This window comes from Nonomuraea sp. NPDC049158 (assembly GCF_040648335.1).
Lineage (GTDB): Bacteria > Actinomycetota > Actinomycetes > Streptosporangiales > Streptosporangiaceae > Nonomuraea.
This window is the reverse complement of the sequence record NZ_JBEZDM010000047.1, coordinates 1-55,690: the sequence shown is the minus strand read 5'-3', so window position 1 is coordinate 55,690 and position 55,690 is coordinate 1. Positions and strand designations below refer to the sequence as shown.

At 69.1% G+C, this 55,690-nt stretch carries 59 protein-coding genes and 2 pseudogenes (1 of these 61 cut by a window edge); 33 read left to right on the top strand and 28 right to left on the bottom strand.

Annotation, left to right across the window (positions count from 1 at the left end):
• The 7 genes and pseudogenes from AB0B61_RS51050 to AB0B61_RS51020 form a co-directional block, all read left to right on the top strand.
• Positions 1–1,316 carry the 3' portion of an AAA family ATPase gene (locus tag AB0B61_RS51050; protein ID WP_358448525.1) on the top strand. 1,276 nt of this gene lie to the left of the window's left edge, so 1,316 of the gene's 2,592 nt are visible here — the last part of the coding sequence; its start codon lies beyond the left edge, outside the window; it ends in the stop codon at positions 1,314–1,316.
• A gap of 270 nt (positions 1,317–1,586) precedes the next feature.
• Positions 1,587–2,030 carry a hypothetical protein gene (locus AB0B61_RS51045; RefSeq protein ID WP_358448523.1) on the top strand — a complete coding sequence of 148 codons (444 nt, stop codon included), beginning with the start codon at positions 1,587–1,589 and terminating at the stop codon, positions 2,028–2,030.
• Between the two features lie 44 nt (positions 2,031–2,074).
• Entirely contained in the window at positions 2,075–2,326 is a 252-nt protein-coding gene (locus tag AB0B61_RS51040) for a hypothetical protein (protein WP_358448521.1), read from the top strand.
• 220 nt (positions 2,327–2,546) lie between these two features.
• Positions 2,547–2,684, top strand: a complete 138-nt coding sequence (locus AB0B61_RS51035) for a transposase (protein ID WP_358448520.1) — start codon at positions 2,547–2,549, stop codon at positions 2,682–2,684.
• A 124-nt stretch (positions 2,685–2,808) separates the two neighbouring features.
• Positions 2,809–3,291: pseudogene (locus tag AB0B61_RS51030) on the top strand (class I SAM-dependent methyltransferase); the annotation flags it as partial.
• A 32-nt stretch (positions 3,292–3,323) separates the two neighbouring features.
• Positions 3,324–3,599, top strand: coding sequence for a hypothetical protein (locus AB0B61_RS51025; RefSeq protein WP_358448576.1), 276 nt, complete (start codon positions 3,324–3,326; stop codon positions 3,597–3,599).
• A gap of 168 nt (positions 3,600–3,767) precedes the next feature.
• A complete protein-coding gene (locus AB0B61_RS51020) occupies positions 3,768–3,911 on the top strand; it encodes a hypothetical protein (RefSeq protein WP_358448575.1) in 144 nt (47 codons plus the stop codon).
• A 13-nt stretch (positions 3,912–3,924) separates the two neighbouring features.
• On the opposite strand, the gene AB0B61_RS51015 is transcribed toward AB0B61_RS51020, so the two are convergent.
• Positions 3,925–5,970, bottom strand: a complete 2,046-nt coding sequence (locus AB0B61_RS51015; RefSeq protein WP_358448518.1) for a beta-galactosidase — start codon at positions 5,968–5,970, stop codon at positions 3,925–3,927.
• Between AB0B61_RS51015 and AB0B61_RS51010 the strand changes: the two genes are divergently transcribed.
• Complete coding sequence (locus tag AB0B61_RS51010; protein WP_358448517.1) at positions 5,886–6,299, top strand: substrate-binding domain-containing protein; 414 nt, start codon at positions 5,886–5,888, stop codon at positions 6,297–6,299. The genes AB0B61_RS51015 and AB0B61_RS51010 overlap by 85 nt on opposite strands.
• 52 nt (positions 6,300–6,351) lie before the next feature.
• On the opposite strand, the gene AB0B61_RS51005 is transcribed toward AB0B61_RS51010, so the two are convergent.
• Complete coding sequence (locus tag AB0B61_RS51005) at positions 6,352–7,767, bottom strand: PLP-dependent aminotransferase family protein (protein ID WP_358448515.1); 1,416 nt, start codon at positions 7,765–7,767, stop codon at positions 6,352–6,354.
• Between the two features lie 74 nt (positions 7,768–7,841).
• On the opposite strand from AB0B61_RS51005, the gene AB0B61_RS51000 reads away from it, so the two are divergent.
• Positions 7,842–9,131, top strand: a complete 1,290-nt coding sequence (locus tag AB0B61_RS51000; RefSeq protein WP_358448513.1) for an FAD-binding oxidoreductase — start codon at positions 7,842–7,844, stop codon at positions 9,129–9,131.
• A 193-nt stretch (positions 9,132–9,324) separates the two neighbouring features.
• Here AB0B61_RS51000 and AB0B61_RS50995 read toward each other — a convergent pair whose 3' ends face one another.
• Positions 9,325–10,134 (bottom strand): hypothetical protein, encoded by an 810-nt coding sequence (locus AB0B61_RS50995; RefSeq protein ID WP_358448512.1) that lies wholly within the window; start codon positions 10,132–10,134, stop codon positions 9,325–9,327.
• A 275-nt stretch (positions 10,135–10,409) separates the two neighbouring features.
• On the opposite strand from AB0B61_RS50995, the gene AB0B61_RS50990 reads away from it, so the two are divergent.
• From AB0B61_RS50990 to AB0B61_RS50965, 6 genes and pseudogenes are all read left to right on the top strand, one after another.
• A complete protein-coding gene (locus AB0B61_RS50990) occupies positions 10,410–10,541 on the top strand; it encodes a hypothetical protein (RefSeq protein ID WP_358448510.1) in 132 nt (43 codons plus the stop codon).
• Between the two features lie 117 nt (positions 10,542–10,658).
• A complete protein-coding gene (locus AB0B61_RS50985) occupies positions 10,659–11,165 on the top strand; it encodes a pyridoxamine 5'-phosphate oxidase family protein (RefSeq protein WP_358448508.1) in 507 nt (168 codons plus the stop codon).
• 400 nt (positions 11,166–11,565) lie between these two features.
• Positions 11,566–12,275: pseudogene (locus AB0B61_RS50980) on the top strand (cytochrome P450).
• A 32-nt stretch (positions 12,276–12,307) separates the two neighbouring features.
• On the top strand, positions 12,308–12,895 hold the full coding sequence (locus AB0B61_RS50975) for a TetR/AcrR family transcriptional regulator (protein ID WP_358448506.1): 588 nt from the start codon (positions 12,308–12,310) through the stop codon (positions 12,893–12,895).
• Positions 12,889–13,650 (top strand): alpha/beta hydrolase, encoded by a 762-nt coding sequence (locus AB0B61_RS50970; protein WP_358448504.1) that lies wholly within the window; start codon positions 12,889–12,891, stop codon positions 13,648–13,650. The genes AB0B61_RS50975 and AB0B61_RS50970 overlap by 7 nt, the downstream gene beginning before the upstream one ends.
• Positions 13,647–14,099 (top strand): amidase family protein, encoded by a 453-nt coding sequence (locus AB0B61_RS50965; RefSeq protein ID WP_358448502.1) that lies wholly within the window; start codon positions 13,647–13,649, stop codon positions 14,097–14,099. The genes AB0B61_RS50970 and AB0B61_RS50965 overlap by 4 nt, the downstream gene beginning before the upstream one ends.
• Before the next feature lie 502 nt (positions 14,100–14,601).
• On the opposite strand, the gene AB0B61_RS50960 is transcribed toward AB0B61_RS50965, so the two are convergent.
• The 3 genes from AB0B61_RS50960 to AB0B61_RS50950 form a co-directional block, all read right to left on the bottom strand.
• A complete protein-coding gene (locus tag AB0B61_RS50960; protein ID WP_358448500.1) occupies positions 14,602–15,228 on the bottom strand; it encodes an isochorismatase family cysteine hydrolase in 627 nt (208 codons plus the stop codon).
• A 10-nt stretch (positions 15,229–15,238) separates the two neighbouring features.
• Positions 15,239–16,036, bottom strand: coding sequence for an AraC family transcriptional regulator (locus AB0B61_RS50955; RefSeq protein WP_358448499.1), 798 nt, complete (start codon positions 16,034–16,036; stop codon positions 15,239–15,241).
• Positions 16,037–16,248: 212 nt separating this feature from the next.
• Positions 16,249–16,950 (bottom strand): helix-turn-helix domain-containing protein, encoded by a 702-nt coding sequence (locus AB0B61_RS50950; RefSeq protein WP_358448498.1) that lies wholly within the window; start codon positions 16,948–16,950, stop codon positions 16,249–16,251.
• 92 nt (positions 16,951–17,042) lie between these two features.
• On the opposite strand from AB0B61_RS50950, the gene AB0B61_RS50945 reads away from it, so the two are divergent.
• The 4 genes from AB0B61_RS50945 (at position 17,043) to AB0B61_RS50930 (ending at position 21,966) form a co-directional block, all read left to right on the top strand.
• On the top strand, positions 17,043–17,999 hold the full coding sequence (locus AB0B61_RS50945) for an MBL fold metallo-hydrolase (RefSeq protein ID WP_358448496.1): 957 nt from the start codon (positions 17,043–17,045) through the stop codon (positions 17,997–17,999).
• A 15-nt stretch (positions 18,000–18,014) separates the two neighbouring features.
• Positions 18,015–19,616: an FAD-dependent monooxygenase gene (locus AB0B61_RS50940; RefSeq protein WP_358448494.1), complete on the top strand. Its 1,602-nt coding sequence runs from the start codon at positions 18,015–18,017 to the stop codon at positions 19,614–19,616.
• Between the two features lie 389 nt (positions 19,617–20,005).
• The gene (locus AB0B61_RS50935; RefSeq protein WP_358448493.1) at positions 20,006–20,905 is read left to right on the top strand and encodes an intradiol ring-cleavage dioxygenase; all 900 of its coding nucleotides are present in this window, start codon (positions 20,006–20,008) and stop codon (positions 20,903–20,905) included.
• Positions 20,902–21,966 (top strand): maleylacetate reductase, encoded by a 1,065-nt coding sequence (locus tag AB0B61_RS50930; protein ID WP_358448492.1) that lies wholly within the window; start codon positions 20,902–20,904, stop codon positions 21,964–21,966. The genes AB0B61_RS50935 and AB0B61_RS50930 overlap by 4 nt, the downstream gene beginning before the upstream one ends.
• 77 nt (positions 21,967–22,043) lie before the next feature.
• Here AB0B61_RS50930 and AB0B61_RS50925 read toward each other — a convergent pair whose 3' ends face one another.
• The 5 genes from AB0B61_RS50925 to AB0B61_RS50905 form a co-directional block, all read right to left on the bottom strand.
• Complete coding sequence (locus AB0B61_RS50925; protein ID WP_358448491.1) at positions 22,044–22,346, bottom strand: M4 family metallopeptidase; 303 nt, start codon at positions 22,344–22,346, stop codon at positions 22,044–22,046.
• Positions 22,347–22,574: 228 nt separating this feature from the next.
• Positions 22,575–22,802, bottom strand: coding sequence for a hypothetical protein (locus AB0B61_RS50920; protein WP_358448490.1), 228 nt, complete (start codon positions 22,800–22,802; stop codon positions 22,575–22,577).
• Complete coding sequence (locus AB0B61_RS50915; RefSeq protein WP_358448489.1) at positions 22,799–22,999, bottom strand: hypothetical protein; 201 nt, start codon at positions 22,997–22,999, stop codon at positions 22,799–22,801. The genes AB0B61_RS50920 and AB0B61_RS50915 overlap by 4 nt, the downstream gene beginning before the upstream one ends.
• Complete coding sequence (locus AB0B61_RS50910; RefSeq protein ID WP_358448487.1) at positions 22,974–23,375, bottom strand: hypothetical protein; 402 nt, start codon at positions 23,373–23,375, stop codon at positions 22,974–22,976. Before AB0B61_RS50910 ends, AB0B61_RS50915 begins: the two co-directional genes overlap by 26 nt.
• A gap of 122 nt (positions 23,376–23,497) precedes the next feature.
• Entirely contained in the window at positions 23,498–24,466 is a 969-nt protein-coding gene (locus AB0B61_RS50905) for an NADP-dependent oxidoreductase (RefSeq protein WP_358448485.1), read from the bottom strand.
• A gap of 103 nt (positions 24,467–24,569) precedes the next feature.
• On the opposite strand from AB0B61_RS50905, the gene AB0B61_RS50900 reads away from it, so the two are divergent.
• A complete protein-coding gene (locus tag AB0B61_RS50900; RefSeq protein ID WP_358448483.1) occupies positions 24,570–25,103 on the top strand; it encodes a MarR family transcriptional regulator in 534 nt (177 codons plus the stop codon).
• A gap of 76 nt (positions 25,104–25,179) precedes the next feature.
• Here AB0B61_RS50900 and AB0B61_RS50895 read toward each other — a convergent pair whose 3' ends face one another.
• Positions 25,180–25,509: a hypothetical protein gene (locus AB0B61_RS50895; protein WP_358448481.1), complete on the bottom strand. Its 330-nt coding sequence runs from the start codon at positions 25,507–25,509 to the stop codon at positions 25,180–25,182.
• 117 nt (positions 25,510–25,626) lie between these two features.
• Between AB0B61_RS50895 and AB0B61_RS50890 the strand changes: the two genes are divergently transcribed.
• Complete coding sequence (locus tag AB0B61_RS50890; protein WP_358448479.1) at positions 25,627–25,869, top strand: NmrA family NAD(P)-binding protein; 243 nt, start codon at positions 25,627–25,629, stop codon at positions 25,867–25,869.
• A 9-nt stretch (positions 25,870–25,878) separates the two neighbouring features.
• On the opposite strand, the gene AB0B61_RS50885 is transcribed toward AB0B61_RS50890, so the two are convergent.
• The gene (locus AB0B61_RS50885; RefSeq protein WP_358448477.1) at positions 25,879–26,451 is read right to left on the bottom strand and encodes a helix-turn-helix domain-containing protein; all 573 of its coding nucleotides are present in this window, start codon (positions 26,449–26,451) and stop codon (positions 25,879–25,881) included.
• 215 nt (positions 26,452–26,666) lie between these two features.
• Between AB0B61_RS50885 and AB0B61_RS50880 the strand changes: the two genes are divergently transcribed.
• A complete protein-coding gene (locus tag AB0B61_RS50880; protein WP_358448476.1) occupies positions 26,667–28,244 on the top strand; it encodes a benzoate-CoA ligase family protein in 1,578 nt (525 codons plus the stop codon).
• 21 nt (positions 28,245–28,265) lie between these two features.
• Here the strand turns inward: AB0B61_RS50880 and AB0B61_RS50875 are convergent, their stop codons facing one another.
• From AB0B61_RS50875 to boxC, 5 genes are read right to left on the bottom strand one after another with little or no spacing between them, the layout of a single operon-like run.
• Positions 28,266–28,787, bottom strand: a complete 522-nt coding sequence (locus AB0B61_RS50875; RefSeq protein ID WP_358448474.1) for a gamma carbonic anhydrase family protein — start codon at positions 28,785–28,787, stop codon at positions 28,266–28,268.
• A 2-nt stretch (positions 28,788–28,789) separates the two neighbouring features.
• On the bottom strand, positions 28,790–29,650 hold the full coding sequence (locus tag AB0B61_RS50870) for an amidohydrolase family protein (RefSeq protein ID WP_358448472.1): 861 nt from the start codon (positions 29,648–29,650) through the stop codon (positions 28,790–28,792).
• Complete coding sequence (fdxA, locus tag AB0B61_RS50865) at positions 29,647–29,979, bottom strand: ferredoxin (RefSeq protein ID WP_358448470.1); 333 nt, start codon at positions 29,977–29,979, stop codon at positions 29,647–29,649. Before fdxA ends, AB0B61_RS50870 begins: the two co-directional genes overlap by 4 nt.
• A 16-nt stretch (positions 29,980–29,995) precedes the next feature.
• Positions 29,996–30,973 carry an NAD(P)/FAD-dependent oxidoreductase gene (locus AB0B61_RS50860; RefSeq protein ID WP_358448468.1) on the bottom strand — a complete coding sequence of 326 codons (978 nt, stop codon included), beginning with the start codon at positions 30,971–30,973 and terminating at the stop codon, positions 29,996–29,998.
• Positions 30,974–30,982: 9 nt separating this feature from the next.
• Entirely contained in the window at positions 30,983–32,629 is a 1,647-nt protein-coding gene (boxC, locus tag AB0B61_RS50855; protein WP_358448466.1) for a 2,3-epoxybenzoyl-CoA dihydrolase, read from the bottom strand.
• 191 nt (positions 32,630–32,820) lie between these two features.
• Here boxC and AB0B61_RS50850 point away from each other — a divergent pair, with 191 nt between their 5' ends.
• Positions 32,821–33,693 carry a PaaX family transcriptional regulator C-terminal domain-containing protein gene (locus tag AB0B61_RS50850; protein ID WP_358448465.1) on the top strand — a complete coding sequence of 291 codons (873 nt, stop codon included), beginning with the start codon at positions 32,821–32,823 and terminating at the stop codon, positions 33,691–33,693.
• On the opposite strand, the gene boxB is transcribed toward AB0B61_RS50850, so the two are convergent.
• The 5 genes from boxB to AB0B61_RS50825 all read right to left on the bottom strand — a co-directional run bounded on the left by boxB (position 33,690) and on the right by AB0B61_RS50825 (position 39,286).
• On the bottom strand, positions 33,690–35,168 hold the full coding sequence (gene boxB, locus AB0B61_RS50845) for a benzoyl-CoA 2,3-epoxidase subunit BoxB (RefSeq protein WP_358448463.1): 1,479 nt from the start codon (positions 35,166–35,168) through the stop codon (positions 33,690–33,692). The genes AB0B61_RS50850 and boxB overlap by 4 nt on opposite strands.
• A gap of 2 nt (positions 35,169–35,170) precedes the next feature.
• Positions 35,171–36,718: a phenylacetic acid degradation bifunctional protein PaaZ gene (gene paaZ, locus AB0B61_RS50840; RefSeq protein WP_358448461.1), complete on the bottom strand. Its 1,548-nt coding sequence runs from the start codon at positions 36,716–36,718 to the stop codon at positions 35,171–35,173.
• Positions 36,715–37,305: a 3-hydroxyacyl-CoA dehydrogenase family protein gene (locus tag AB0B61_RS50835; RefSeq protein WP_358448459.1), complete on the bottom strand. Its 591-nt coding sequence runs from the start codon at positions 37,303–37,305 to the stop codon at positions 36,715–36,717. Before AB0B61_RS50835 ends, paaZ begins: the two co-directional genes overlap by 4 nt.
• Positions 37,306–37,941: 636 nt before the next feature.
• The gene (locus AB0B61_RS50830) at positions 37,942–38,493 is read right to left on the bottom strand and encodes a hypothetical protein (RefSeq protein ID WP_358448457.1); all 552 of its coding nucleotides are present in this window, start codon (positions 38,491–38,493) and stop codon (positions 37,942–37,944) included.
• Between the two features lie 169 nt (positions 38,494–38,662).
• Positions 38,663–39,286 (bottom strand): LysE family translocator, encoded by a 624-nt coding sequence (locus tag AB0B61_RS50825; protein ID WP_358448455.1) that lies wholly within the window; start codon positions 39,284–39,286, stop codon positions 38,663–38,665.
• 109 nt (positions 39,287–39,395) lie between these two features.
• On the opposite strand from AB0B61_RS50825, the gene AB0B61_RS50820 reads away from it, so the two are divergent.
• Together AB0B61_RS50820 and AB0B61_RS50815 are read left to right on the top strand one after the other, a co-directional pair.
• The gene (locus tag AB0B61_RS50820) at positions 39,396–40,370 is read left to right on the top strand and encodes a LysR family transcriptional regulator (protein ID WP_358448452.1); all 975 of its coding nucleotides are present in this window, start codon (positions 39,396–39,398) and stop codon (positions 40,368–40,370) included.
• The gene (locus AB0B61_RS50815; protein WP_358448571.1) at positions 40,313–40,690 is read left to right on the top strand and encodes a hypothetical protein; all 378 of its coding nucleotides are present in this window, start codon (positions 40,313–40,315) and stop codon (positions 40,688–40,690) included. The genes AB0B61_RS50820 and AB0B61_RS50815 overlap by 58 nt, the downstream gene beginning before the upstream one ends.
• Positions 40,691–40,785: 95 nt before the next feature.
• Here AB0B61_RS50815 and AB0B61_RS50810 read toward each other — a convergent pair whose 3' ends face one another.
• Both AB0B61_RS50810 and AB0B61_RS50805 read right to left on the bottom strand, forming a co-directional pair.
• Complete coding sequence (locus AB0B61_RS50810) at positions 40,786–41,703, bottom strand: lytic transglycosylase domain-containing protein (protein ID WP_358448450.1); 918 nt, start codon at positions 41,701–41,703, stop codon at positions 40,786–40,788.
• A 103-nt stretch (positions 41,704–41,806) separates the two neighbouring features.
• Positions 41,807–42,265: a VOC family protein gene (locus AB0B61_RS50805; protein WP_358448448.1), complete on the bottom strand. Its 459-nt coding sequence runs from the start codon at positions 42,263–42,265 to the stop codon at positions 41,807–41,809.
• Positions 42,266–42,975: 710 nt separating this feature from the next.
• Here AB0B61_RS50805 and rox point away from each other — a divergent pair.
• On the top strand, positions 42,976–44,400 hold the full coding sequence (gene rox / locus AB0B61_RS50800; protein WP_358448569.1) for a rifampin monooxygenase: 1,425 nt from the start codon (positions 42,976–42,978) through the stop codon (positions 44,398–44,400).
• A 174-nt stretch (positions 44,401–44,574) separates the two neighbouring features.
• Here rox and AB0B61_RS50795 read toward each other — a convergent pair whose 3' ends face one another.
• A complete protein-coding gene (locus tag AB0B61_RS50795) occupies positions 44,575–45,258 on the bottom strand; it encodes a helix-turn-helix domain-containing protein (RefSeq protein ID WP_358448446.1) in 684 nt (227 codons plus the stop codon).
• Positions 45,259–45,404: 146 nt separating this feature from the next.
• On the opposite strand from AB0B61_RS50795, the gene AB0B61_RS50790 reads away from it, so the two are divergent.
• The 6 genes from AB0B61_RS50790 (at position 45,405) to AB0B61_RS50765 (ending at position 50,154) form a co-directional block, all read left to right on the top strand.
• Positions 45,405–46,613 (top strand): cytochrome P450, encoded by a 1,209-nt coding sequence (locus AB0B61_RS50790; protein ID WP_358448444.1) that lies wholly within the window; start codon positions 45,405–45,407, stop codon positions 46,611–46,613.
• Between the two features lie 5 nt (positions 46,614–46,618).
• Positions 46,619–47,563, top strand: coding sequence for an ATP-binding cassette domain-containing protein (locus AB0B61_RS50785; RefSeq protein ID WP_358448442.1), 945 nt, complete (start codon positions 46,619–46,621; stop codon positions 47,561–47,563).
• Positions 47,560–48,318, top strand: a complete 759-nt coding sequence (locus AB0B61_RS50780; RefSeq protein ID WP_358448440.1) for an ABC transporter permease — start codon at positions 47,560–47,562, stop codon at positions 48,316–48,318. Before AB0B61_RS50785 ends, AB0B61_RS50780 begins: the two co-directional genes overlap by 4 nt.
• A 290-nt stretch (positions 48,319–48,608) precedes the next feature.
• On the top strand, positions 48,609–49,754 hold the full coding sequence (locus AB0B61_RS50775) for an FAD-dependent monooxygenase (RefSeq protein WP_358448438.1): 1,146 nt from the start codon (positions 48,609–48,611) through the stop codon (positions 49,752–49,754).
• A 79-nt stretch (positions 49,755–49,833) separates the two neighbouring features.
• Positions 49,834–50,001 carry a hypothetical protein gene (locus tag AB0B61_RS50770; protein WP_358448436.1) on the top strand — a complete coding sequence of 56 codons (168 nt, stop codon included), beginning with the start codon at positions 49,834–49,836 and terminating at the stop codon, positions 49,999–50,001.
• 3 nt (positions 50,002–50,004) lie between these two features.
• Positions 50,005–50,154: a hypothetical protein gene (locus tag AB0B61_RS50765; protein WP_358448434.1), complete on the top strand. Its 150-nt coding sequence runs from the start codon at positions 50,005–50,007 to the stop codon at positions 50,152–50,154.
• Here the strand turns inward: AB0B61_RS50765 and AB0B61_RS50760 are convergent.
• Positions 50,141–51,430 carry an RNA polymerase sigma factor gene (locus AB0B61_RS50760; RefSeq protein ID WP_358448432.1) on the bottom strand — a complete coding sequence of 430 codons (1,290 nt, stop codon included), beginning with the start codon at positions 51,428–51,430 and terminating at the stop codon, positions 50,141–50,143. The genes AB0B61_RS50765 and AB0B61_RS50760 overlap by 14 nt on opposite strands.
• A complete protein-coding gene (locus tag AB0B61_RS50755; RefSeq protein ID WP_358448430.1) occupies positions 51,427–51,750 on the bottom strand; it encodes a YciI family protein in 324 nt (107 codons plus the stop codon). Before AB0B61_RS50755 ends, AB0B61_RS50760 begins: the two co-directional genes overlap by 4 nt.
• A gap of 397 nt (positions 51,751–52,147) precedes the next feature.
• Here AB0B61_RS50755 and AB0B61_RS50750 point away from each other — a divergent pair, with 397 nt between their 5' ends.
• Positions 52,148–55,576 (top strand): hypothetical protein, encoded by a 3,429-nt coding sequence (locus AB0B61_RS50750; RefSeq protein WP_358448428.1) that lies wholly within the window; start codon positions 52,148–52,150, stop codon positions 55,574–55,576.
• The last annotated feature ends 114 nt before the right edge of the window (positions 55,577–55,690 follow it).

The window sequence follows — 55,690 nt, the reverse complement described above, 5'->3', positions numbered from 1 at the left end:
CGCGCACCCGATGGGAAGGCGATCCGAGCCGCTATCCGCCGCTGTCCGCGCTGGCCACCGAGTTCCTCGACGCCGGCGTTCGGGCGGACGCGCGGGCGGCGCACCGTGCCCGTCGCACGCGTACTGTGCTGGCGGTCTCGCTCAGCGCCGCGCTGCTGGCGTCTCTGGTGATCACAGGGCTCGTGCTCAGGTCCATGGCGGCGGAGCGCGAGCAGAGCCGCGCAGTGCTGTCGCGCCAGCTCGCCGCACAAAGCGACGCCCTCACGGGTAGCGAGCCGAACCTGTCACGGCTGCTGGCCGCGACTGCTTTCGATTACGCACCGACTCCGGAGGCGCGGCAGAGCATCCTGAACACGCTGGCCAACCCGGCACGGGCCACACTCATCGGCCATCGGGGGCCGATCTACGCGGTGGCGGCCGGGCAGCTCGACGGCCGGCCGATCGCCGTCTCCGGCGGGGAGGACGGCACGATACGGATCTGGGACCTGCACGCGTTCCAGCCTGTGGGCGCGCCATTGACCGGGCACACGAGCGCGGTCAGCGCGATCACGCTCGGCGAGCTGAACGGGCTCCCCATCGTCGTCTCCGGCAGCCGCGACGGCTCCATCCGCATATGGGATCTCAGAGCCGGAAAGCAGCTCGACGCGCCGCTGAGAGATTCCGGCGACACGGCCTTCTCACTGACGATCGCGCAGGTGGACGGCACACCGGCCATCGTCGTCGGCGGCGAGAGCGGCATGGTGGAGAGCTGGAACCTCAGCACCAGAGCCTCACTCGGCACACCGCTGAACGGTCTCAGCGGCTTTGTCGACGGAGTGGCGAGCGGCCGGCTCGGCGCGACGCCGATCGCGGTCTCCAGCACCCAGAACGGCAAGGTGCAGGTGTGGGATCTCAAGAAGGGCGAGCAGATCGGCGACTCGATGACCGGGCACGACGGCTCCGCCGGCACGGTGGCGGTGACGGACGTCGACGGTGTGCCCGCCGCGATCTCCGGCGGCGACGACGGCACGCTGCGGCTGTGGGACCTCAAGACGCGCAAGGAGCGCGGTGCGCCCCTCATCGGTCATCGCGGGGCGGTAGAAGCGGTGGCGGCGGGCCCGGCCGACGGCCGGGCCATAGCCGTCTCCGGCGGCCAGGACGGCACCGTACGTGGCCTTCTCCGAACCGGAAATGTCCTGTCAATGTCCTGGTTAAGGGGCCTATTGCATGTCAAGATTGCGCCCGCCTGGGATGCTCTTCCTACCCGGGCGTTTCGACGGCCGCTGACTAGGACATGTGCAAATGCGTCTCACCGTGACCGCCCACCTGACGCTTGACGGGGTCATACAGAGCAACGGGAAACCCGAACCGGGCTGAGCGACGGCTTCAAACCGGGTGGCTGGCAGGTGCCGTACTTCGGCCAGGACCTGGAGCGGCTCACATCAGACTGGATCGCCACCGCGGACGCCTCCCCGCTGGGGCGAAGGACCCGTGTTCGGGCAGGCGGCAGTGTGAACTTGCGGCACGGAGCCACGCTCAACCGATGAGATCGGCGGCTCGGTGCAGTCGTAGCGAAAGAGACCACACGAGAGAAAGGACGAGGCACCATGACAAAGCAACTCGATCACCCGGCTCTGGTGGACTTCACCAGCCGATGGTTCGCACTGTGGACCGAGGCTGACCCGCAAGCGCGGTCCAGGCAGGTCGCCGACCTGTGGGCGCCCGCTGGTGCGCAGGTTCTGGTGGACCCGCCTCAGGAGGTGCGGGATGCGGCCACCGCGTTGGCATTCCCGCTACCTCGTCTCGAGGTGCGCGGCCACGACGAGATCGAACGTCGGGTGACCCAGGCGTACGCCCTGTTCGTCGAGCCCGGCGTATACACATTCCAGGCGACAGGCGGTGATGCCATACTCCTGGCACCCGGTCTCGTCGGGTTGGCATGGGAGATGGTCGCCGTCGCTGACGGGACCGTCGCCGGGAGCGGCTACGACGTGTTGGCACTCGATGACGACGGCCGCATCCTGCTGGACCACCAGCACATCCTGAGCTGAAAAGGGTCGTCGTTCAGCGCGAGCCACTGTCCGAAGGAGGAATCGTGAAACTTGACCGAGCGACGGTGTGCCTGCCCATCAAGAATCGCCCGATATCGCACGCCTTCTACACCGCTCTCGGGTTCGCGGCAGTGGGCGAGTTGGGAGACGATGGGATACCCGAGCCCCTGCAGTTCGAGATCAGCGCCGGAATGCGTGTGATGCTGATCCGGTCGCGCGGCTTCGGATGGGTGATCGGTGATCGCAAGCGATCGCCGCGGGATGCGCATGAATGTCTGATGGATCAACCGCGCTGACGGCATCCTAACTCGATAGAGGCCCAAACCGGCACGCGCTCCGATTTGCCGCACCGACTATGCCCTGACCGACGAATCCACCAACAAGAAGGACCCGCGACCATGAAGCCGACGACCACCACGTTCGCCTCCGCCGGCGGAGTGATGTGAGTGGGCGTTCATCCTGCCTGGTCCCGGGGCCTGGCCACGACCCGTCGAGACGTGGTGGCCAGAAATCCTCGTGTTCCCGCACACGGGCATCACCAACGCCGGCTCCGAAGGCACCAACCGGGTCATCAAGACCGTCGCCCGCGACGCCTACGGCTTCCGCAACCCCGTCAACCAGCGCTTACGCGCTCGCTGCGCGACCACCCGGTGAGCCCGTGGACACCTCGACGCCCGCTAATTTTGTTGAGCCCGCACCCTGATTCGCGTTGGCTACTGTAGCGGCACCGAACTGTCAGTACCGCTGGTGTCCGCTTGGCTGTAGCAGGGAGTTAAACATGCAGGACATTGTTGTCGACCCCGTTGCCCATAATCGGGCAGCGTGGGACAAGTATGTGCATGAGGGCAACGAGTGGTCGCGGCCGGTGAGTGCCGAGGATGTCGAACGCGCCCGCATGGGCGACTGGTCGATTGTTCTCATCGGGCGTGAGCCAGTCGATCGCTCCTGGCTGCCGGCGGATGTGACCGGCAAGGACGTGTTGTGCCTGGCCTCCGGCGGTGGCCAGCAGGGTCCGATCCTCGCTGCCGCAGGGGCGCGGGTCACCGTGTTCGACAACTCGCCCCGCCAGCTCGGCCAGGACCAAATGGTGGCGGCGCGCGACGGACTCGAGCTGCGCACCGTCCTAGGCGACATGCGCGACCTCAGCGCCTTCGGCGACGCGACATTCGACGTCGTATTCCACCCGGTCTCGAACCTGTTCGTACCAGACTTGGCACCAGTGTGGCGTGAGTGCTTCCGCGTCCTGCGGCCGGGCGGAACTCTGCTCGTGGGCTTCCTTAACCTGATGTGTACTTGTTCGACCACGAGGCGCTCGACGAGCGCGGCGAGCTGGTCGTCGTGCACAAGCTGCCCTACAGCGATGTCACGCAGTACTCCGCCGAGGAACGCGCCACGAAGTTCGGCGCGGATGCCCCTCTTGAATACAGTCACACCCTCACCGACCAGATCGGCGGGCAACTCGCCGCGGGGTTCGTCCTCACCGGCTTCGCAGAAGCACCGCACCAATCCAACGCATCCGCTCACTTCATGTCGCACTATTGTGCGACGCTGGCGGTCAAGCCGGGCTGACCCAGCCGCGGGCCGGCCGAGATGGCCGTGGCTCCGAATGGCCATGTGGAGCGCTGTGCCAGCCCGACCATCAGATCTCAGCCGACGCGAAGTACTCGCGGCTGGCCTGAACTCGTCCAACACGATGTCGACACCGCACGTCTGTGATGGGACGCAGGAGTCCATCCCTTGCGGATACAGCAGATCAAGGAGTTCGTCGACGAAGCGTGTACGGCCTCGGCCAGCAGGTACGCGGCGAAGGAGATCAGCAGCATGGTCACGCTGCCCAGCAGGCGAGGAACATCCGCCGGGGCGGCGAGAGAATCGACATAAGGACTCCGGAGCTTCAGGAGAGCGGGCTTTCCACGATCACGACCCCGGCGGGTTCGAGGACGAGCTCGTGGCCGGCATCGAGGACCTGACCCGTCAGGAGATCCGTCCCTCGCCGGTCGAGGCGCAGGATCGCCTTGTCGTCTCCGTGGTTGAGGATGAACAGGAACGTGCGATCGCCCGTACGGCGTTCGGTGACCTCCACGCCGGCGGGTGCCGCATGGACCGGGCGCACGCCCGCCCGGCCGAGGACGGCGCGTACCAAGGTCTCGAGGCTGGGCTGGTCGAGGCGAGTCCCGAGATAGACGGCACGCCCCGCGCCGAGGGAATTGTCCAGGACAGCGGGCTGACCGGCCAGGTAACCGTCGGCGTGTTCGGCGATCACCTGCCCTGATTCGGCGACCAGGTCGTCCTGCCAGCCGGTGGCGGTCGCGGTGAACGTCTTCTCGACGAGCTCCTGGCCGTCGACCGCCCGGACGGTGACCTTGGTGTCGGAGGCCAGCGGTGAGAACTCGCGGACGTGCCCGCCGATGACCTGACGCAGCCCGCCGGGGTAGCCGTCCGGAATCACCTGGTCGTCCTCGTTCACGATGCCCGAGAAGTAGGAGACGACCGCGTGCCCGCCGTTCTCGACGAACCGCCGCACGGCGTCCTGCTGGTCCTGGCTCATCAGGTACTGGTTGGGCACGACGAGCACCCGGTACTGCGACAGGTCCTGCGACAGGTTCACCACATCCACGGCCACGTTCGCGGCCCAGAGCGCCCGATAGTGGCTGACCACGGTGTCTTTGTAGCTATAGGTGTTGACCGGGTGGGCGCAGCCCTCGACCGCCCACCAGTTCTCCCAGTCCCAGACGATGGCGACCTCGGCGGAGGTGCGGGCGGTCGCGACGCCCGCGACGCGGTCCAGCTCGTTGCCGAGCGCCAGCACCGCCTGCCATGAGCGGGTGCTCTGGCCACCGTGCGTCAGCATCGCGGAGTGGAACTTCTCCTGTCCGTAGCGCGACTGCCGCCACTGGAAGAACATGATCGCGTCCGCGCCGTGCGCCACCGCCTGGTACGAGCCGAGCCGCATCCGCCCAGGCTGCTTGACCAGGTTGAACGGCCATTGGCTGACCGCGCCGGCCGCCTGCTCCATCACCATCCACGGCTCGCCGCCGCGCAGGGACCGCATCAGGTCGTACTGGAGCGCGGCCTTGACCAGCCCTTCGGGATCGGCGGGGTCGGGGTAGATGTCGAAGGCGACGACGTCCACCTCCGGAGCCCACCGCTGGTAGTCGTTCAGGCGGAAGAACTGCATGAAGTTCGTGGTCACCGGCACCTGCGGCGTGACGGCCTTGAGCAGGTCGCGTTCGGCCGTGTAAAGCTCGAGCTGGATGGCGGAGTTGAAGCGGGCGAAGTCCAGTTCCCGTGCGGGGTTCATCATGCCCCGGGAGCTTCTGGGCAGGTGCACCTGTGGCCAGTCGTTGTAACGCTGGCCCCAGACCAGGGTCCCCCACCGCCGGTTGAGCTCGTCGAGGGAGCCGTACTTCTCGCGCAGCCAGCCGCGGAAGCGCTCATCGCACCGATCGCAGAAGCACAGCGCGTGGTACTCGTTGCCGACGTGCCACATCGCCAGCGCCGGATGGTCGCGATAGCGCTCGGCGAGCTCGCGGGCGATGCGCCGGCTGCGGTCGCGGTACACCTCCGAGGAGGGGCAGAAGTGCCCGCGACCGCCCACCCCGACGCGGACGCCGCTGCGCTCGACCATCAGCGTCTCGGGAAAGTCCTCGGCCAGCCAGGGCGGCGGCGAGGCATTCGGCGTCGCGAGATTCACGGAGATGCCCCCTCCGGCCAGCAGGTCCATGATCTCGTCAAGCCAGCCGAACTGGAACTCACCGTCGGCGGATTCCAGTGCCGACCACGAGAAGACGCCCAGATTCACGAGCCGTACATTGGCGGCACGCATCAGCTCGACATCTTCCCGCCACACCTCGCGTGGCCACTGCTCGGGGTTGTAATCGCCTCCGTAGACGATGCCCGGCAGGCAATCGCGGAAGGTGTTCATGGGCAGGTCGGACACAGATCTCTCCTCTGGGCGGCGACTGCGGGGTCACGGCGGTCATCGGCGCCAGCGACAAGGTCGCCGCGGGCGCCATCCGGGGCGCCTTGGACCGCGGCTGGAAAGTACCGCAGGACTTGAGCGTCACCGGGTGGGACGATAATCCCTTGGGCGCGATCCTCCCACCGTCGCTCACGACCGTCGCCATGGAGCACGAAATGCTGGGACGTCGCGTGCCGAGGCGGCTGCTGGCCACACTCCGCGACGAGCCGATCGTCGATGACGACGAGCCGCTCACCCAGGTGATCTGGCGAGAGTCCACGGGGCCGGCCCCTTCACCGCTGGCGTGACCTTGGCATGGAAGACCATGCTCCGGGTCACCGACCGATTTCGCGTAGCCGGCTACTGACGGCGGAGGGAGCCGATGGCATCGGCGAGCAGGTCGATGCCCTCGACGACGGCCGGTTCGGTCAGGCCGCCGTACCCGAAGACCAGACCTTCCGGTCCCGCCTTCCCCACCCAGTAGGGTGCCAGGCCGTAGACTCCGAGGCCGCGTTCCAGCGCCGCATTCGTCACAGCGGCCTCGGTGAGATCGGGCGGCAGCCACGTCATCACATGGAGGCCGGCGGAGACTCCGATCGGCACGAGGTCCGGCACCTGCTCGGCCAGCCGGCCGACGAGCGTGTCCCGCAACTGCCGGTAGCGCGGCCGCATCCGGCGCAGGTGCCGATCGAACTCACCCCGCGCGACGAAGTCGGCGAAGGTCAGCTGGTCGAACACCGGCGAGCCGCGATCGTCGATCACCTTGGCCGTCGACATCGGCTCGACCAGACGGCTCGGCAGGATCAGCCAGCCGAGCCGGAGTCCGGGCGCCAGCGTCTTGCTCGCCGTACCGGCGTAGACCACGGACTCCGGCGCCAGGCCCTGGATGGCGCCGATCGGCTCGCGGTCGTATCGGTACTCCGCGTCGTAGTCGTCCTCGATGACCAGGACATCGTGCTTCGTGGCCCACGCGACCAACCCGGTCCGCGTCTGCGCCGAAGCCACCGCACCGGTCGGGAACTGGTGGGCCGCGGTCACCACGACGACGTCGGCTCCCGACCGCTCGAGCGCCTCCACATCCAGCCCGGTCTCCAGCACCGGTACGCCGACCGTCTCCAGCCCCGCCTTCTTCGCGACGTCGCGAAGCTCATTGTCGGACGGGTCCTCGACCGCCAGCCGGCGATACCCGGCAGCCGCCAGCACCTGCAGGAGCAGCCGCGAACCTTGGGCGAAGCCGTTGCAGACCAGCATGTTCTCCGGCCGCGCCGACGTGCCGCGGACCCGGTTCAGGTAGTCGGCCAGGGCCTCACGGAGTTCGGCGGTGCCGCGCCCGTCCAGGTAGGCCAGCCTCCGGTTCGGCGTCTCGTTGAGCACCTTGCGGATCGACCGCAACCAAGCGGCGCGAGGGAACTGGGAGACGTCCGGCTTGCTGTACTTGAAATCGATCCGGGGCGGCCCAATGGTTGCCGCGGCGCTCTTCTGCTCCACCTGGATCCCGGCCGCCGCCGGCGCCACCTGCGTGTAACCGCCGGCCCGGCTGACCAGATACCCCTCGGCCACCAACTGCTGGTAGGCCTCGACGACCACTCCCCTGGACAGTCCGAGATCCATCGCGAGGGCGCGAGTCGCCGGCATCACCGTGTCAGCCCGGAGCAGCCCCTGCCGGATCCGGTCCCGGATGCCACTTTCCAACTGCTGGTGCAGCGGCACGGACGAGTCGCGCCGGAGCTCGACGAGCAGCTCACCGGCGCCCGAATTGGTCCTGGATCGACGCATAGAACTGGACCTTATCGAAGTACCGCTTCGCTGTCAGGGTGGTGAGCACCACCACTTGCGACAGGAGTACGACGATGACCACCACCACTCCCACCCTCGAACTGCTGCACCCGGGAGAGGCCGGATACGACGAGGCGCGAACGGTCTGGAACGCGATGATCGACCGGCACCCGGCCGTGATCGCCCGCTGTCACGACACCGCGGACGTCGCGGCGGCGGTCCGCTTCGCCCAGGCCAGGGACCTGGAGATCGCGGTCCGCTGCGGCGGCCACAACATCGCCGGACTCGCCGTACCCGAGGGCGGGCTGATGATCGACCTGACGCCGATGAACGCGGTCCGCGTCGACCCCGAGCGGCAGCTCGCCTGGATCCAGGGCGGCGCCCTGCTCGGCGAACTGGATCGCGCCGCGCAGGAGTACGGCCTGGCCACCACGGCCGGCAACGTCTCGCACACCGGCGTCGGCGGCCTCACCCTCGGCGGCGGGATGGGCTGGCTCGCCCGGCAGTTCGGGCTCGCCTGCGACAACGTGGCCTCCTACGAACTCGTGACCGCCGCCGGCGACATCGTGACAGCGAGTGCGACCGAGAACCCCGAGCTGTTCTGGGGACTGCGCGGTGGCGGCGGCAACTTCGGCATCGTCACCTCGTTCGAGTTCCGCTTGCACCAGGTCGGCACCCGTACCCTCGTCGCCGAGTTCACCTACGCCTGGGAAGAGGCCTTCGCCGTACTGCGAGGTTGGCGCGACCTGAACGCCACCGCACCCCGCCAGGCCACCTTCACCGCGAGCATCGGCGGCCAGGAACTGACCATCGGCTTCGTCTGGGTCGGCGACCCGGACGAGGGCGCCGAGCTGATCGCGGCCTTCCGCGGGCTCGGCACGATAGTCGCCGAGAGCGTCGAGGAGCTGTCCTACCTGACCCTGCAAAGCCGCGAGGACAGCGTGCAAGGACATCGGTTCCGCCGCTACTGGAAAGGCCACTACTTCAAGTCTCTGCCCGACGAGGCGATCCGCGCCCTGCTCCGCAATCCCGGCATCGGCGCCAGCCTGCAGGCGTACGGCGGCGCGATCGCCGAGGTTCCGGACGACGACGCCGCCTTCAGCCACCGCGACACCCAGTTCGAGTTCGTCACCGCCACCCGCTGGGAGGACCCCGCCGACGACGCCGAACGGATCGCCACCATCCGCGCGTACGCCGCCACCCTCGACCCGTACGCCGGCGGCGCCTACGTCAACACCCTCAACGGCGAGAGCGTCAGCCGCGCCTTCCCGCCGGCCAAGCTGGCCCGGCTGACCGCGCTGAAGAACAGCTACGACCCGGCCAACGTCTTCCACCTCAACCAGAACATCCGGCCGACCGTATAGCCACCCTTGTCCCCGGCAAGCAGAAGATCAACCGTCGATCCACACGATGTCGAACCTTCGCCTGCGACGACATCCACCCGCCGAACTCGAAGCCGCCCGCTACCGTCCTAAAGGTCGGCGGACCGGCGCGGAGTCTCACGGCCCGGGCCGTGGCTCATCACGCTCTGATCCGCCCGCGCGATCGTCGCCGACCCTATACCGCGGCGGCGATCGGCTCGAGCCCCGCGAGCAGCTCGTCGAACTCGTCCGCGTTGAGCACGTCGTACGCCGGCGCCGCCAGCTCGTCGGTGAGGGCCTCGATCCGCACCTTGGTCTCCCGGCCGGCGTCGGTGAACCCGCCGGCGGCGTCCACGAGGCCGCGGCCGCGCAGCCCGTCGACGACAGTGGCCAGCTGTGCCTCGGGCAGATGGTGGATCCGGCCGAAGTCCTCCGCCCTCATTCCGAGGGAAAGAGCCATGAGGACGTGCGCCTCGGTGCCGCCGATGCCGTGGGCGAGAAGGGCGGCGTTGTGACCGTCCCCGCGGTACTCCCGCAGCAGCGTCGCCGCGTGCCACAGCTTAGCCACGGGCTCTTCGGGGACGTCGAGTGCCCGGAGCCCGGCGTACAGCGCTCGGCCATCCGTCGGCGCGCTGACCGCTGCTCGAGTGGCGAGGTCAGCGACCCGCACCAGATCGGGAGAGTCGGCGAGCTTCCCGATCATCTGCCGCAGCGCGGTGGCGCTGCCCCGTTCACGCACGGTGATCGCCTCCTGCGGGCTGGTCTTCCCCCACACCCAGGGGATGTGGCGCGCCACCTCGCCGTCGGCGAAGTTGTAGAAGACCGCGTGCACCACCTCGGCCGGTGCCAGTCCCAGCGGCGCGGCCCGGCCCGCGAAGTATCCGTCCCAGTAGTTGCGCATGCCGAGGGCCAGGAACGCCTCGTTCGCCACTTCGGAGAAGGTGACGGTGGCGATCGGCTCGACGAGCTCGAACATGCGGTGAACCTTGGCCCGTGGGTGCGGCATCGGTGTCTCCTGCGGTCGTGACAGCGCCCTCGTGGGCGGCCTCTCACCCTAGCTACGAACAACCTGGCCCGGATTCGACACCTCCGGTCGATTCTGCCGGGCAATGTCGCGGTCCCGTCGACGTCTGCGAAGCTCAGCTGCGCTCCGTGATGGCGCCGTTCGCGGCACGCGATCACCGGCACCCATCGGCAGCGGGAGGATCATCCCCCGCACTTCCGCGTCATGCTGAATCCGACCGAGAGCAGCAGGGCCACCTCGGCTTATCGGGGCAGGATGTGGCGATCCGCGCGTTCGACAGGTGCCCGCCCACGGCGGCGAGCACCTCGGCCTCCGGTGTCGAGATCTTCGCCGAATCCACGCCTACCAGGGTGGCGTACGTCAGTGACCGTTCCGTGGCGGCTCAGTAGCGGCCGGGCGCTCAGCACGGATGTCCAGATGCATGCCGCCCGCCAGACTGGCTGTACACCGGCGAACAAGGAGGTCACGATGCCCGTTATCTACCGGGTCCAGCGGGGGCCGGCGTCATGACCAACGCCGATCTGGACGCACACGCGCGTGGCCTGATGGACGCCAACCTGTACGTGGTCCTCGGCACAGCCGACGCCGACGGCATCCCATGGACGTCGCCCGTCTACTTCTCGACCACGGACTACGCCGAGATCTTCTGGGTGTCCAGCCCCGACACGCAGCACTCCCGTAACCTCGCCGCGCGTCCCAGGCTGAGCATGGTGATCTTCGACTCGACGGTGCCGGCCTACCACGGCCGGGCGGTGTACCTGTCCGGCACCGCCGCCGAGCTGACCGGCCGCGACCTGGAGCGCGGTATCGAGATCTTCCCCGGAGACCCCAGCCGGGGTGGGACCACCCTGTCGCTCGAGGACGTCACCGCACCGGCGGCGTGGCGCCTGTATCGCGCGACGATCAGCCAGGCGTTCGTGCTGTGCCCCCGCGAACCGCGCCGGCCGTGCCCCCTGCACGACATCGCCGCTGACCACCGCGCGCCCGTGATGCCCTGGCGCCATCCGGCCTAGCGCTCGACGGCGACAGGCGTCCCGGCGCGCCTCGATCGCGTGGACGACAGCGGCCATGTCCCGCTCACCGCGCCCCAGATTCAACTGCCGCGGGAGCGACGCCCCGGCAGGCCTCGAAAAGGACGGCCGGCCGTTACCGCACATCCCGGTGACGGTGCACGCCGCACATCGCCGGAGCCATGGGCACGGAGGTCCATCGCCTCGCCGAGGCCGCCCTAGACGAACTCGGGCGGTACGCGAAGGGGCTGCCTCCGGCGTACCCGATCCATATGCGCGACCTCGCCCGCATCGCCTAGGACCCTGGATCTTTGATCGGATCTGGGACGACGCGCAGCGGGGCCGCTTGATCAAGGGCATCGTCGCGGCACGTACCGCGCAACCCTCCCACACCCGCCCCGACGTGCTGCGCCGGGCCCAACAGACCGTGGAGGATGTCCTGGGCGAGCGCACATCCACCTTCGATCACCTCGCCGGCCTCGGGTACCTGGGTCAGATCCTCCGCGAAACGCTGCGGATGCACCCGGCCGTGCCCGCTTTCGCCCCGAGCGGATGGCCGGCATCCCCGAGTACGCGTGGATGCCGTTCGGCCACGGCGCCCGCGCCTGCATCGGCCGGCCCTTCGCACTCCAGGAAGCCGCCCTGGTCCTGGCCATGATGCTGCGGCGCTTCGACATGGAACTCACCGATCCCGGCTACGAGCTGGCCATCCAGGAGTCATTGACGATCAAACCCAAGAACCTGACCGTCCGCGCCACGCCACGTCACACTCCCCCGCGCGTGCGACCACCTTCCCCGGCCGCCGACAAACAGGTCATGAACCGCGCACCCACCCACGCCACCCCGCCGGACAACGCACGGCGCTTCCTCACCTGGCTCGCCACCGACGAGCCCGACCTGAGCGGCGTCGACTACCTCGTGCTCGGTTGCGGCAGTCTGGAATCGACGCCCACACGAACTTCTTCGGGGGCTGGGAGCGCTGGTACGAACCGCTGTGGCCGTTCCCCTCCGAGGAGTACCGCGTCGAACAGATCGCGCGGACTCCCGGACGTCCGCTTGGGAAGCAGCCGCGACAGGCTTGCGTCGGGCTGCCTGCCGAGCGCTACACTGTGAACAAAAAACCAATCTGTTCATATGGAGATAGTGTGCCATCGGCATTCTCCGCGGAAGAGCGGTCGCGGATCACCGAGCTGCTACTCGACACCGCCACCCGCCTCTTCTCGACCCAAGGGTTGCGCAAGACGTCCCTGGAGGAGCTGACCGCTCCGGCGGGCATCGCCAAGAGTTCGCTGTACGCCTTCTTCGCCTCGAAGGAAGACCTGTACTTCGAGGCGATGCTGAGACAGAGCGAGGAGGTACGGCGGCGCGTGATCGACGAAGGCCTCAACCGCGGCAGCGACACCCGCGACGCGCTGCGGCGCTTCCTGCACGCCACCGTCGCCGAACTCGACGCCAATCCGCTCTACCGCCGCTTGATGTCCCACCCCCAGGAAATGGCCGCCGTCGCGGCCAAGCTCACCCCTGAGCGCATGGCCGCCGCGGCGGGCGGCCCGATGGCTGACCTGCTGCGGTTCCTCGACACCCATCTTGAAGGCGACCCTCAGATACTGCTGGGCGTCCTGCGCGCGGTCCTGCTCACCCCGCTGCACGCCGAACACCTGGGCGCCGAGATCTACCCGGCCGTGATGGACCGCCTGATCGACGCGGTCACAGAAGGGATCACCACATGCTGAACGGCCTGCCCTACCTGTCGGTCGGTGAAGGATCGCCCCTGGTCGTCCTGCTCTACACCCCGCAAGCGGCCAACCCGACGGGCCTGGCCCGCTGGTCCACGATGCGGATGGTACGACCGTTCGCCAAGGAATTCACCGTCTATGTGGTCAACCGCCCACCAGGGCTGCCTCCGACCACGACGATGCCCGACCTCGCCGCCGTCTATGCGCAAGCGATCAAAACCACCTTCGAGGGCCCGGTGAACATGCTGGCCATCTCCACCGGCGGCTCCATCGCCTTGCAACTCGCCGCCGACCATCCCGACCTGGTCGACCGCCTGGTCCTCGCGGGCACGGCCTGCACTCTCGGCCCGGTCGGCAAGCGAGCCCAGCGCGCCTACATCGAACGCGCACGCCAAGGCAGACGGCCAAGCCCCGCGCTGGCCGAGATCGTCACCGAATCGGCCACGGGGCGGAGACTGCTCAAAGGCCTGCTGTGGCTGTCAGACAGCGGCCAGAAAGACCACGCGGACGCCGTCATTGTGCTCAACGCCGAGGACGGCTTCGACCTGCGCGGCCGGTTACCCGACATCAAGGCGGCCACGCTGCTGATTCAGGGAGACAAGGACCTCGTCTACCCCCTGGAACTGGCCCGGCGGACAGTCGAGGGCATCCCCGACGCTCAACTCGTCGTCTACCCAGGCCGCGGCCATAGCGGAACATTCACCGACAAGCGCTTCGCCCCCGACGCGCTCGCCTTCCTGACAGATACTTGATCAAACCCGACCATCGCCCGCGCGGGCGGCCTAGCGGGCTTGTTCGCTCAGCCACGCGCCGTAGCTCGGCAGCGAGCCTGCCAGGGCGCGCGCGTGGTGAGGACCGGCCGCTGCTCGGCATCCCGGTGACGGTCAAAGAGTGCTACAACATCGCCGGGATGACCACGACCTGGGGCATGCCGCCGCACCGGAACTATGTGCCGGCCGAGGACGCGGTACAGGTGTCCGGCGGGTCGGCGGCGGCCCTGGCGTCCGGGTTCGGCGCGCTGTCCATCGGCTCCGACATCGCCGGTTCGCTGCGCACCCCCGCGCATTTCTGCGGTGTCTACGCGCACAAGCCGACGCTCGGGCTGGCGGCGCTCATCGGTCCGATGTTCGAGGACCGCACCCCACTGCGGCTGGCCGAACTGCTCGAGCAGAAGATCGGCGGCTTCCACGCGCCGAAATAGAGCATATCGCCGGGTATCCGTCGAGGACGAGGTACGGATCAGTCTCCTCCCGGCACCGGAAATCCATGGTGCCGGCACCACCCGATGATGCCGCCATCGCGCCCCGCGCCGGCCAAATGTAGATCACCTGAGCAGCACACCAGCTGCCAGGGCGTCGTTCCCGAATCTGAACCATGCGGAGGGTCCAAGGCGGTGGCGCACCAGGCGCCACCAGCTTCTTTTCGCTCCTTTGAGCCGGACCCCGCAGTGGTCCGACGCCGGCCCCGTTTTCTCCCCCAACTCAAACTGCGGCTGCTGTAGTCGCACTCGCTCGCCACGAGTTTGCGGTGCCAGGCCGGCGATGGCGGGGTATGTGGTGCGAGAGCACCGCCGGCCTCAGGCGGTCGGCTGGTTCGTAGCGCACCCGTCGGACCTGGCGGCGTAGGACCGTGATCTGATGTCGCAGCACCAGCAGTTCCGCCTGCGCAAACCACGCTCTCAGGCGAGCAGGAGCGGCCATTCGTCAGACCGAGGAAGCCACGCGCGCCCGGATGGCGGCGATGACCTCGCTCGTGTCCAGGCAGGCGATGCCCATCCCGGTCATCTCGCGGTCCGCGTCAATGGTCCAGCCGGAGAGCGCGTCGCGCACGGCGACGGTGCGTAGATCGCGTTCGGTCGCGTCGACGAGCGTGGAACGCGGGCAGTTCGGGTAGTTGCAGCCGGCGACGACCACCGTGCTCACCGCACGTTCGGCGAGATGTTCCAGCAGCCTGGTGCGGAAGAAGGCGCTCCAGCGGGATTTGTACAGGATGTGCTCGTCCGTGCCTATCTCCTGGGCGTGTCCCGCCAGGAGCAGCTCCGGATCGAGTTCCCTTTCGGGCGCCAGTCCGTCGGCGAGCTGGGAACCCGGCGAGTGCGGGTTGACCTTGCCTCGCAGCGTGCGCCGGCACAGGTCCGCGTTGCTGCCGTCGGGCAGGTACAAGCGCACGATATGCACAATGGGCCGCCCCGCTTGGCGAAACGCGTGCGTCAAGCTCCGGACCGCGGGCAGCACCTCGGTGGTGCCGGCGATGTCGGCGACGAAGTCGCGTTGCAGGTCGATGGTGAGCAGAGCGCTGCGGGAGAACTCGGGGCTGGTGTATTCGTTCACGCCGGAGACGTTAAGCGGGTGAGCCGTACCGGTCTTGTACGTCGTTGCGCGCGAACCGGCCCGGGGTGGCCGCGAACGTGCGGCGGAAGTGGCGATGCAGATGTGCCTGGTCGTAGAAGCCGCTATCGGCGGCGGCGCGCCCGACGGCGTGTCCGGCGGTCAGGAGCTGCTGGGCACAGCGCAGGCGTAGCTGGAGCAGGTAGCCGTGCGGAGTGACGCCGGTTTCGCGGCGGAAGGCGCGCAGCAGCTGGAATCGGGGCAGGCCCGCCACACTCGCGAGCTCGTCCAGGGTCGGGGTGCGCTGAAGGTCCGCTGCCAGGTGCCGTTGCACCTTCCAGACCGGCAGCGGTGGCGTCGGAGTGATCGCGCGGCGTGCGTAGCGGGCGAGGATCTCGGTGCACAGCGCTTCGAATTCTTCCTGCGCGGCCAGGGAATCCTGGTCCTGGCGGCGGTGCAGCCGGATCAGGCGGGCGGCCAGAGGCGGGTCGTACGGAGTCGGTACGGGAAAGGTCGGCCGGTGCCCGGCGAGTTCCGCCAGCAGCGCCGGCGGGAGGTAGAAGACCCGGTAGTCCCAGCCCTCGGCGATGCCGGGGCGACCGGCGTGGATGGTGTCGGCGTCGAGAAGGAGCAGGCTTCCCACGTGCGCGTGCTCGGTGGCGCCGCGGTAGCGGACAGCCTCCACTCCGCGCTCGATCGCCGCGATGGCGTACTCGCTGTGCGCGTGCGGAACGAAGTTATGCGTAGGGAAGGACGCTCTCACCAGCCGCATGTCGTCGCGGCCGTAGCGGTGCTCGACGACGTTCTCCATGACTGCCTTTGTACCCGATGTCGCCCCGAACCGGTCGTACTGAAAGTCCTGCGGCCCCTCGACCCTGAGATCAAGATCGTCGACCGAGGCACCCTGGGCGATACGAGACCTCGAGTTCTCTTCCGGGGTCTGGCGGACGGCGTCCAGCTAGCTGATCACGCAGCCGGACCGCATCGACGCCCCGGGCGGCGGCGACGGCCCGGCGACGGCGGTCAAGGAACTTCGGCGGCGATCGTGCGGGCGGCTTTCTGAAGGCGGTCGGCGATCGCCGGTTCGTCGATGTCGTCGGAGAGGAAGACCACGGCGACCGCCGCGATAGTGCCGCGCGTCCCGCTGAGCACCGGAACGGCCACGGCGGTCAGGCCAGGGATCACCTCGCCGCGGCTGCGGCTGTATCCGTTGCGGCGAGCCTCGGGAACCTCGGGGCGCTCACCGGGCCGAGCCGGGCTCCCAGCGAGCAGGGCCAGCCCCGGGGCGCCGCGGTCCAAGGGATGACGGGTCCCGGGACGCTGCGCGACCGCCGCCACGGAGTGCCGGGGCTCGACGCTGACGAGGGTGACGCAGTCGGACCCGTCGGGGACGACCAGGAAGGCCGTCATCCCGGCCTCGTTGGCGACCTTGGCCAGTTCGGGCAGGGCCGCTGACTGCAAATCGCCTGAGACCGACCTGGCCAGGGTCGCCATGCCGACGTCCAGTTCGCAACTCCCGTCGACGGTACGCCGCACGAGCCGGTGGTCCTCCAGCGTGCGCAGGATGCGGTACGCGATCGACCGGTGCACCTCCAAGGCCGCGGCCAGCGCGGCGATGGTGAGGGGACGGTCCGCCTCGGCGAGGATCTCCAGCATCCGCAGCCCCCGGTCAAGGGTCTGCGAGTGAGGGCGCGTCGGCGTCCTGCCTTCCGCGTCTTCAGTCATTGGTCGTACCTCAACCCTTGCCCGTCCTCATGACGCTGATTACGCTCGTTCTTAAGTAGAACATAGAGTTCTATTATAGAACGAAGGTCTTCATGATGAAGCCATTCGCGTCATCCGCCGATCTGACGGAGAAGTCCCAGACCCTGGAGGTGCTGGCAGACGGGGTTTACGCTCTGACCGCCGAGGGCGACCCGAACGTGGGCGCCATCGAGGGTGCGGACTTTCTGGTCTGCTTCGAGGCGATGGCGACCCCGGCCGCCGCGCGGACCTGGCTGGCCAGATTGCGCGAGCACACGGACAAGCCGGTGCGCTATCTGGTCCTCTCGCACTATCACGCCGTCCGGGTACTGGGGGCGAGTGCCTTCGAGGCCGACGTGATCGTCGCACACGACATGACGCGCGCGCTGGTGGCCGAGCGCGGCCAGCAGGATTGGGAGTCCGAGTACGGCCGGATGCCGCGGCTGTTCGAAGAGCCCGCCTCCATCCCCGGCCTGACCCACCCGACCGCGACGTTCTCCGACCGATTCACCATCGACCTGGGCGGCGACCGGGGTGACCTGGAGCTTCGGTACTGCGGACGCGGGCACACCGAGGGCGACATCGTGGCCTGGCTGCCCCGGCAACGGATCCTGTTCGCCGGTGACCTGGTCGAGGCGCAGGCCGCCCTCTACACCGGCGACGCCTTCCACCGTGAGTGGGCGACCGGCACGCTCGACAGGGTGGCCGCGCTCGATGCCCAGACCTTGATCGGCGGACGCGGGGCGGTGGTCCATGGTGCGGACGTCGGCGCGGCGATCAGCCAGACCCGCGACTTCCTGCGGGTCATGCTCACTGAAGTGGCGGCCGTCCAGTCGCGCGGGGGAACGCTCAAGGAGGCGTTCGAGATCGTCCACACGGCGCTGGCGCCGCGCTACGGCGGCTGGCCGATCTTCGAACACTGCCTCCCCTTCGACGTGTCCCGTCTCTGGGACGAGCTGTCGGGTGTGGAGCGTCCCCGGATCTGGACCGCCGAGCGTGACCGCCAGGTCTGGGCCGAGCTTCAGGGCTGAGCGGCCGGAAAAGCCATGGACACGGCGATGACCCATCACGTGGCGGTGATCGGTGCGGGCCCGGTCGGACAGACGACAGCCCTGCTGCTGGCCCGATGGGGGCTGCGGGTGATCCTTCTGGACCGGCGTCCGGAACGGAATGCGATGGGGTCGAAGGCCATCTGCCAGCAACGGGACGTGCTGGACGTGTGGGCCGCCCTGGGCGCGGAGGCGATCGCCCACGAGGGAGTGACCTGGACCACCGCCCGCACCTACTACCGGGAGGTGGAACTGTTCTCGTGGAGTTTCGCCGATCGCGGCCGCTCCCCGCTGCCGCCGTTCGTGAACCTCTCCCAAGCCCGCACCGAGGCGATCCTCGACACTCGCATCGCTGGTGAGGATCGCATCGAGATGCGCTGGAACAGCGAAGTCACCGGCCTGCGCCAGGACGCCGACGGCGTGACTCTGGAATGCGCCGACGGCACCGCGCTGCGCACCCTGTACGCGGTGGCATGCAGCGGAGCACACGGCGGCGGCGTCCGCGAAGTGCTGGGCCTGGACTTCCCCGGGCTCAGCTTCGAGGACCCGTTCCTGATCTGCGACATCCGGGCCGGCCTGCCGGGTTGGGAGAACGAACGGCGCTTCTACTTCGATCCGCCGTGGAACCCGGGGCGGCAGGTACTCATCCATCCCTGTCCGGGCTCGACGTACCGGATCGACTGGCAGGTGCCGACCGGCTTCGACCTGGCGGCCGAGGAGGCCGATGGCGGGCTGGACCGGCGGATCAGGCAGATCATCGGTGAACGGCCGTACGAGGTCGTCTGGCGTTCAGTGTACCGCTTCCAATCGCGCGTCGTCGACCGGATGCGGGTAGGCCGCGTCCTGCTGGCCGGAGACTGCGCCCACCTGGTAGCGCCGTTCGGCGCGCGGGGGCTCAACTCCGGCGTCTTCGACGCCGAGAACGCCGCCTGGAAGATCGCTTTCGTGGTCAACGGCTGGGCTCCACCGGAACTCCTGGACACCTACCACGCCGAACGGCATGCCGCCGCCCTGGAGAACCTCGAGATCACCACGGCGACCATGCGGTTTCTGGTCCCACGAGACGACGCCGGGTGGACGGAGCGCCGCACGATCCTGAACGCCGCCATCGCCTCGCCGGCGACAGCCGCGGCGACCATCGATTCGGGCCGGTTCGCGGAGCCTTTCTGGTACGTGGACTCGCCGCTGACGACGCCCGAGCCCAGCCGTCGATTCGGCGGACGTCCGGCCAAAGGACACGCACCGGCTCCCGCGCCGGGCGTCATCGCGCCCGACACTCCGGTGTCCATCACGGGCCGCGCCGACATCGTGCGTCTCCGGCAGATCGTCCGCGAGGGACTCACCCTGCTGATGGCCGACGGCTGCGACAGCGGCTCGCTGGCCGGCGCGGCAGATGCCGTCCGCGCGCCGCTCACCGTACTCAGCATCGACGACATCGATCCGTCGGGCGCGCTCGCGGAGGCGTTCGCCACGCGTCCCGGCGAGGTCTGGCTGATCCGGCCGGACGCGCACATCGCCGCGATCCTTCCCGACGCCGACTCGGCGCGGGTGACGGCCGCCTTGCGGCGCGCGCTGGCCATGATGCCACCACCCGCTTGACATCCTCCCCTGAAGGCAGGGGTCGGCGTTGCAGGCGAAGTCGCAGGACCGGCAGCGAAAGCGCGTGGCTCTCACGCGCCTTGCGGTCCACGATCCCGCACGCTGAGCACCGCTGACTCGTGTACGCGGCCTTGACCTTGACCACCCGGCGCCTCAGCCGAACCGCCGGCCTGTCCACAACCACCCCACCCAGCCGAAACAGCCCGCCGGAACAGCCGACAGCTCGTCACGAAATATCATCCGATCCGCACGTGCGGCTTCCGGCCCTCAGGATCCGGAGGTGAGGTGGTCGGCGAACCAGTCGGCGACCAGCGCGTCACGCTCGGCGGCATGGTCCAGCGTTGAATCGGAATAATAGTTCACATTATCTCAGCCGAAGGGGTTCCTCCATGACAGCGGACGACTCCGTGCAGGCCGCGGCGCGCTTCAGCGAGGAGCGCTCGGCCGAGGTCGTGGCCGCGACCTTCGCGGGCACCGCGGATCCGCGCCTGCGCGCCGTCATGACCTCGCTCGTGCGGCACCTGCACGACTTCGTCAAGGACGTCGAGCCCACGACCGAGGAGTGGGCGGCGGCGATCGGCTTCCTCACCGAGGTTGGCGCCACCTGCACGCCGACCCGGCAGGAGTTCATCCTGCTCTCCGACGTCCTCGGCGTCTCCATGCTGGTGGAGACCATGAACAACCGTGCGGGCCAGGCCACGGAGTCGACCGTGGAGGGGCCCTTCCACGTGGTCGAATCGCCCGCACGCGAACTCGGCGCCGACATCGCCCTGGACGGCAAGGGCGAGCCGTGCCTGGTCACCGGCACTGTCAAGGGCACCGACGGCGTCCCCGTACCGGGCGCCACCGTAGATGTCTGGCAGGCCAACGCCGACGGCTTCTACGACGTGCAGCAGCCGGAACTGCAGCCCGAGCGCAATCTGCGCGGGCTGTTCACCACCGACGACGAGGGCCACTTCTGGTTCCGGACGATCGTTCCCCGCTACTACCCGATCCCCTCTGACGGGCCCGTCGGCCGCCTCCTCGAGGCGACCGGGCGCCACCCGAACCGGCCCGCCCATGTGCACTTCGACGTCCGTGCCACCGGCTTCCGGTCCCTGGTCACCCACCTGTTCGTCGCCGGCACGCCGTACATCGACTCCGACGCCGTCTTCGGCGTGAAGGACAGCCTCGTACGCGAGTTCCCCACCATCGACGATCCCGCCCGCGCGGCCGAGGCCGGCCTGCCCAACCCGTTCCGCGCCGTCCACTTCGACGTGGTGCTCCGACCTGAGGAGACCCGGCCGTGACCCCGTTCACCTACCAAGCCCTCCCGATGCGGGTGGTCTTCGGCGCCGGGACCGTGAAGTCGCTGCCGCAGGAGATCGAGCGCCTGGGTTACCGGCGCGCACTGGTCCTCTGCGGCCCCGAGCAGGAGTCCACCGGCCAGATGATCGCCGACGCGCTCGGCGGCCTCGCGGCCGGAGTCCTGGCCGAGGCCCGCATGCACGTCCCCATGGAGGTCGCCGACCTCGCCCGGGACCGCGCCCGCGCGCTCGGAGCCGACTGCTGTGTCGCCGTCGGCGGCGGCTCGGCGATCGGCCTGGGCAAGGCGGTCGCCCTCGCCCATGGACTGCCGGTCATCGCCATACCCACCACCTACGCCGGCTCGGAGATGACACCCATCTGGGGACTGACCGAGAACGGACGCAAGCGCACCGGCCGCGACCCGCGTGTCCTGCCGGTCAGCGTGCTCTACGACCCCGAACTCACCCTCACCCTGCCCGCCGCCCTGTCGGTGACCAGCGGCATCAACGCGATGGCGCACGCCGTGGAAGCCCTCTACGCGCCCGACGCCAGCCCGATCATCTCACTCATGGCCGAGGAGGGCGTCCGAGCCCTCACCACCGCCCTGCCCGCACTCGTCCGCGACGACGGCGACCTCGAAGCCCGGGCGCGGGCCCTGTACGGAGCCTGGCTGAGCGGCGCCTGCCTCGGCGCCACCACGATGTCGCTCCATCACAAGCTGTGCCACAGCCTCGGCGGAACGCTGGACCTGCCCCACTCCCCCACCCACACGGTCGTCCTCCCCCACGCCCTCGCCCACAACCAGCCCGGCGCGCCACAGGCCGTAGCGGCACTGCGCCGCGCCCTCGGCGGCAACCCCGATCCGGCGCGCCACCTCTGGGAACTGGCCGGTGAGCTCGGCGCCCCGCGGTCGCTGCGGCAGCTGGGAATGGCGGAGACGGACATCCCCCGGATCGTCGACGAGGTGCTCGCCAACCCGTACGCCAACCCGACCGAAGTGACCGCGGAAGGCCTGACGAGCCTTCTGCACGCTGCCTGGGCCGGGGAGCCCCCCACAGCGTGACCTCAGCGTTTTCCGCCGGGTGCTTCATCGACCGGCTGACGGCTCGCCGGCAGCGAGGACGTGCTCCAAGGGCGTCCTCAGCACGTGGGTTCGTCGGGGTGGCGCGGGACGCCGACGGCGTTCCAGGCGTCGCGTACGGCGCGAAGGCCCTCACAGCCGAACAGCTGCTGCCCCGCCTCCATCGAGGCGCGGCGAGCCTCCTCATGGCTCCACTCGTACACCTTGCGATTGAGGGTCTCCATGTAGACCATGGCCGCGTTACGGACGCCGATGCCGTGCACGACCGAGCCGTTGCAGGTGTGATCACCGTCTCGTACGCCAGCACGCCGCTGCCGCGGGCCAGGACCGCGGTCTCCGATGCGGACGACACGATGGTGCACGTTCGCGGGCCGGCGGGCAGGACCCAGATCCCGGTGGGACGGTCATGCGGATCCGTGGCGGACGGAGGCGTCAGGTGGAGCAGCATCCGCTGGTCCAGGTCGACTCCGGTGAACCGCTGGACGACGGCGACGCCCTCGCCGTGCGGCCGCCTTCCGGGAAGCAGGCTCGTGTCCCCGGGCTCGGGTGAGCCGGTCGCGAGGACGACGTGCCGGGCCAGCACGCTGTGGTCACCGACCAGCACGTGGTGTCACGTGGTGTCCCCCGGGGTGCGGTTCACACGCCGTCACCCGTCCCCGCAGCAGTTCGGCGCCGAGCTCGGTGGCGAGCCGGCGCAGCCACGTACGAAGCTCGTCACGGTCGCACACGGCGGCGGCCGCGCCGGCGAGCACGCGCGACGGGCCGTCACCGAACCGGACCTCCACCCCGTCCACCAGCACGTCCGTACGGTGTGTCACCATGGCTCCTCCCGCCAGGACGAGGCGGCGACGTGGAAGAGCGCCCGCCGGCCCGCGCCGTCGGCGAGCGTGCCGAGTGCGGCGAGCGCCCGATAGTAGGCGGTCCTGGCCAGGTCCCGGGCCGCGGTCATGCCGCCGTAGGCGATGACGAGCGCACGTACGGCGGTGTCGTCATTGGGGCTGAAGCTCTTGGACACGGTCGCCACGGCCAGCGCCGTCAGCGCCACCAGCTCCCGCGCCGGTCAGACCGGCCGCCACGAGGTCGCGGGCGCCGTCGCGGATGAGCTGGAGGCGTCCGGCGCCGAGCTCCGGCAGCCGGGCCCGCAGGCGCTCGGCGACGGCCCGCGACGCCGCGGGCCCGGCCTCCCCGAAGTCGGGGAACGGCACGGGATAGACCGCCCCCAGACGGGCCACCTGAAGCACCAGCGCGATCTCCTGGTCGGTCAGCTCGGCGCCGCGCTTCGGGGCCGCCGTGGCCGGCGGGGCGAGCGCCATCCCCGCCAGGATCCCCACGCCGGCGGCGCGCAGGACGTGGCGGCGCTTCACGCTCCGGTCATCCTCGGTGTGGTTCACGCGTGGGCCTCCGTGGCGTACGACGCATTCCTGGTCCTCCCAGCGGCGTTGCAGCGGGGATCACCGTGACAGGAGGCGCTTACCTTTCACTGTCGTCCAGCAGACATGCGGACCCACCGACGTCAGCCGTCTGAAAGCGGGCGATCCGCGGCGGTCGGCGCGAGGACGACGACCTTGCCGGACACGGCACCGGCGGCGACTTCCTCGTGGAAGGCCGGGAGGTCCTCGAGCTGGATACGGCGGCTGATGTCGATGTGAAGGTCGCCTCGGTCGATCGCCGCCACGAGGCCGGCGAGCTGCTTGGCGTCACTCCGGACGAAGACGTTGAGCCCGCGCACTTGGCGCGTCTCGTCGCTCGGCGCCTGCATCCACACCGTGGTGTTGACCACGGCCCCGCCGGACCGCACGAGAGCGGCCTGGTCGGCGAGCTGCGAGGGCTCGATCGGGGCGAGGTTGAGCAAGAGGTCGACCGGCTGGGTCACCGCGTCCACCACGTCGGTCGCGGTGTGGTCGAGGACCTCGTCGGCACCGGCGGCCCGGACCCGGTCCGCGCTGCGCGGGCTCGCCGTGGCGATGACGTACGCGCCGGCGTCCTTCGCCAGCTGCACCGCGTACGCACCGACAGCGCCTCCGGCGCCGGAGATGAGCACGCGTTGCCCCGCGGCGAGCTCGCCGAGTTCGAACAGTGCCTGCCATGCGGTCAGGCCCACCAGTGGCAGGGCCGCCGCGTCAGCGAGCGGCACGCTCGACGGCGCGGCCGCCAGGACCTCGGCGGGCGCGATGACGTACTCAGCGGCCGCGCCGTCGCCGATCATCGGGAGGAATCCGACGACCTCGTCACCGACCGCCACCGCCTCGACGCCGCCACCGAGCGCGTCGACCGTTCCGGCGACGTCGATGCCAGGCGTGTGCGGGAGCGTCACCGGGAACGGGCCCTGGAGACCACCGCCGCGGATACCGGCGTCGACCGGGTTGAACGACGTCGCCGCGACCCGGATGCGAACCTCACCGGCGCTGGGGACGGGCAGCGCCACGTCCTCGTAGCGCAGGACGTCGGCGTCGCCGTACTCGTGGAATCGCACAGCCTTCATGACGAACTTCTTTCCTTGAGGGAATCAGTATGCTTCGAATTCGAAGCACTTCGGTGAAATGAAGCTAGCACTGCTTCGAACTCGAAGCAAGTACGATGGCGGGATGACCGAAGAAGCGTCCCCTTCGCCGCTCGATCCCGCCGAACTCGGCGCGTACTTCGCGCTGATCGAGGTGAGCAGCCTGCTGCGCCACACGGTGGAGCAGCAGTTGCGCGACGCCGGCGACCTCAGCTACGTCCAGTTCCAGCTCTTGGCCAGACTCGGGGACACGGCGGACGGCAGCCAGCGCATGACCGAGCTGGCGGACGGGGTGGTGTACAGCCGCAGCGGCCTGACCTACCAGGTGGGCCTGCTGGAGAAGGCCGGACTCGTCGCCCGCGGCCCGTCCGCGGACGACGACCGGGGCGTGATGGTGACCATCACCGAGGTGGGGCGGGACGTGCTCGCCAGGGTGTTCCCCGGTCACATCGACGTCCTGCGGCAACTCTTCCTCGAACCGCTCGCGCGCGCGGACATCGACAGCCTCGCTCGCGTCCTCACCGTCGTCCGCGATCACATGCGCTCCATCCCGCCTCGGTCGGCGAGGCCGCGCCAGAAGAGCGCCGCCCGCCAGAGCCTCACTGACGGCGGAGCCTGATCGCGCCCCGGCCCCATCGCTGGTCAACAGGCGCCGCAGGATCGTCCGAATCGCTGGGCCGACGAGCGCCGCGGGATCATCCGGACAGGCGCGAGCGGCGGATTCGGGCGTCCGGGTCTACAGCGTCGGCGATCGCCGCGGACCGCTTCCGGACATCGGCCGGTAGCGCGTCCGGCACGCTGGCCGCGCCCGCGCCCACCGGCGCGCCGGCTCCGTGGCCGGTCGCCTGCGGCACGATCTCGAGTGGCGTGCCCGACGACCGCGCGAGCGCGGCCACCTCATCGAGCGTGGGCGCGATGCCCTCCGGACGGGAGACGACCGTGACCCGTGCGGGCCGCTGCTTGATGGAGGAGTTGTGGGGCCGGGTGGCGGCGGCGTAAGCGTCTGAGTCCGCGTCAACGAGCATGCGCTGATCCTAGGGGAATAACGGAGGTTTTCCTCCGCTTTAACTGTCATCTCCTCAGATTGGATGACTCATGACTCGTCGCCGTGATCGGTGCGACCGGACAGCAGGGCGGCAGTGGTGGATGCGCTGCTCGCGCACAAGCAAGCGGTTCGCGCCCTGGTTCGCGCCGCCGAAGCCGCGGGCGCGCAGGCTCTCCGAGCCCGCGGCGTGGAGGTCGTCGCCGCCGGCCAGGAGAACAGCGAATCGCTCCAGCGAGCACTCACCGAGGTCGCGGCACTGTTCTTCATGACGACGTTCGCCGGCGACGCGCGCGACTTCGCGGCTTGGGTATCCGGCCAGGGTCCCGCGCGCCGGAACTGACGCGTCGAACTAACCGCGATCGGGTGCGATGCCGCGCAGGAACACCGTGCGCAGCTCGGCGGCCGCCTCGGCCCAGCCGGGCACGTTCGACATCGGCTGCGCGAGCATCGCCCCGAAACGCACCACAGTCCCCGCATTCACATCCATGCGGACCGAACCGTCCTGATGGCCGCGCTCGAGGATGGCGCCCATGGTCTGCTGCATGCGCGCGCGCAGCTGCGCGGACTCGGTGCCCTCGGTCATGGGCGCTCCGTGGAGCGGAAGCACCAGTTCGTCGCGATGAGCGAAGGTCTGATGGAGGAACCGGCTGATCGAGTCATGACCGGTATCGCCGGACGTCAGCGCGTCCTCGGCCTCGGCCAGGATCAGCCGATAGGCGCGGACCGCCATCGCCTCGAGCAGCGCCTCCCGGTTCGGGTAGCGACGGTAGAGCGTCCCGATCCCGACTCCCGCCTCAGCGGCGATCTGCTCCAGCGGAACGAACTTACCCTCGGCCAGTCCCGCACGCACAGCCGCGGCGATCAGCCGCTCAGTGTTCTGCGCCGCGTCCTTCCGGGGCTTGCGCGGTCGCGTGGAGGTCATGAACAACACATCCTATGCGAGCGGGAGTGCCTCATACACGGCGGATCCTCGGTCATTGAGGAGTCCTCGTTCCAGAAGGCCATCGTTGCGGCTTGGGAACGGCTGGCCACAGCCTAAATATGCTACAAACCATTGACGTTCAGCTACGAATCTGTAGAGTTCATTCACCGCCAGGGCATCCCGGCTGAACGCCCCCGACTCGGACGGCAGCACACATGAGCGAACTTTTCAACGCCTCCGTCTACCTGCTCGACCGCCACCTGTCGAACAACGACGGGGATCGCCTGGCACTCACCGGCCCGTCCGGTGATCTCACCTATGCCCAGCTCCATGAACGCGTCGTCTACACGGCCGCCGGCCTGCGCGCGATCGGGCTGCTGCCGGAGCAGCGGTTGGTGATGTTCATGGCCGACTCTCCCGGCTTCGTCACGCTCTTCCTGGCCGCGCTGCGGATCGGCGCGATCCCGGTACCCGTTTCCACCATGTCTCGTGCCTCGGACCTCGCAGGACTGTTGCGGGACTCCCGCGCGACGCTGCTGGCGATCAGCCCGGAATTCGCCGGCACGACGGCCGAAGCCCTCGCGGTGGCCCCGGCGCCGGTCGCGGTCCTGGTCGATGAGGGCACAGAGATCGACACCACACTGCCTGTGCACGCGCTGGCCGCTCTCATGGACATGGATGGCCCCGGCGAGGTCTATCCGACCACGGCCGACTCCCCGGCCTTCTGGCTGTACACCTCCGGGACGACTGGAACGCCGAAGGCGGCCATGCACCGGCACGGCGCCATACGCGTGGTGTGCGAGACCTACGGAAGACAGGTCCTCGGCATCCGTCCTGATGACCGGTGCCTGTCCGCGGCCAAGGCGTTCTTCGCGTACGGCCTGGGCAACACGGTGCTGTTCCCCCTCTCCGCCGGCGCGACCGCGATCCTGGAGCCGGCGCCGTCCCGGCCGGACCTGCTGGCCGAGCGAGTCACCGCCCACCGGGCGACGCTGTTCTTCGCCGGGCCGACCTTCTTCGCCAACATGCTCCGCGCCGGTCTGTCCCCGCGGGCGCTGAAGGGGGTACGGCTGGCCGCCTCGGCGGGCGAACCGCTGCCCGAAGCGCTCTACCGCCGGTGGAGCGAGCACTTCGGCATCGACATCCTTGACGGCATCGGCATGACCGAGATGCTGCACATCTTCCTGTCCAACCAGGAGGGCAGGGTCAGACCGGGCACCACGGGGCTTCCGGTGCCCGGTTACGACCTGCGCCTCCTGGACGAGAACGGGCACGAGGTCGCCCAGGGCACTCCCGGCACCCTCTATGTCCGCGGCGAGTCGGCGGCGACCGGCTACTGGTCGCGCTATACCGCCTCCCGGCAGGCGTTCCAGGGTGAATGGCTGAGGACCGGCGACACCTACGTACAGGACGCCGACGGCTACTTCAGTTGCCTGGGACGCACCGGGGACATGCTCAAGGCGAGCGGCATCTGGGTCTCCCCGGCGGAGGTGGAGAGACGGCTGATGGACCATCCCGCTGTGGCTCAGGCCGTGGTGGTGGGAGCCACCGACGGCGACGGCTTGGAGAAGCCGGTCGCCTACGTCATCACCGCCTCCGGCGCCGACGTCTCCGAGGATGAGCTGATCGAGTTCTGCCGGGTCGGGCTTCCCTCGTTCAAGCGACCCCGGCGCGTGGTGTTCACCGATTCGCTGCCGACCACCGCCACCGGCAAGATCCGCCGTGTGGAGCTGCGCGCTCAGGCGGACGCGCTCCTGGGCGACAGCGGGCGATCGTCCGCTCCGCGTGAATAACGTCAACGGTCTCTTCGCGGGTCAAAGCTCGCGGAGTTCCTGCCGGTAGCGCTTGGCGTTGTCGCGGTACTCGTTCACGCCGAAGTCGATCCACTCGCTCTGGGCGGTCCCGTCCATCGGCCGAGGACGGGCGGGCACGCCGAGCGCCATGTGGCCCGAGGGCACCTCCAGCCCCTCAGGTACGAGCGCCTGGGCGCCGATCACCGATCCCGTACGTACGACGGCGCGGTTGAGCACCACCGAGCCGGAGCCGATGAGGCATCGATCTTCGACTGCACAGCCTTCGAGATGCGCGTTGTGCCCGACAACGCAGTCGCTGCCGATCACGGTCGGCCACTGCTCGGTGGTGTGCAGGATCGTGCCGTCCTGGATGGAGGTGCGCTCGCCGATCTCGATGCGGCCGAAGTCGGCGCGCAGCACGGCCATGGGCCACACCGACGATTCGGCGCCGATGACGACGTTGCCGATGACGACCGCGTCGGGATGGACGTAGGCGTCCGGATGGATCTCGGGCTGCGCGTCGCCGAGGGCGTAGATGGGCATGATCACTCCTTCGTACGCACTCCGGCGTACACGTTCATGGCATTGCCACCCAGCACGGCCGCGGCCACCTCGTCGGGCAGCAGCCCCGCCACGGCACGGGCATTCCTCGCGACACCGGGGACGCCAGGCCAGTCGGTGCCGAAGATCCACTTTCTGGCCAGGCGGGCGAGGTCGTAGCGGGCGTAGTACTCGGGCAGCCGCTTGGGCGGCAGGCCGGACAGCTCCAGCCAGACCGTGTCGTTGGACAGGGCGAGGAAGGCGGCGGCGTCGTACCACCAGCCGCGCCCGCCGTGCGCCAGCACGACGTTCAGGCCCGGGAAGTCGCGCACGACCGGGATGAGGAAGGCGGGGTCGGCGTTCTCGTTGGCCGCACCGGGGAAGGAACTGGTGCCGCAGTGCACCACGAGCGGGACGCCGCGCTCCTCGAGCACGTGGTAGGCCGGGTAGAGGGCCGCGTCGTCGCAGCGGAATCCGCCGTGCACGGGGTGCAGCTTCAGGGCGGCGGCGCCCAGATCGAGCTGGCGGCGCAATTCATCGGCGATGGGGAAATGCAGGTGCGGGTTGACGTTGGCGACGGGGCGGAACCTGACCGGGTTGTGCTCCACGATCGCCAGCAGGTCCTCGAACGCCTGCGTCCCGGTCGCCTTCGGGCTGTACTCGCACAACAGCAGCGCCACGTCCACGCCCTGGGCGGCGAAGATCTCATCCAGGCGAGCCGGCCGAGGCCTCCCCTCAGCGTCCCAGATGTCTTCCAGGACACCGTCCTCGCCGAACTCACGCGCCCACTGGATCCAGGCGGGCTTGAGCGTGCCGAGCAGCGGCACGTGGACGTGCGCGTCGATGAGCGGGATGCCGTCGATCACGGCCGGTCCGCGACCATGGGGGTGTCCGCGCCGATCCGGCCTGTCTTGCGGGAGCCTCCCGGCGCGCCCAGGGGAGCGTCCCGGCCTGGGAGCACGTCCAGGAAGAACCGGCGGTTGTCCTCGACGAAGTCGATGTGTTCGTCGGCGACCCGCCGGTCCTGACTGATCGCCTCGACGGGGCACGCCGGCTCGCAGGCGCCGCAGTCGATGCACTCCTTGGGGTTGATGTAGAGCTTGCGCTCCCCCTCGTAGATGCAGTCGACCGGGCACTCCTCGACGCAGGACTGATCCATGACGTCGATGCAAGGTGCGGCGATGACGTATGGCATGGTGAAGATCTCCTGACTATACCGGGGCCGGGTTGTCGGTCGAGTGCCCCGGGAAGAGCTGGGCCGCGGGGTCGAGACGCACCGCGGCATTGTTGATCGCCGTGGCCACCTCGCCGAAGCCGACCGCGATCAGGCGGATCTTGCCGTCGTAGTCGGCGATGTCACCGGCGGCGAAGATGCCGGGCACGTTGGTGCGCATCGCGGAGTCGACGACCAGGTGGCGGTTGTCGTGCAGGTCCAGCCCCCACTCGCGGAGCGGGCCGAGGTCGGCGGTGAATCCGAGGGCCGCGACGAGCCGCTGGCAGGGCAGGGTGATGCCCGTGCTCAGCTGGACCTGTTCCAGCCGGTCACCGCCGATGGTAGCGGTGAGCTGGGCATCGGTGATGATCTCCACGGGCGAGGCCTTGAGCTGCTCGACCGAGCCAGGGTGGGCGCGGAAGGCGGCGCGCCGGTGCACCAGCGTGACGCCGCGCGCTATGGGCCGCAACATCAGGGCCCAGTCCACGGCGCTGTCGCCGCCGCCGACGACCACGACGTCCTTGCCGGCGTAACCGGAGCCGTCGGGGACGAAGTACTCCAGCCCCCGGCCGAGGAACTCCTCGCCGGCCGGGAGCGGGCGAGGCGTGAAGGTGCCGATGCCGCCGGTCACGACAACGGCTCCGGCGGTGATCTCGGTGCCCGCGCTGGTCTTGATCAGGAACTGGTCGCGGGGGCTCCGTTCGAGCCGCTGGGCCTCTTGACCGAGCAGGTAGACGGGGTCGTACGCGGCCGCTTGCGCCTTGAGGTTGGCGATGAGGTGCCGGCCGGAGACCGCGGGGAAACCGGCGATGTCGTAGATCTGCTTCTCTGGATACATCGCGCTGACCTGGCCGCCGACCTGGTCCAGCGAATCGACGACCGCGGTGCGCAGGCCGCGTACCCCGGCGTAGTAGGCGCCGAAGAGGCCGACCGGGCCGGCTCCGACGATCAGCACGTCGACGTCGAGTGCGTTCATGCCCACGGGTCAGACCCGCTTGAAGTCGTAGTCGCCCTTGAGACCGGTGCCGTAGCGACGCAGGGCGCCGTCGGGACCGGAGGCGTTGGGACGGATGAAGATCCAGTTCTGCCAGGCGGTGAGCCGGCCGAAGACCTTCGTCTCCACCGTCTCCGGGCCGACGAAGCGGTGGTTGGCCTCCATGCCGGTCAGCGCGTCGGGCGAGAGCGAGGCGCGCTCTTCGAAGACGATGCGCAGCTCCTCTTCGAAGTCGATGTCGTCCAGGGCCATGGTGACCAGGCCTAGTTCCACGGCGGCGGCAGCGTCCAGCGGCTCGCCCAGCCTGGCCCGGACGGCTGCCAGGTCGGCCTCGTTGCCCCAGAAGCGCGACTGGAGACGGGACAGGCCGTTGCCCATCGGGAAGGCGCCATCGTTGGAAGGCGTGATCACGAGGGTCGCAGGGATGGCGTGGTCGTCGCGGTCCTCGTAGACGCCTTCCAGCATGTACTGCCGGTCGGCGGCCAGGGCGAGCTCGGCCAGCAGGCCCGCGAAGGCGGTGCCCGGGTCGATGACGGCGATGAGGCTGCGGCTGGTGACGTCCAGGCGCTTGAGCGTGCGCTTGTAGTAGTGGCGCACCTCGTTGACGAACCAGTCGCCGGCCTGCTCGCGCAGCTGAACGTCGTAGGCGAGGACTCGCTCGGCGTCGCCTGTCGCGCGCAGCACCCAGATGCCGAGGTCCGGCTCGTTGGTGCGCAGGTGCAGGATCAGATCGTCGAGCGCGCGGGTCACGGCGAGCGGCCAGTAGCCGACCCCCTGCGTGACGGGGACGGCCGGCGGAGCATCGTGCGGTCCGGCGACGGTGATCTCGACAAGGCGATTCGCCCGGTCGATGCGAGCGGACAGGTAAGGGTAATCGATGGTGTCGCCGTCGTCCTTGCGGTCGAGCGGCGTCAGCGCGACGCCGTGAGCATCCGATGGGCGGTGGGACTCGGCCACGGCCGCGCTCGCGCGCCTGGCCACCTCCTCGTTGAAGGCTCCCCGCGGCACGGTGGCGTCGATGAGACCCCATTCGACGGCGGTGCGCCCGCGGAAGCCCTCGGCCTTGGTGGCGAACAGGTCGGCGCGGTCCCTGCGCACGTGCCGTTTGTCCACGACGCGGGTCAGGCCGCCGGTGCCCGGCAGCACACCGAGCAACGGCACCTCGGGCAGCGACACGGCCGAGGAGCCGTCATCCACCAGGACGATTTGATCGCAGGCCAGCGCCAGCTCGTATCCTCCGCCCGCGGCGGTGCCGTTCAGCGCGGCGATCCAGGTCTGGCCCGAGTTCTCCGTGGCGTCCTCGATACCGTTGCGGGTCTCGTTGGTGAACTTGCAGAAGTTCACCTTCCAAGCGTGTGTGGACTGAGCCAGCATCCGGATGTTGGCTCCGGCGCAGAACATCCGCTCCAGGCCACCGGTCACCACGACCGCCTTGACCCCGGGGTGCTCGAAGCGCAGCCGCTGGACGATGTCGTACAGCTCGATGTCCACACCGAGGTCGTAGGAGTTCATCTTCAAGTCGTAGCCCGGGACCAGGCCGCCCTGCTCGTCCACCCGCAGCGTTACGGTGGCCACCGCCCCGTCCACCACGAACGCCCAGTGGCGGTAGAGATCCGGTGCGGTCGCGAAGCTGACCATCGGCGAAGTTTCAGCGGTGACTGTCAATGCGTGTGCTCCGTAGGACGAAGGGCCTTAACCATAATATTCGACGTTTTACTGCAACGTCGTCAAGGGTTTGTAGCATTTACTGAAGGTACGGGTGCGTGCGAAGGGCGCTCAGCCTGGCAGAATGCGCGCATACGAGCGTGCCGAACGACAGGAGAACAGACGTGGCCCCGCGTACGGACAGCGGCCAGGCGAGCGAACCTGTGCGGCGCCCGCCCGAGAAGGCGTCCCCGAGCGCCCGCTCGATGTTGCTGACGGTCCTCGGGGAGTTCGTGCTCCCCCGCAGGGGCGCGCTCTGGACAGGAACGTTGATCGACGCGCTCGGCGCCCTCGGCGTCGAGGAGAAGTCCGCGCGACAGGCGCTGTCCCGCACCGCGGCGGAGGGCCTGCTGGAGTCGGAACGTCACGGCCGCAAGGTGCGCTGGAATCTGACGGAAGCCGGCGATCGCCTGCTGCGTGAGGGCACCGAGCGCATCTACGGCCTCATGCGCCGCCCGCACGCCTGGGACGGCCGCTGGCTCCTCCTCACCGCCGGCGTGCCGGAGACGCAGCGCCGGCTCCGCCACCGGCTACGCACCAAGCTCACCTGGCTCGGGCTCGGCTCGCCTTCCCCCGCGCTGTGGGTCATCCCGGATGCCTCCAAGGAGACGGCGGTGCGGGAGATCATCCACGAGCTCGATCTCGACGACCGGGCCTACGCCTGGACAGGCCCATCGGCCGGCATAGGTGACACCGCCAAGCTGATCTCGGCCGCATGGGATCTCGAAGACGTGGCGAAGCGTTATCTGCGCTTCATCGAGCGCTTCGAGGACGTCACGGTCTCGTCGGATCGAGAGGCCTTCGTCAACCAGGTTCTGCTGATCCAGGAGTGGCGGCACTTCCCGTTCCTCGATCCCGACCTGCCGGCCGAACTGCTCGACCACGCGTGGCCGGGGCCCCGGGCGGCGGCCGTCTTCCACGACCTGCGCGACAGGTGGCACCGGCGCGCGCAGGCCGAGTGGGACCGCATGGACGCGGAGGCCGCCGCCCGGCACTAGGCGAGCCCCTCCTCGGCCAGGTGCACGTAGTCGAACTCGACCGGCTGGTCGTTGATGCCGGTCTTGGGCGGGGCGATCCAGCCGGCGAACTTGCCGTACTCGTACTCCGGGATCATCAGGGCGGCCACCTTCCGGCGGTCCTCAGGGCCGGGCAGCCATGCGGCGGCGCGGGCCTGCCAGGCGGTTTCGTCAACGACCTCACCGTGCGGGGTGACGTGGTGGCCCGCGTACACGCCGACCTTGCGGTTGAAGCCCTCGTGCGGCAGGTACAGCCGCTCTTCCAGGCCGGCGTCCTCCAGCGCCTGGTTCCAGCGGCGCACGCCGTTGGCGCAGTCGGCGACGTACTCATCGCGCAGGTCGAGGTTGAGCGCGCTGAGCATCGGCACGGTCCTCGTCCTGATCTCGCCGTCCTCGACGTAGCGCAGCTCGCGGGTATCCGCCAGCAGCACGTGGTCATCCTTGCGCCTGTTCTCCATCCAGCGGCCCTTCAGACCCGAGGTGTAGTAGTTGCCGGCGTTGGTCGACTGCTCGGAGCCGAACAGGTCCAGCGACACCGAGAACTGGAAGTTCAGGTACTTCTGGATGACCTCCAGCGAGATACCGCCGTGCGGGAAGACGTCGGCCGTTCCGTGCTCCCGCATGAGCTCGGCCGTGCGCTCCAGCACCCGCTGCACCCCGGTGGTGCCCACGAACATGTGGTGGGCCTCCTCCTTGAGCATGAACTCGCAGGTACGCGCCAGCGGGTCGAACGCCGACTCCTTGAGCGTGCCGAGCTGGTACTTGCCGTCCCGGTCGGTGAAGTAGGTGAACATGAAGAACTGCAGCCAGTCGCTGGTCTCCTCGTTGAAGGCGCCCAGGATGCGCGGCGCGTCCAGGTCGCCGGAGTTGCGCTTGAGCAGCTGCTCGGCCTCCTCGCGCCCCTCGCGACCGAAGTAGGCGTGCAGCAGGTAGACCATCGCCCACAGGTGACGGCCCTCTTCCACGTTGACCTGGAAGAGGTTGCGCAGGTCGTAGATGCTCGGCGCGGTGTTGCCGAGGACGCGCTGCTGCTCGACGCTGGCCGGCTCGGTGTCCCCCTGCACGACGATGAGCCGCATCAGGTCGGCGCGGTGCTCGCCGGGCACCTCCTGCCAGGCCGGCTCGCCCTTGTGCTTGCCGAAGCTGACCTGACGATCGCCGTCGCGCTCGGCCAGGAAGATGCCCCAGCGATACTCCTCCATCGGAACGTGGTCGAAGTGCGCCCACCCGTCACGGCCCACCGCGACGGCCGTACGCAGGTAGACGTCCTTGGTCGGCAGGGCCGGACCGAGCTGCTTCCACCAGTCGAGGAATTTCGGCTGCCACCCCTCCAGCGCACGCTGAAGGCGGCGGTCACCGGCCAGATCCACATTGTTGGGGATGCGCTCGCTGTAATCCACCCGGCTGAGCGGACCGGAAGGCGCGGGGGCGGCACCGGTGCGGGGATCAATGGTCATGGCTACTCCTTGCTGAGAATGGTGTCGAGCGTTGCCGGACCGCCCTGGAGGGCGGTGCGTCGCAGGTGGGCGTGGACAGCGCGCAGCCCGCCTTCCTCCTCGCCGCCGCCCGCTCGTCCGGGGCCGCCGTGCACGAGCTGCGGCATCGGTGTGCCGTGCCCGGTGGACTCGGCGGCGCTGTCGCGGTCGAGCACGAGGATGCGACCGTGATGGGCGGCCGCGCCGAGCACGATCCGCCGGACGAAATCGTGGTCGTAGGAGACGACAGAGCCGGTCAGCGAGCCCTCGCCTCGAGCGATCAGGTCGATCAGCTCCGTCGAGCAGCGGTAGGGCAGCAGCGTGCTGACCGGGCCGAACGCCTCTACCTCGTGAGGCTCTGGGCGGTCCACGTCATCGGCCCGCAGCAACAGCGGCGACAGGAACGCGCCGCGCTCGGCGTCCGCGCCCGCCACCTCGACTTTTCGCGGGTCGCCGAAAACGATGGACGCGGCCCCCGAGAGCCGGGCGACGGCCGCACGGACGTCCTCGCGCTGGGCGAGCCCGACGAGCGCGCCCATCGTCACGCCGTCCACCCCAGGTGCGCCCACGAGGACCTGGGACAGGCGCGCTTCGATCGCCGCCGCGACGTCGTCGATGAGGTTCACGGGGACGAACGCACGCCGGATGGCGGTGCACTTCTGCCCGGCCTTGACCGTCATCTCCGTGACCAGGGCATCGGCGAACAGCTCGAACTCCGGCTCTCCTGGCACGGCGTCAGGCCCGAGGACCGAGCAGTTCAGCGAATCCGCCTCGGCGTTGAAGCGGGCCGAGCGGCGGGTGATCGCCGGGTCGGACCGCAACTGGGCGGCCGTGGCCGCCGATCCGGTGAAGCCGATGTGGTCCTGCCCGCCGAGCAGGTCGAACAGCCCCGGAACGCGTCCCGCGACGAGCTGGATCGCTCCGGGCGGCAAGACGTCGGCGATGATGTGTACGGCGTGCGCCGCGATGTAGGCGGTAGGGGTCGCCGGCTTGACGATGGTGGGTAGCCCCGCGAGCAGTGCGGGAGCGAGCTTCTCCAGCATCCCCCAGACCGGGAAGTTGAACGCGTTGATCTGGACGGAGATCCCGCGAGGCGTGGTCAGGACATGCCGGCCCGCGAATGTGCCGCCCCTGCCGAGCGGAATCGGGTCGTCCTCGACGATGAGGGTGTGGTCGGGCAGGCCCTTGCGCGCCAGGCTCGAGTACACGAGAACGGTGCCGATTCCCCCGTCCACGTCCACTGCCGCGTCACTCCGCGTGGCCCCCGCCCGGGCCGACAAGTCGTACAACTCCTGCTTGCGCTCCTGCAACGCCAAGGCCGCGGCCTTGAGCGCGGCGGCGCGCTGCTGGAAGGTCAGCTCGCCGAGCGCGGCCAGCCCGGTGCGGCGGGCGTACGTCACCGCGGCGGCGAGGTCAAGCTCCTCGCTGCTGACCCGGGTGACGATCTCGCCGGTCACCGCGTCGGCGACAGCGGCTCCCTCGCCGGCACCGGTTCGCCACATGCCCTCGAGGTAGCTCTCCAAGATGCTCATGTCGTGCTCCAGTCATAGAAACCCCTGCCGGTCTTGCGTCCCAAGTGGCCCTGCTCGACGAGACGTACGAGCAGGTCGGGCGGGGTGAATCGGGCACCCCATTCGCGTTCGAGGTAGCGGGCGATGCCCAACCGCACGTCCAGGCCGACCAGGTCGGTCAGGCGCAGCGGCCCTGTCGGATGGCCATACCCCAAGGTCATGGCGGCGTCGATGTCCTCGGCAGAGGCGACCCCGGCTTCCACCATGCGGATCGCTTCCAAGCCGAGGACGACTCCCAGCCTGCTGCTGGCGAAGCCAGGTGCGTCGCGCACCACCACGGCCGTCTTGCCGAGAGCCTCCACCCAGGCCACGGCCCGGTCCCGCAGGCCCGGGTCGGTGGCGGTGGCGACGACCACCTCGACGAGCTTGCTCGCGGGGACGGGGTTGAAGAAGTGCAGCCCCAGGAAGCGTTCGGGCCCGCCGAGCGCTTCGGCGAGGGTGTCGAGGGAGATGCCGCTGGTGTTGGAGGCGATGACCGCGTCCGGCTGGACCGTTTCCTCGACGGCGCCGGCGATGCCGTCAGGGGCCCCGAGCCGCCGTCCGGCCATCGCTTCGATGGCGCGGGGACAAGTCGTCTCGTGAAGCGACTCGGTGTCCGTATGACCACACGGCCCCCGTCCGCGACGCGACGGGCGGCTGCGCGAAGGGTGAGCAGCGCGGAGCCCAGGTTCAAAGCCGGTGCGGCATCGATGGACTCCTGCGTGATCTCACCCTCCGTCGTGACATCGGCCTCAACTGTGGTGGCTGTACCACCCCGCGTGCGGATCTCCGCGGCGAGCGCTTTCGCTCCGTCGGGGCGATTCAGACAGCCGATGGTGACCGCGTGCCTGCGACTTACCGCACCACCGATGCCACCTGCTCCTCCGAGCACCAATGCTCCGGCTGCGGTCATGCTTCATCCTCACGTCAAGGGACGCCCTACGACCCCAAACATGCCACAGATCCATCGCGTTGCGGAAGTGGTAAGTAGCATGTTTAATCGGGCTGCCGCCTCGGGGCGGATGCTGCCGTCGCCGAGATCGCCGAACGCCACCTGAAGAAGGTCGTACTCGAGGACCTGTACGACGCGTTCACCATCAGACGCACCGACAAGCTCCTCGAGCGCTCCCGGGCAACCCCCTGTCACAGCAGGTCGGCCACCGAGGTGCACACGGTAGCCAGGGCGCTGTGCGCCGGTCGCGGCGTCATCTCGTCCAGCAGCCGGGGTTCCACGAGACGCTCTTGTTGCCGGAATACGTCGCCTGAGTGGTGTCGGCGACCTGGGTGTGTCCGTCGGCGTACTTGTAGATCAGTTTGACCTGGTAGGTCTGCACGATCTCGGAGATCTGCGCCGAACGGTTCGGACCGCCGGGCAACCAGTACGTGCACCGGGAATCCAGGGCGCGGGGAAACCACTCCCCATGGGACTGCTCGATGACGTGGTCCCTCGCGGTGGCGTTGTACTCGGCGCCGAGCCCGTGCTCCCACGGGTTGAAGTTCACGGAGCTGCTGGAATACTTGCACACCTGGTAATTGCCCTTGGTGAAATCGGGGCTGTCCTTGCCTGCGGCCACTCCCCACGTCTCCGTGTCGGTGCAGGATTCGTAGTAGCGGGTGGAGCCGGTGGCCGTCACGTCCACCGTGATCGACGGCTGATCGGCCATTGCCGTGGTGGGTACGCAGAACAATGCCGCGGTCATCGCCGCCGCCGCCACGCCGGTCCGCGCCACCGTACCGCGACCGAAACTGAAGTCCATTTGATCGTCCTTCCCTGGTGCTGTTCTCAGTGCCAGGCCTGACAGTAAGGAAAACGACTTGGGAGGCACTGAAGCCGGTCTCCCGAGGGACATGAGAACGACTTGGGTGTGACTTGGCGGACGCGCTCCGCCGGCGGCGGCGGATCCGGAAGAAGTACCGGCCCGGCCCTCAGACCCCTGCTGCCACCGCGGCGCCCAGCCCCAGCAGGACGACGCCGGTGGTCACGCTGAGTCCCCGCAGGACGGTCGGCTGCGACACCAGGGCGCGCCCTCGACTGACGGCCCAGGTGAGCAACGTGTACCAGGAGGCGCTGACGAGCGCCCACAGGGCTCCCAGGGCGACGGTTGACAGGAAAACCGGGCCTTGCGCGGTCACGAACTGGGGCAGCACCGAGACGGCGAACACGCCCGCCTTGGGGTTGCCGAGGTTGGTGATCAGGCCGGTGAGATATCCGCCCGCGAAGCCGGTGCGGCGCCCGCCCTCGTAGGACGGCGGGGTGGAGACGGTGCTGAGCGCGGTCCGTAGCGTGTTCACCCCGAGGATCATCAGCACGATGCCGCCTGCGATCCGGAGCACCGCGTACGCGGTGGGGCTGGCCAGCAGGACGGCGGACAGCCCGGCCGCGGCGGCCGTGGACCACAGCAGGAAACCGGTGGCGTTGCCCGCGAGCGTGCCTCGGACTGTGCGTTGCCCGCCTTCCAGAACCTGCCGGATCATCAGGGCTTGACTCGCGCCTGGCAGCATCGCCAGCAGCAAGGTGGTGGCGATGAAAACGGGCACATGCGTGGGCATGGGAAAGAACCCCTTCCGGGGATTGCGGCCGATGGGTGTCCCACGAGTCTTCCTCTCCCGTACTCGTAAGAGAAGTTAAAGGAGAAGGGGGCAGCGTTAGGATTAGTGAATGCTGGTGGATCCGGGACAGCTGCGGCTTCTCGCGTTGATCGAGCGGCACGGCTCCTTGACGGCGGCGGCTCACGCGCTCCAACTCACGCCCGCGGCGATCACCCAGCAGGTGGCCAAGGCCGAGCGCGACTGGCAGGTGCCCCTGGTCATCCGTGGTCCTCGCGGGGCAACGCTCACCGCGGCCGGCGCGCTGCTCGCCTCCCACGGTCGAACCGTGGAGGAGGCATCGGACAAGGCCGAGGCACAACTGGCCGCCCTGCTCGGCCACCTCTCGCTCCGTCTGCGGATCGGAACGTTTCAGGCGGCTGCCCTGCACCTACTGCCACCCGCCCTGACGGCCCTGCGGCACCGCCATCCGGACGCCGACGTCTCGGTCGTAGATGTGGTGTCCGGACGCGGAGCGGACGAGATCAGCGGGGGGCGCCTGGACCTCGCCATCGTCGCGTCCTGGGGCACACCGCTCGCGCCGCCTCCACACCTACGGGCCCACTCGCTCCTGTTGGACCCGATGGTCGTGGTTCTCCCCGATGACCACCCCCTGGCCACCGGGCAGCCCGCGGACACCGAGCTTCACCTGGAACAACTGCGCGACGAATCGTGGGTTTCCATCCTGGCCGGCCACGCCGCCCGCGAACAGTTCCACGACGCTGCCCGCGAGGCCGGCTTCACTCCCACCGTGCGGTTCGAGACCGAGTCCTACGACGTCGCCCAGGCCCTCGTCGGCACAGGCATCGCGGTGGCCCTGGTCTCGCGCCTGGCCCTGACCCATGCGCCTGGCACCACCCATCGCGAACTGGCCCACCCCAGGCCCTACCGCCGGCTCTACGCCGTGACCAAAACCGACGCCAGCCTCACACCACTCGCGGACATGCTCATCGACCTCCTACGTGATGTCGCCCGCGACATCACCGCCACCTGGGAGGCTCCCCCGCAAGAAACCCAACGCTCATCGAACTCACCGCACGGAGCCTGAAAAGCCCTCGGCTGGAGGCCAGCCGCTACCCCGACGACCGCCGGCTCGCCGACCTCGTCGGAGAGCTCACCCTGCTCTGCCCCGAGTTCTCGACCTGGTGGAACGACCACACGGTCCTGCGCCGCACCCATGGCGCCAAGCACCACGTCCACCCGGTCGCGGGCGATCTCCACTTCTCCTACGAGTCGTTCCAGGTCCCCGGCGACACCGAGCAGACGCTGTGCGTCTACAACGTGGAACCCGGCTCCGACACCGCCCAGGCACTCCAGCTCCTGAGTGACTGGACCGCACCCGAGATCACCGCCCCGTCCGCTCGCTGACACCCCCGGACCGCCGGCCCCCGCTACCGCTAGCGGCGGCACGACCGGCCTGATGCGCTCGTGGTCCGCCTCGGGTCTCGGTCTACGAGACTGGGTCAGCGGGGGCCGGTGAGGCGGACGTCGCCCTGCGCGGACAGGACGAAGACCTGCCAGTTGTAGTAGGCATAGAAGCTACGCGCGTCGCGCTTGATCTGGCGTGCGTGCGCGAGGACGGCGTCCACGTACCGGGCGTCGTGGTTGTAGGCGAACACCGCACGCCGGTAATCTCGCGGCGCCCCCGACGCCTTGAGGTAGTTGGCCGCGGCAAGCACCGCGTCATGCGCGTCCTGGACGTTGCCGCCCAGCCCGTACTGCCGCCAGGTGCCCGGCATGAACTGCATGGGCCCCTGCGCCCCGCTGGAGCTCGCCGACCTGACCCGTCCGAACTTCGTCTCGACGAGCATGATCGCCGCCAGAACCTCCCACTCCACGCCGAACCGCTTCTCGGCCCGCACCATGTAGCCACGCAAGCGCTCGGCGGGCTGCGGCTCCACCAGGCGCATCCGCTTGCGCTGTGCAGCGCTGATCGGACGGGCCAGGGACAGCAGCTTCGCGATGGCCGTGGTGTTGTCACGCGCCTCAGCGGCCAGCCCCTTGGGCAGACGCCTGACGACCCCCTGGGTCAGCGCCGTACTGCGGGCCATCGCCCGGTAGACGCGCTGCTGATGCAGAGAGAGCAACACGACGTCCTGCGGCGGCCGCTCCTGCGCCCCCTTGGTCCAGCTGTCGATCGCCTCGTTCAGCGCGGCGGTCGTCTTCTTCAGAGCACCGGCCAGCTTGACGGGGTCGGTGGGAATGCGGACATCAGGCGCAGGCACCCCCACGGCCCCCGCCTCCGGAGAGGGCGTCTGGGCGGCACTTGGAGAGGTGGCCTGGGCGGGCCGCTCCGGTGCCGCCGATCCGTCCGCCTCACCGCCACATCCCGCGAGGACGGCTACGAGGGACGCCGCGATCATGACGTGGACCGATCTCATGACGCCCTACCGTATCGCCCGAGCCGACCGGGAGCCGTCTTCGGGTTGATCACCCGGCCGACGTCGAACACACCCAGCATGCGGGGCTAACTGTCCGGATCGGTCAAGCGGCGACGGCCTGGGCCAGCTCGATGACGTTCCCGCTGTTGTCTTTGATCATCGCCAGCCGATGGCCGATGGGATCGACCACGAACGGCTCGGCGAAGACGGTGACCCCGCGGCCTCGCAGCTCCTCGACGCTCTTGTCCAGGTCGGCAACGCGCAGGCACAGGTGGATGTATCCGCTGCGTCCGAGGTGGTCGCCGAGATCGTTCTGCGCCGCGGCCGGGCTGGGCTGCCCGTCTCCGATCAGCTCGATCTCGAACTCGCCCAGCCGGACGTAGGCGAACCGCACGCCGGGCACCGCGTCGCCGAGCGTCCACTCCTTGACCAGCTGGAAGCCGAGCTTGTCGGTGTAGAACGCGAGCGACTCGTCGTAGTCATCGACCCGCAGCGCGACGTGGTCGGCGTAGCGGAAGCCCAGCGCACTGTCGCCGACCACCGCCACCTGCTGCTCCCGCACGCGGTCGCCGCGGATGAGCCAGGTCGGGGCGCCGCCCTCGACCAGCGGGGTGATGATCTGCGCCCGTCCTGCTGCGCGGCCGCGACGAACTCATCGACATGACCGGGCTTGACATCGAAGTAGACAGCAACGTGATACATCGCGAACTCTCCTCAAAGATTCTTCGCGGAAGACGGATTCGCATACCGCGATCGGGATTCCCGCGGCTTGCCTTTTCGCTGGACTCGATTCCATCAAGGGCCGAGAGCCTGCGGACCGCCTTTCCATGCCCCCTTGTAACTAGTACTCAGAGGGCCACCCCGGACCACCGCATGCGTTTGACCTGATGATCTGCAGGTTGAGCTTGACGTCTGTCTGCGTCTCGTACTTCTTGGCGAACGCGTCCCCGTTCGGAGTCGTGGTCACGGGGCTGGAAAAGGATTGGACGGGGTGATGCTCGGGCTTGTACCTTGCGGGTGACCGTGACGCCGCCCGAGGAGGTGAGACCCATGAACGCTGTATCGATGTGGGTGCTCCCCCTTCCCGTCACGGCCGGGCGATTGACGTAGGTGTCGCCGGGAGCGCCTCGCCAACAAGGCACTCCCCGAAAGGCAACACCTATGCACTCTCAGCAGGTCCCCGCGTCGAACGACAGGGTCGAGCGCGACTCCCTCGCGGGCGACGCCCCCGGACTCTCGTCGCCGGCCTCCGACGCCGCTCGCGCGCCCCTCATGGTCGACGTGATCATTGCCGGGTGCGGGCCGACTGGCGCGATGCTGGCCGCCGAACTGCGGCTGCACAATGTGCGGGTACTCGTTCTGGAGAAGGAAACCGAGCCCAAGTCGTTCGTCCGCATAGTCGGTCTGCATATCCGCAGTCTCGAGCTGATGGCGATGCGCGGACTGCTGGATCGCATTCTCCAGCACGGAAGACAGCGTCCGGCCGCCGGATTCTTCGCCGCCATCCCCAAACCCGCGCCCAAGGGCCTGGATTCCGCGTACGCCTATCTGCTGGGCATCCCGCAGCCGGTCGTCGAACGCCTGCTAGAAGAGCATGCGATCGAACAGGGTGCGCAGGTCCGGCGCGGTTGCGCGGTCGCCGGTTTCGAGCAGGACGACGAGGGTGTCACCGTCGAGCTGGCCGACGGGCAACAGCTGCGTACGCGCTATCTCATCGGCTGTGACGGCGGGCGCAGTACGGTACGCAAACTGCTCGGCGTCGGCTTCCCCGGCGAGCCCTCACGGACCGAGACGCTGATGGGCGCGATGGAAGTGGGTGTGCCGCAGGAGGAGATCACCGCCAAGGTGACCGAACTCCACGACACCCATAAGCAATTCTGGCTCCGGCCCTTCGGCGAAGGCGTCTACAGCGTCCTCGTCCCCGCCGCGGGAGTCAGCGACCGCGCGGAACCGCCCACTCTCGAGGATTTCCAACGACAGCTGCGCGCCATCGCCGGGACCGATTTCGGCGTGCACTCCCCGCGCTGGATGTCCCGCTTCGGAGATGCCACCCGGCTGGCCGAGCGCTATCGGGTCGGGCGGGTGCTCCTGGCCGGCGATGCGGCACACATCCATCCGCCCACCGGCGGACAGGGCCTCAACCTGGGCGTTCAGGACGCGGTCAACCTCGGCTGGAAACTGGCCGCACAGATCCGCGGCTGGGCGCCGGAGACACTGCTGGACACCTACCAGGCCGAACGTCATCCGGTCGCCGAGGACGTACTGGACAACACCCGCGCCCAGATGGAACTGCATTCCCCCGAACCGGGCCCGCAGGCCGTGCGCAGGCTGCTCACCGAACTGATGGACTTCGACGAGGTGAACCGCCATCTGATCGAGAAGATCACCGCGATCGGCATCCGCTACGACTTCGGCGAGGGCCCCGACCTGCTCGGCCGCCGCCTGCGCGACATCGACGTGAAACAGGGACACCTGTACGGTCTGCTGCACCGCGGCCGCGGCCTGCTGCTGGACCGCACCGAACGCCTGACCGTCGGCGGCTGGTCAGACCGGGTCGACTACCTCGCGGATCCCACTGCGGAACTGGATGTTCCGTGCGTCCTGCTCCGCCCCGACGGCCACGTCGCCTGGATCGGCGACGATCAGCAGGACCTGGACGACCACCTCTCCCGCTGGTTCGGCAAGCCCGCCAACTGATTTCGCCTGAGCAACCGAAAAGGCCCGTGAGGGCGAGATCCCGCCTCCAGCATGTACGCCACCGCCCCGTCGAACAGACGGTGGCGCTGGGGGCGGGAGTTTCGTTACGCAGGTCGAACAGGGGCGTCGGGGGGCGATCGGACCACAATCCGGGGCGCGATCCCAGCGGTGTGTTCACGGCGGGAGGCCGCGCCAGCGTTCGGCCGACGCCAGAGCGTCCAGGCTGATCCGCTCCAGGAACGCACCGCCCCTGGCCAGGCGGCTTCCCACGGGCGTGTTGAGCCCGAGCGCCTCCCCCGCCGCCTTCGCGATCTCCGCCGCCGCGAGCGTCTGCCGCGAGCCGATCACCGTCGAGTGGTACCAGGCGTCGTCGTCGACCACGTAGATGTCGCGCCGTCGCTGCGGATCACGCTCGCGCCTGATCAGGCCCTGCTGGGCCAGGTAGCGCACGGCCATGGAGATCGAGGCGGGACTGACTTTCAGCCCGCGCGACAATTCGGCCGCGGTGAGCCTGCCGTCCTCGCTCAGCCACAGGCCGATGAGCACGCGCGCCATCATCTTCGGCAGGCCCATCCCGGTCGCCATCTCGACGGCTTCTTCTTCCACCTCGAAGACCTCGTGGCCCCGGGGTTCGGCCTCGGGCGAACGGGCCGGGGTGCCGCGCCGCGCCCGCCGCGCTGCCGCCTGGTGCGCCCGCTCGGGCCGGTAGTCGCCGGGGCCGCCGTTGCGGCCGACCTCGCGGCTGATCGTCGAGGTCGGCCGGTCCAGCCGCCTGGCGATCTCGGCGTAGGAGCGGCCTTCGGCCAGGCCGGTCGCGATGCGCTGGCGCTCCTGCTGGGTCAACCTTCCTTCTGGCATGACGCCATTATTGCGTTCGGCGCCACACAATGCAACGTTTCATTGCATTCAGCTTCACTGTCAACGCATCAATATATCGGCGTTGAGCTGCACATAGGCACATCGATTGATTGACAGAATTTCTGAAAGCAACGTAGCTTTCAATCATGTCGAACACGTACTATCGTGATGAACCGGTCGCCCCGTCCCTCGACCGCGCACCCGCCTGTCCCTTCGATCCCGCCCCTTCGCTCACCGCCCTGCGCGCGGAGCAGCCGATCGCCCGCCTGGCCGCGCCCGAGGGCGCCCCCGGCGTCTGGATGATCACCGGATACGACCTGGTCCGCCAGATCCTCGCCGACCCGCGCTTCAGCTCCCGCTACGAAACCCACTATCACCCCCTGGCGGGCGGCCACCTGCCGCCCGCCCCCGTCGGCGACCTGACCGGCATGGACGCACCCCAGCACACCCGCCTACGCAAACTGCTGGCGGGCAAGTTCACCGTCCGCAGAATGAACCTGCTCACCGATCGGGTCACCGAGATCACCCGTGAACGGCTCGACGCGATGGAGCGGCAGGGGCCGCCCGCCGACCTCGTCGAGGTCTTCGCGCAGCCGGTTCCAGCGCTGATGATCTGTGAGCTGCTCGGCGTACCGTACGAGGACCGCGACCAGTTCCAGAGCTCCACCCGGACCCTGTCGGAAGCCGGGACCGCCGAGGCGCAGTACGCCGCCTTCGTCGAGCTCGGCACCTACCTGCGAGAGCTCGCGCTCGCCAAGCGGGCCAAGCCGACCGACGACCTGCTCAGCGACCTGGCCACCGGCGGCGACCTGACCGACGAGGAGCTCGGCGGCGTGGCCGCCTTCCTGCTCGGCGCCGGGCTCGACACCACCGCCAACATGCTCGCGCTCGGCACCTTCGCCCTGCTGCGCGACCCGGCCCAGCTCACCGCCCTGCGCGGCGACCCCGACCTGGCCGTCGGCGCCGTGGAGGAACTGCTGCGCTACCTGTCCGTCGCCGCCACCGGTATGCGCGGCGTGCGGGAGAACATGGAGCTCGGCGGCAGGCAGCTCAAGGCCGGCGACACGGTCATCATCGCGATCAACGCCGCCAACAGGGACCCGGCCAGGTTCTCCGACCCCGACACGCTCGACCTGCGCCGCTCGGCCGCCGGGCATCTGGCCTTCGGTCACGGCGTCCATCAGTGCCTCGGTCAGCAGCTTGCCCGCGTCGAGATGCGTGTCGCGTTTCCCGCGCTACTCACCCGCTTCCCGACGCTGCGGCTCGCCGTACCGGCTGAAGAGCTGTCGCTGCGCACCGACCCGTCGCAGGTGTACGGCGTGCACAGCCTGCCCGTCACCTGGGATCGGGGGTGAACGCGATGCGAACCTTCGTCTCGGTGACGGGGCTGCGCAAGTCCTACGGCGCCCACCGCGTCCTGGACGACATCGACCTCACCATCGCGCAGGGCACCGTCTTCTCGCTGCTCGGCCCGAACGGCGCGGGCAAGACCACCGCAGTGCAGATCCTGTCCACCCTGATCAAGGCCGACGCGGGCGAGATCTGGGTGGCCGGGCACGACCTGGCCAAGGAACCCGACGAGGTGCGCGCCGCGATCGGCGTCACCGGCCAGTTCTCCGCCGTCGACAGCTTCCTCACCGGCGAGGAGAACCTGCGGCTCATGGCCGACCTGCTCCACCTCGGCCGAGCCAAGGGTCGCACGCGCGCCCGCGAACTGCTGGAGCGCTTCGACCTCACCGACGCCGCGCGCAAGCCCGCGGCCACCTACTCCGGCGGCATGCGCCGCCGGCTCGACCTCGCCATGACCATGGTCGGCACGCCCAGGCTCATCTTCCTCGACGAACCGACCACGGGCCTGGACCCGCGCAGCCGCCGCACCATGTGGCAGATCGTCAGGGACCTCGTCCAGCAGGACGGCGTGACCATCTTCCTGACCACCCAATACCTGGAGGAGGCCGACGAACTCGCCGACCGCATCGCCCTGCTCAGCAAGGGCCGGCTGGTGGCCGAGGGCACTCCTGAGGAACTCAAGCGGATGGTCCCCGGCGGCCATATCGTCCTACGCTTCGCCGACCCCGACGGGTACCGCAGGGCGGCGGGCCACGTCGGCGCCACCTCCAGCAACGACGCGGCGCTCACCGTCCAGATCCCCGACTCCGGCGGAGTCAGGACGCTGAGGAAGCTCCTGGAGTGGCTGGACACGCATGCCATCGACGTCGCCGAGTTGTCGGTGCACACCCCCGACCTGGACGACGTCTTCCTCACCCTGACCCAGGAGCCCTCGGCCAAGGAGCCCTCCCGATGAGAGCGATCACCGACTCGGCGACGATGCTGCGGCGCCAGGTCAAACACATCTGGCGCTACCCCACGCTGATCCTCACGTTCGCGGCCGTGCCCGTGGTGTTCCTGCTGCTGTTCGTCTACGTCCTCGGCGGCACCATGGGCGCGGGCATCGGCGCCGACCGCGCCGCCTACGTCGGTTACCTCACCCCCGGCATCATGATCACGACGATCGTCGGGGCCGCGCAGGGGACCGCGATCTCAGTGGCGACCGACATGACCGAGGGCATCATCGCCAGGTTCAAGACCATGGCCATCGCCCGCGTCTCGGTGCTCACCGGGCACGTACTCGGGGCGCTGGTGCAGACGTTCCTCGCGATCGCCATGGTGACCGCGGTGGCTTTGCTGATCGGGTTCCGCCCGTCCGCCTCGGCGCTGGACTGGCTCGGCGTGGTCGGTGTGCTGGCCATGTTCACCTTCGCGATCACCTGGCTGTCGGTCGCGCTCGCCATGGTCACCAAGAACGTGGCCACGGCCAGCAACCTGCCGATGCCGCTGATGCTGCTGCCGTTCCTCGGCAGCGGCTTCGTCCCAACCGAGTCGATGCCGACCGTTTTGCGGTGGTTCGCCGAGCACCAGCCGGTCACCCCCGTCATCGAGACGCTGCGCGCCCTGCTGGCCGGGCGTCCAGCCGGGTCCAGCTTTCTGGAGGCGGCTGTGTGGAGCGCGGGCATCGCCCTGGTCAGTTATCTGTGGGCACGCAGGCTCTACAACCGGTGAGGTTCACTGGCGTCAGTCCTGCCCGGAATCGCTCCGGGTCGGCGCCGAATCACACCGCCGTCGCCCCCGGTACGACCCAACCCGAGAACTGAACGGCACCGGGGACGGGCTGGCGCCTGCCCCGGTGCCACCGTGACTGTGTGTCGCTTGCCGGCTCTTACTTGTCGGCCGGCGCGTACACCAGCTCGAGCCAGGAAGGCCCCGGCCTCCCACAGCCGGCAGCCGGCGGCCGGCGGCCGGGTCAGACGCTCTGCTGGTGCCAGCGGTCCAGCAGGGCGGGGCACCCTTTTATGCGCGCCATCATCATCGGAGCCGGCATCGCCGGCCTGGCCACCGCCCTGCGCCTGCACCAGATCGGCTGGGACACCCTCATCATCGAACGCGCCCCCGCCCGCCGTGGCGGCGGCTACGCCGTCACCTTCGGCGGCATCGGCTACGACGCCGCCGAACGCATGGGCATCCTGCCCGACCTGCTCAAGAAGGGCTTCATCACCGACGAACTCGTCTACCACAAACCGAACGGCGAACGCCGCTTCTCCCTGGACCGCGCCACCATCTCCGCCACCACCGGCCCCCGCTCGATCACCATCCTGCGCGGCGACCTCGAAGCCGTCCTCTACGAGAAGGTCCGCGATCACGGCGAGGTCCGCTTCGGCGCCACCCTGTCCGCCGTCGACCAGGACGAGCACACCGTACGCGTGACCTTGACCGACGGCACCCAGCAGGAGGGCGATCTGCTGATCGGCGCCGACGGCCTGCACTCGGCCACCCGCGCCCTGATGTTCGGCCCGGAAGAGGACTTCCTGCTCGACCTAGAGCACAAGGTCGCCGTCTACATGCTCGACAAGCGCCCTGCCGGCATCGCCACCGGCGCCACCGGCACCCTGTCCTCCGGCGGCCGCACCGCCGCCATCATCAGCATCGCCGACGGCCGCAACGTCGCCTTCTTCGGCTACCGCGCCGACCACGCCCGCCCAGGCGAGGACGTGACCACCGAACTGCAGCGCGTCTACGGCGACCTCGGCTGGATCATCCCCGAAGCCCTGGCCGGGCTCCAGCGGGCCGAGTCGGTCTACTTCGACACCATCAGCCAAGTCGTCGCACCGTCCTGGAGCGAAGGCCGGGTGGTCCTGCTCGGCGACGCCGCCTGGTGCGTCACCCTGTTCGCCGGGTACGGCTCTTCCCTGGCCGTCGGCGGCGCCGACCGCCTCGGTACCGAACTGGCCGCACACCCCGGCGACGTCCCCGCCGCGCTGACCGCGTGGGAGGCGGCCATCCGGCCCGAAGCCGAACGCAAGCAGAAGCTCGGCCGCCGGGTCAAAGGCGTCTACGCCCCCACCAGCCCACCCCTGCTGTGGCTGAGCCTGCTCCCTCTGCGGCTGGCCTCCCTGCCCCCGGTCCGCCGCTACATGACCCGCCGCTTCATCAAAGGCTGAGCGGGCGGGTAACAGCGCAGCCGTCCGGGGGCCGATCCTCCTCGCGGCCGCCAGCTTGGCGCTGGTCGCGGCTGGGATCGTGCCCACCGATCCCGCCCTCTGCCACCCGCCGGGCAGGCCCGAGGCGGTCACCATCGCCGGACGTGTCCACGGGCTGCTGGAACACGCCGCCGTGCTGGTCGGCTTCGCCTGGATCATCGCCGCCGGACTCCGCCTGCGCAGCCCTGACACCGTCGGGCAGGCGTGAGCGATGACGATCACGCCGGCAATGACGCCGATGAACAGCGCCCCCACCGCCGGATCAGCGACGGTGCTCGGGGCGGCCATCACGACCGGGCAGCGTTCGGCCTGGGCCCGCACCGGCTATCTGGTCGAATCCCGGCCGCCTACTCGGAACTGACCGTGCGCGAGAACCCGCTGCGGCCGGGCGGCTCGACGCACGACTGCAGTTGGTCGCGGCGGCGGGTGAGGTAGGCGGTCTCGCCGGTGTTGCCGGCCAGCTCGATGGCCCGGTCGTAGGCCGCGCGTGACTGCCGACTTTGGCCCAACCGGCGCAGCAGGTCGGCGCGGGTGGCGTGGTAGGCGTGATAGCCGGTCAACGCCTCGGCGAGACGGTCCACGATGGCCAGCGCCACCTCCGGCCCGTCGAGCTCGGCCACGGCGATCGCCCGGTTGAGAGCGATGATCGGCGAGGGGTCGAGGCGGACGAGCTGGTCGTAGAGGGCGAGGACCTGCGACCAGTCGGTGTCGCGGATGTCGCGGGCGGAGGTGTGCACCGCGTTGATCGCGGCGTGGATCTGATAGCGGCCCGGAGCCACCCCGGCAGCGGCAGCGGCCAGGCGCTCGCGTACCAGCCGATGACCTTCGGCGATCAGTTCCGTGTCCCAGGCGCCGCGGTCCTGCTCGGCCAGCGGGACCAGTTCGCCGCCGGCCGAGACCCGGGCGGGGCGGCGGGCCTCGATGAGCAGCATCAGCGCCAGCAGCCCGGCCACTTCTCCGTCCTGCGGCAGGAGCGCGCGGATCAGGCGGGTGAGCCGGATCGCCTCGGTGGTCAGGTCCTGCCGTACGGGATCGGTGTCGGGGCCGCTGGCCAGGTAGCCCTCGTTGAAGACGAGGAACAGGACGGCCAGGACACCGGAGACACGAGCCGGCAGATCGTCGGCGGACGGCATCCGATAGGGGATGCCAGCCGCCTTGATCTTGGCCTTCGCGCGGGTGATGCGCTGCTCCATGGTGCTCCCCCGCACCAGGAAGGCACGGGCGATCTCGGGCACGGTCAACCCGCCGACCATGCGCAGCGTCAACGCCACGCGCGCCTCCACCGCCAGCGCCGGGTGACAGCAGGTGAAGATCAGCCGGAGCCGGTCGTCGTCGATGGCGCCCAGCGGCGCGGGTGGGGTGTTGTCGTGCAGCATCTGAGCCTCCTTGTGCTTGCCGTCGCGTTTGTTCTCGCGCCGGATCCGGTCGATGGCCTTGCGATTGGCGGTGGTGGTCAGCCAGGCACCGGGATTTGGCGGTACGCCGTCGGCCCGCCACCGCTCGACGGCGGTCGTGAACGCCTCGGCCGCCGCTTCCTCGGCGATGTCGAGGTCACCGAAGCGCCTGGTCAGGGCGGCCACCACCCGGGCCCACTCGTCGTGGTGGGCCCGGGTGATCGCCTGCTCGACGTCGCTCACTGGAACGGCCGCACTTCGATCTTCCGATCGCAGACCTTCGACGCCTCGGCGGCGAGCTTGAGCGCCACATCCAGATCGGGGGCCTCCCACACCCAGACGCCGGCGAGGTACTCCTTCGACTCCACGAAGGGCCCGTCGGTGAACACCGCCTGCTCGCCCCGGTTGTCGATGACCGTGGCCGCGTCGGTGTCGGCGAGTCCGCCCGCGAAAACCCAGTAGCCCTCGGCGATCAGTCGTTCGTTGAACGCGCTGATGGCAGGCTGCCTGTCCGTACTGCCGGGATCGCTCTTGTCATCGATCACGGAAACCAGGTATCGCATCTGAAGATCATCTCCTGTGGTGTCAAGACAGCGTGGTTCAGTGGTGGGGACTTCAGGCCCTTGCATATCGCGGGCGCCCGGCCGGCCGGTAGACCTGGATCGTCACGCCCTTCGAGTCAACCCGCGACTCAACGCGTCACTCCATCGATGGTGACCTGAGTCACGGTCGTCAGCTTCATGATCGCGGTTCCTTCGCCTTGGCGCCGCCCCCTGCGGGCGGCCTCACCCCTGCTACGAACACCACCGCCCCGATCCGACACCTCCTGCCGGACTTCTTCGCAGAATTCTCCGGGACGCCGGTCATCATCGATCCGACAGCACGACAGTGTCACGGCGACCGCTGCTGAGTAGGGGCATACTCTGGTGCCGGACGCGCCCCGTTTTCACGATGAACGCCATGCGCACCCGAATCCTCCCCCTGCTCGCCCTGCTCGCCGCCATGCTGGCGGTGACCGGTCCGCCCGCCCGGGCCGAGACCCCGTCGGCCGGCCCTTGCGCGATCACGCCGGTCGGCCTCATCCACGACCGATGGGACCTGCTGGAGGGCACGGACGGCCCGCTCGGCTGCCCCACCGGCCCCGAACAGGACGTGCCCGGCCGTCACGGCAAACGCCAGGACTTCGAGCACGGTCAGATCGCCTGGTCGCCCGACCAGGCCAAGGACCTCACGGTCGCCGCCTACCAGTTGGGCAAGTCCGCGGTAGTGGAGTTCGGTCCCAGCGACCCCTTCAGCTACGACACCTTCCTCGTCCGCTGGGACTTCGGCGGCCAGAACCTGGGTCAGGAACCCGCCAGGTTCGCCACGTCGACGACCGGCTCGCATGTGATCGATCCCGACAAGAACGGCGACTACCTCTTCATCGTGGAAGGCTGCGACCAGCCCCGTCATGGCTCGTCCAAGTGCCTCCAGGGCTGGGCCATCCCGGTCACCGCGCACGTGGATCTGACCGTCGGCACCCGCGACGGCGTCCCGCCCAAGTGCTTCATCGGGAACTTCGAGGGTGAGATCTACAGCAAGTGGTACAGCCTCGGCCACGAGAACGGCCCATTGGGCTGCGCCACCGGACCAGCCGTGGACGAACCGGGCCGGCACGGCGAACGGCAGCCGTTCGAACGCGGCGAGATCGTCTGGTCTCCCGACCAGGGTGAGCACATGACGGTCGCGGCCTACCTGCTGGGCAACAGGGTCAGCGTGGACTGGGGCCCGAGTACGCCGTACACCTACGACTTCTTCCAGATCCGCTACGACAAGGACGGCGCGAACCTGGGCCAGGACGAGCTCAAGGCCAGACTCATGTCACCCGACGACGGCGACCTCGGCCGCTGGACCAGGCGGCTGCAGGGCATGGGCGATTACTCCTTCGTCGTCCAGGGCTGCGACGAGGGCGGCTTCCTCGGCAAGTCGACATGCAAGCAGGGATGGACGATCCCGGTCCACGTCAAGCTCCAGGCCCGGCCGGGCCAGGCGGCCTGCGAGCGGCAGACCGGCGGCCTGATCGGGGAACGCTGGCAGGAACTGCGCGGCTCGGCCGGCCTGCTCGGCTGCCCGACCGGCCCCGAACAGGACGTGGCCGGCAGGCGCGGCAAGCGGCAGGACTTCCAGCACGGCCAGCTGGCCTGGTCGCCCGACCAGGGCGACACCATGGTGGTGGCCGCCTACCAGCAGGAAGGCCAGGCCGTCTTCGAGTGGGGCCCGAGCAAGCCCCGCTTCGACTACGACGCCTTCCTCGTCCGGTGGGACAGCGACGGCAGGAACCTGGGCCAGCAGGAGATCAAGGGTTCCCGCATCAGCGGGAAGATCCGGGTGGGGCTGCCGCCCGAGTGGGGGCCGATCACCTTCGTCGTGGAGGGCTGCGACAAGAACGTCACCGGCTCGCACTGCAAGCAGGGCTGGACGATCCCGGTCGGCTTCAAGCCCACTGCGTTCAGCGAGGACGTGGACATCTCCGCGATGTCCGCGACGACTCCTATGGCGGCCCTGGCCACCCACGACAACCGCACCAAGACCGTGGTCGAGCAGCTCGCCTGCCAGAAGATCCTCGATCTCGACGGCACCCAGCCGGGCGAGGACGAGGCGGCCACCATGGTCAGCCGGCTGAAACGAGTCGAGCTCGAAGGCGACGGCGACGCCTGCGCCGGTGAGCTGCCCAACCGCCTGCTGGTCAACGAGGTCCTGCGCGACATGACCACCAAACCGGTGGGCACCGAGACCGATGACTGCCCGGTCGAGAAGAAGACGATCGGCGATTACGACACCTTCCTCAAGGGTCTCATCTACATCGCCTACCGGCAGCGGACGCTGCTCGACCTGGACGTCTGGCAGAAGATCACCCACGAGCTGCTGACGATGAACGGCCCGCACCGGGCCAGCGAGGAGGGCAAGGTGATCTGCGCCTTCGTCTCGCCGGAGTCGGAGAATCACCTGCTGCTCATCGAGAGCGCCCGATACCTGACCAACCAGATCTTCTTCGCCGAGACGCGGAACGCCATCTGGGACAACCACGTCAACGGCATGGACCTCTACTTGCTGCGTTTCATGCAGACCATCGCCCAGCACGACTTCCTGGAGTTCAACGCGCGGCCGTACCAGCGCTACTCGCTGAATGGGCTGCTGAACCTGTACGACTTCGCCCAGCAGCCGCGGGTACGGGCGGCGGCGCGGATCGTGCTGGACTACGCGACCACGAAGTTCGCCGTGTCGAGCAACAAGCTGCGCAGGGCCGGGCCGTTCCGGCGGCTGGCCAAGTACACCGACGCCGCCAACAAGAGTTACTTCAGCGGCGACTCCGACCCGCAGACGGGCTTCTTCCAGCTCTACACCGGCATGTCGGAGTTCACCGGCGGGAAGATTCCCGGGGCATGGCGGATCGAGGCGTCCATCGCCGGGCTGTCGGCCTACCGGCCGCCGCGGGCCGCCTACGAGCTGGCGATGAACAAGGGCACGCCGTACCAGGAGCGCTTCTACCACGGCGATCGGCCGAAGATCCATCCGGACGCGGACCGGGCCGAGGGAGGCGTCGAGATCTACTCCAGCTCGCCCTCATTCATGATCAGCGCGGGTGGTGTGTTCCTCAACAGCGGTTACCGGATGGATGAGATCACCGGGTTCCCGCAGCGAGGCAACGCTCAGTCGACCACGCTGATGCCGACCACGCTCAATCTGGAGTTCGCCGATCTCATCCGCTTCGAGGGCGGCCGCCGCCCGGGCCACACGCCTCCGGACCGGGATGTGGTCAACACATGCGTGGCCGGAGGCTTCGCCTGCGGCCTGCAGGGCGTGGTGCCCGAGCGCTGGCAACGGTGCGTGGGGCCGGAGTCCAACGGGCAGTGGCTGCTGCTCGACTCCGACAAGTGTGGCGGGACCGGCTTCCACGTGGCGATCCAGATCAACAAGAAAGGCGTCCAGCCAGGGATCTACGAGAACGCCGGGTTCTTCTACGCGGTGGAGAAGTCGAAGATGCCGTTCAGCGTCTTCGCGACCAAGATCAAGGAACTCAATGCCGGACTGCCGAGGAACCTCGATGTCACCACGCCCTACACCTTTCACGCCCCGGACGGCCACACCTTCCGGTTCCAACTGCACCGGTTCGGCGTCAAGTACCTGAACCGGATCCTGGAGATCGACGAGGTGAAGCAGCCCGACGACCTGACCGTCTGGCCGCTGGTCGACGGGGAGTTCCTCCGGGCTTCCGGCCACGAAGGCCTCATCAAGATCTTCCGGCCCGGTTGCGCCAGCCCGCTGACGCTGGACTTCCGCGACATGCTCCGGCCGGCGGTGACCGAACCGGCCGCGACCGACCCGTCACCGATCTGCCCCGCCGCGTGAGATTCAGTGCGGGAGCCCGGGTCGGGTCGCCCGGGGTGCGATTCCCCGGGCGACCCGACCCAGGGCCGAAGCGTTCTCAGGTCGTGAGACCGAGTTGGTGCATGCCATCGGCTG

Bases quoted from the DNA above. Each gene is read 5' to 3' on its own strand.
- AB0B61_RS50955 (WP_358448499.1), bottom strand. From the start codon at position 16,036: ATGGAGAACGTCGTCGAGCACCGCTACGGCCGCGACGACATGCGGCTG.
- AB0B61_RS50875 (WP_358448474.1), bottom strand. From the start codon at position 28,787: ATGCCCATCTACGCCCTCGGCGACGCGCAGCCCGAGATCCATCCGGAC.
- AB0B61_RS50940 (WP_358448494.1), top strand. From the start codon at position 18,015: ATGGACACGGCGATGACCCATCACGTGGCGGTGATCGGTGCGGGCCCG.
- AB0B61_RS50810 (WP_358448450.1), bottom strand. From the start codon at position 41,703: ATGAGATCGGTCCACGTCATGATCGCGGCGTCCCTCGTAGCCGTCCTC.
- AB0B61_RS50860 (WP_358448468.1), bottom strand. From the start codon at position 30,973: ATGAACGCACTCGACGTCGACGTGCTGATCGTCGGAGCCGGCCCGGTC.
- boxC (WP_358448466.1), bottom strand. From the start codon at position 32,629: ATGGTCAGCTTCGCGACCGCACCGGATCTCTACCGCCACTGGGCGTTC.
- AB0B61_RS50950 (WP_358448498.1), bottom strand. From the start codon at position 16,950: ATGACTGAAGACGCGGAAGGCAGGACGCCGACGCGCCCTCACTCGCAG.
- AB0B61_RS50750 (WP_358448428.1), top strand. From the start codon at position 52,148: ATGCGCACCCGAATCCTCCCCCTGCTCGCCCTGCTCGCCGCCATGCTG.
- AB0B61_RS50830 (WP_358448457.1), bottom strand. From the start codon at position 38,493: ATGGACTTCAGTTTCGGTCGCGGTACGGTGGCGCGGACCGGCGTGGCG.
- AB0B61_RS50905 (WP_358448485.1), bottom strand. From the start codon at position 24,466: ATGAAGGCTGTGCGATTCCACGAGTACGGCGACGCCGACGTCCTGCGC.
- AB0B61_RS50790 (WP_358448444.1), top strand. From the start codon at position 45,405: ATGTCGAACACGTACTATCGTGATGAACCGGTCGCCCCGTCCCTCGAC.
- fdxA (WP_358448470.1), bottom strand. From the start codon at position 29,979: ATGCCATACGTCATCGCCGCACCTTGCATCGACGTCATGGATCAGTCC.
- AB0B61_RS50820 (WP_358448452.1), top strand. From the start codon at position 39,396: ATGCTGGTGGATCCGGGACAGCTGCGGCTTCTCGCGTTGATCGAGCGG.
- AB0B61_RS50970 (WP_358448504.1), top strand. From the start codon at position 12,889: ATGCTGAACGGCCTGCCCTACCTGTCGGTCGGTGAAGGATCGCCCCTG.
- AB0B61_RS50935 (WP_358448493.1), top strand. From the start codon at position 20,006: ATGACAGCGGACGACTCCGTGCAGGCCGCGGCGCGCTTCAGCGAGGAG.
- AB0B61_RS51045 (WP_358448523.1), top strand. From the start codon at position 1,587: ATGACAAAGCAACTCGATCACCCGGCTCTGGTGGACTTCACCAGCCGA.
- boxB (WP_358448463.1), bottom strand. From the start codon at position 35,168: ATGACCATTGATCCCCGCACCGGTGCCGCCCCCGCGCCTTCCGGTCCG.
- AB0B61_RS50755 (WP_358448430.1), bottom strand. From the start codon at position 51,750: ATGCGATACCTGGTTTCCGTGATCGATGACAAGAGCGATCCCGGCAGT.
- AB0B61_RS50780 (WP_358448440.1), top strand. From the start codon at position 47,560: ATGAGAGCGATCACCGACTCGGCGACGATGCTGCGGCGCCAGGTCAAA.
- AB0B61_RS50945 (WP_358448496.1), top strand. From the start codon at position 17,043: ATGATGAAGCCATTCGCGTCATCCGCCGATCTGACGGAGAAGTCCCAG.
- AB0B61_RS51000 (WP_358448513.1), top strand. From the start codon at position 7,842: ATGACCACCACCACTCCCACCCTCGAACTGCTGCACCCGGGAGAGGCC.
- AB0B61_RS50995 (WP_358448512.1), bottom strand. From the start codon at position 10,134: ATGCCGCACCCACGGGCCAAGGTTCACCGCATGTTCGAGCTCGTCGAG.
- AB0B61_RS50835 (WP_358448459.1), bottom strand. From the start codon at position 37,305: ATGGCCGGACGGCGGCTCGGGGCCCCTGACGGCATCGCCGGCGCCGTC.
- AB0B61_RS50795 (WP_358448446.1), bottom strand. From the start codon at position 45,258: ATGCCAGAAGGAAGGTTGACCCAGCAGGAGCGCCAGCGCATCGCGACC.
- AB0B61_RS51005 (WP_358448515.1), bottom strand. From the start codon at position 7,767: ATGCGTCGATCCAGGACCAATTCGGGCGCCGGTGAGCTGCTCGTCGAG.
- AB0B61_RS50900 (WP_358448483.1), top strand. From the start codon at position 24,570: ATGACCGAAGAAGCGTCCCCTTCGCCGCTCGATCCCGCCGAACTCGGC.
- AB0B61_RS50885 (WP_358448477.1), bottom strand. From the start codon at position 26,451: ATGACCTCCACGCGACCGCGCAAGCCCCGGAAGGACGCGGCGCAGAAC.
- paaZ (WP_358448461.1), bottom strand. From the start codon at position 36,718: ATGAGCATCTTGGAGAGCTACCTCGAGGGCATGTGGCGAACCGGTGCC.
- rox (WP_358448569.1), top strand. From the start codon at position 42,976: ATGGTCGACGTGATCATTGCCGGGTGCGGGCCGACTGGCGCGATGCTG.
- AB0B61_RS50895 (WP_358448481.1), bottom strand. From the start codon at position 25,509: ATGCTCGTTGACGCGGACTCAGACGCTTACGCCGCCGCCACCCGGCCC.
- AB0B61_RS50825 (WP_358448455.1), bottom strand. From the start codon at position 39,286: ATGCCCACGCATGTGCCCGTTTTCATCGCCACCACCTTGCTGCTGGCG.
- AB0B61_RS50765 (WP_358448434.1), top strand. From the start codon at position 50,005: ATGACGATCACGCCGGCAATGACGCCGATGAACAGCGCCCCCACCGCC.
- AB0B61_RS50785 (WP_358448442.1), top strand. From the start codon at position 46,619: ATGCGAACCTTCGTCTCGGTGACGGGGCTGCGCAAGTCCTACGGCGCC.
- AB0B61_RS50775 (WP_358448438.1), top strand. From the start codon at position 48,609: ATGCGCGCCATCATCATCGGAGCCGGCATCGCCGGCCTGGCCACCGCC.
- AB0B61_RS50985 (WP_358448508.1), top strand. From the start codon at position 10,659: ATGACCAACGCCGATCTGGACGCACACGCGCGTGGCCTGATGGACGCC.
- AB0B61_RS50880 (WP_358448476.1), top strand. From the start codon at position 26,667: ATGAGCGAACTTTTCAACGCCTCCGTCTACCTGCTCGACCGCCACCTG.